General features: G+C 42.3%; 54 protein-coding genes and 3 tRNA genes. 35 read left to right on the top strand and 22 right to left on the bottom strand.

All coding sequences use genetic code 11. The features are described 5' to 3' along the window. Nucleotides 1-664: site-specific integrase (locus PR833_RS16775; protein WP_272526363.1), on the top strand; the 664-nt coding region annotated here is incomplete at its 5' end. 235 nt (nt 665-899) lie between these two features. On the opposite strand, the gene PR833_RS16780 is transcribed toward PR833_RS16775, so the two are convergent. From PR833_RS16780 to mutY, 4 genes are all read right to left on the bottom strand, one after another. Continuing rightward, nucleotides 900-975: transfer RNA gene (locus PR833_RS16780), tRNA-Phe, on the bottom strand. A 190-nt stretch (nt 976-1165) separates the two neighbouring features. Beyond that, complete coding sequence (gene mltC / locus PR833_RS16785; RefSeq protein ID WP_004923287.1) at nt 1166-2239, bottom strand: membrane-bound lytic murein transglycosylase MltC; 1074 nt, start codon at nt 2237-2239, stop codon at nt 1166-1168. Between the two features lie 53 nt (nt 2240-2292). Beyond that, the gene (locus PR833_RS16790; protein ID WP_004923284.1) at nt 2293-2562 is read right to left on the bottom strand and encodes an oxidative damage protection protein; all 270 of its coding nucleotides are present in this window, start codon (nt 2560-2562) and stop codon (nt 2293-2295) included. After that, nucleotides 2562-3626, bottom strand: coding sequence for an A/G-specific adenine glycosylase (gene mutY, locus PR833_RS16795; RefSeq protein WP_061064725.1), 1065 nt, complete (start codon nt 3624-3626; stop codon nt 2562-2564). The genes PR833_RS16790 and mutY overlap by 1 nt, the downstream gene beginning before the upstream one ends. A gap of 275 nt (nt 3627-3901) precedes the next feature. Here mutY and trmB point away from each other — a divergent pair, with 275 nt between their 5' ends. The 5 genes from trmB to PR833_RS16820 all read left to right on the top strand — a co-directional run bounded on the left by trmB (nt 3902) and on the right by PR833_RS16820 (nt 7898). After that, nucleotides 3902-4621 carry a tRNA (guanosine(46)-N7)-methyltransferase TrmB gene (gene trmB, locus PR833_RS16800; RefSeq protein WP_053110099.1) on the top strand — a complete coding sequence of 240 codons (720 nt, stop codon included), beginning with the start codon at nt 3902-3904 and terminating at the stop codon, nt 4619-4621. After that, nucleotides 4621-4950: a YggL family protein gene (locus PR833_RS16805; RefSeq protein ID WP_004923275.1), complete on the top strand. Its 330-nt coding sequence runs from the start codon at nt 4621-4623 to the stop codon at nt 4948-4950. Before trmB ends, PR833_RS16805 begins: the two co-directional genes overlap by 1 nt. A 114-nt stretch (nt 4951-5064) precedes the next feature. Beyond that, nucleotides 5065-5991, top strand: a complete 927-nt coding sequence (glsB, locus tag PR833_RS16810) for a glutaminase B (protein ID WP_004923272.1) — start codon at nt 5065-5067, stop codon at nt 5989-5991. Between the two features lie 38 nt (nt 5992-6029). Continuing rightward, nucleotides 6030-6755, top strand: a complete 726-nt coding sequence (locus PR833_RS16815) for a DUF2884 family protein (protein WP_014656683.1) — start codon at nt 6030-6032, stop codon at nt 6753-6755. A 192-nt stretch (nt 6756-6947) separates the two neighbouring features. After that, nucleotides 6948-7898 (top strand): siderophore ABC transporter substrate-binding protein, encoded by a 951-nt coding sequence (locus tag PR833_RS16820; RefSeq protein ID WP_014656682.1) that lies wholly within the window; start codon nt 6948-6950, stop codon nt 7896-7898. Between the two features lie 115 nt (nt 7899-8013). Here the strand turns inward: PR833_RS16820 and hemW are convergent, their stop codons facing one another. The 9 genes from hemW to rsmE all read right to left on the bottom strand — a co-directional run bounded on the left by hemW (nt 8014) and on the right by rsmE (nt 14801). Then, entirely contained in the window at nt 8014-9153 is a 1140-nt protein-coding gene (hemW, locus tag PR833_RS16825; RefSeq protein ID WP_014656681.1) for a radical SAM family heme chaperone HemW, read from the bottom strand. Further along, complete coding sequence (rdgB, locus tag PR833_RS16830) at nt 9146-9739, bottom strand: RdgB/HAM1 family non-canonical purine NTP pyrophosphatase (protein ID WP_004923259.1); 594 nt, start codon at nt 9737-9739, stop codon at nt 9146-9148. The genes hemW and rdgB overlap by 8 nt, the downstream gene beginning before the upstream one ends. 15 nt (nt 9740-9754) lie before the next feature. Then, nucleotides 9755-10339 carry a YggT family protein gene (locus PR833_RS16835; protein ID WP_004923256.1) on the bottom strand — a complete coding sequence of 195 codons (585 nt, stop codon included), beginning with the start codon at nt 10337-10339 and terminating at the stop codon, nt 9755-9757. Between the two features lie 18 nt (nt 10340-10357). Further along, nucleotides 10358-11179: a pyrroline-5-carboxylate reductase gene (proC, locus tag PR833_RS16840; protein ID WP_014656680.1), complete on the bottom strand. Its 822-nt coding sequence runs from the start codon at nt 11177-11179 to the stop codon at nt 10358-10360. 10 nt (nt 11180-11189) lie between these two features. Then, on the bottom strand, nt 11190-11885 hold the full coding sequence (locus tag PR833_RS16845) for a YggS family pyridoxal phosphate-dependent enzyme (RefSeq protein WP_053110101.1): 696 nt from the start codon (nt 11883-11885) through the stop codon (nt 11190-11192). Nucleotides 11886-12008: 123 nt separating this feature from the next. Next, nucleotides 12009-12428, bottom strand: a complete 420-nt coding sequence (gene ruvX / locus PR833_RS16850; protein ID WP_004923249.1) for a Holliday junction resolvase RuvX — start codon at nt 12426-12428, stop codon at nt 12009-12011. After that, nucleotides 12428-12988, bottom strand: a complete 561-nt coding sequence (locus PR833_RS16855) for a YqgE/AlgH family protein (protein WP_004923247.1) — start codon at nt 12986-12988, stop codon at nt 12428-12430. Before PR833_RS16855 ends, ruvX begins: the two co-directional genes overlap by 1 nt. 124 nt (nt 12989-13112) lie before the next feature. After that, entirely contained in the window at nt 13113-14060 is a 948-nt protein-coding gene (gene gshB, locus PR833_RS16860; protein WP_036941552.1) for a glutathione synthase, read from the bottom strand. A gap of 9 nt (nt 14061-14069) precedes the next feature. After that, nucleotides 14070-14801, bottom strand: coding sequence for a 16S rRNA (uracil(1498)-N(3))-methyltransferase (gene rsmE, locus PR833_RS16865; protein ID WP_004923239.1), 732 nt, complete (start codon nt 14799-14801; stop codon nt 14070-14072). A 480-nt stretch (nt 14802-15281) separates the two neighbouring features. On the opposite strand from rsmE, the gene PR833_RS16870 reads away from it, so the two are divergent. Then, on the top strand, nt 15282-15923 hold the full coding sequence (locus PR833_RS16870) for a prepilin peptidase (protein WP_272526364.1): 642 nt from the start codon (nt 15282-15284) through the stop codon (nt 15921-15923). 4 nt (nt 15924-15927) lie between these two features. On the opposite strand, the gene PR833_RS16875 is transcribed toward PR833_RS16870, so the two are convergent. Further along, nucleotides 15928-16572: a DsbA family protein gene (locus PR833_RS16875; protein WP_036941549.1), complete on the bottom strand. Its 645-nt coding sequence runs from the start codon at nt 16570-16572 to the stop codon at nt 15928-15930. Nucleotides 16573-16641: 69 nt separating this feature from the next. Continuing rightward, nucleotides 16642-17514 (bottom strand): MBL fold metallo-hydrolase, encoded by an 873-nt coding sequence (locus PR833_RS16880; RefSeq protein ID WP_141173428.1) that lies wholly within the window; start codon nt 17512-17514, stop codon nt 16642-16644. 124 nt (nt 17515-17638) lie between these two features. Here PR833_RS16880 and PR833_RS16885 point away from each other — a divergent pair, with 124 nt between their 5' ends. Then, nucleotides 17639-18559: a LysR family transcriptional regulator gene (locus tag PR833_RS16885; RefSeq protein WP_014656674.1), complete on the top strand. Its 921-nt coding sequence runs from the start codon at nt 17639-17641 to the stop codon at nt 18557-18559. On the opposite strand, the gene PR833_RS16890 is transcribed toward PR833_RS16885, so the two are convergent. Continuing rightward, nucleotides 18533-19468, bottom strand: a complete 936-nt coding sequence (locus PR833_RS16890; protein ID WP_004923231.1) for a LysR family transcriptional regulator — start codon at nt 19466-19468, stop codon at nt 18533-18535. The genes PR833_RS16885 and PR833_RS16890 overlap by 27 nt on opposite strands. A gap of 116 nt (nt 19469-19584) precedes the next feature. Between PR833_RS16890 and lysA the strand changes: the two genes are divergently transcribed. Together lysA and PR833_RS16900 are read left to right on the top strand one after the other, a co-directional pair. Then, nucleotides 19585-20844, top strand: a complete 1260-nt coding sequence (gene lysA, locus PR833_RS16895; RefSeq protein ID WP_272526365.1) for a diaminopimelate decarboxylase — start codon at nt 19585-19587, stop codon at nt 20842-20844. A gap of 1319 nt (nt 20845-22163) precedes the next feature. Next, complete coding sequence (locus tag PR833_RS16900; protein ID WP_004923225.1) at nt 22164-22628, top strand: RidA family protein; 465 nt, start codon at nt 22164-22166, stop codon at nt 22626-22628. Between the two features lie 419 nt (nt 22629-23047). On the opposite strand, the gene fadE is transcribed toward PR833_RS16900, so the two are convergent. After that, complete coding sequence (fadE, locus tag PR833_RS16905) at nt 23048-25507, bottom strand: acyl-CoA dehydrogenase FadE (protein WP_040132885.1); 2460 nt, start codon at nt 25505-25507, stop codon at nt 23048-23050. A gap of 349 nt (nt 25508-25856) precedes the next feature. Here fadE and lpcA point away from each other — a divergent pair, with 349 nt between their 5' ends. Together lpcA and PR833_RS16915 are read left to right on the top strand one after the other, a co-directional pair. After that, nucleotides 25857-26435, top strand: coding sequence for a D-sedoheptulose 7-phosphate isomerase (gene lpcA / locus PR833_RS16910; RefSeq protein ID WP_014656671.1), 579 nt, complete (start codon nt 25857-25859; stop codon nt 26433-26435). A gap of 26 nt (nt 26436-26461) precedes the next feature. Then, a complete protein-coding gene (locus tag PR833_RS16915) occupies nt 26462-27229 on the top strand; it encodes a class II glutamine amidotransferase (RefSeq protein ID WP_004923223.1) in 768 nt (255 codons plus the stop codon). Here PR833_RS16915 and PR833_RS16920 read toward each other — a convergent pair. Then, nucleotides 27200-27937: a L,D-transpeptidase family protein gene (locus PR833_RS16920; RefSeq protein WP_272526366.1), complete on the bottom strand. Its 738-nt coding sequence runs from the start codon at nt 27935-27937 to the stop codon at nt 27200-27202. The genes PR833_RS16915 and PR833_RS16920 overlap by 30 nt on opposite strands. A 415-nt stretch (nt 27938-28352) precedes the next feature. On the opposite strand from PR833_RS16920, the gene PR833_RS16925 reads away from it, so the two are divergent. The 8 genes from PR833_RS16925 (at nt 28353) to nqrM (ending at nt 35658) form a co-directional block, all read left to right on the top strand. Continuing rightward, the gene (locus PR833_RS16925; protein WP_171830935.1) at nt 28353-29696 is read left to right on the top strand and encodes a Na(+)-translocating NADH-quinone reductase subunit A; all 1344 of its coding nucleotides are present in this window, start codon (nt 28353-28355) and stop codon (nt 29694-29696) included. Nucleotides 29697-29700: 4 nt separating this feature from the next. Further along, the gene (locus PR833_RS16930; protein WP_004923214.1) at nt 29701-30939 is read left to right on the top strand and encodes an NADH:ubiquinone reductase (Na(+)-transporting) subunit B; all 1239 of its coding nucleotides are present in this window, start codon (nt 29701-29703) and stop codon (nt 30937-30939) included. Further along, a complete protein-coding gene (locus PR833_RS16935) occupies nt 30932-31726 on the top strand; it encodes a Na(+)-translocating NADH-quinone reductase subunit C (RefSeq protein WP_004923212.1) in 795 nt (264 codons plus the stop codon). Before PR833_RS16930 ends, PR833_RS16935 begins: the two co-directional genes overlap by 8 nt. Continuing rightward, nucleotides 31719-32348 (top strand): NADH:ubiquinone reductase (Na(+)-transporting) subunit D, encoded by a 630-nt coding sequence (locus PR833_RS16940; RefSeq protein WP_004923209.1) that lies wholly within the window; start codon nt 31719-31721, stop codon nt 32346-32348. The genes PR833_RS16935 and PR833_RS16940 overlap by 8 nt, the downstream gene beginning before the upstream one ends. 4 nt (nt 32349-32352) lie before the next feature. Next, nucleotides 32353-32949: an NADH:ubiquinone reductase (Na(+)-transporting) subunit E gene (gene nqrE, locus PR833_RS16945; RefSeq protein WP_004923207.1), complete on the top strand. Its 597-nt coding sequence runs from the start codon at nt 32353-32355 to the stop codon at nt 32947-32949. A 15-nt stretch (nt 32950-32964) separates the two neighbouring features. Continuing rightward, complete coding sequence (gene nqrF / locus PR833_RS16950) at nt 32965-34191, top strand: NADH:ubiquinone reductase (Na(+)-transporting) subunit F (RefSeq protein ID WP_004923204.1); 1227 nt, start codon at nt 32965-32967, stop codon at nt 34189-34191. 191 nt (nt 34192-34382) lie between these two features. Beyond that, nucleotides 34383-35414 (top strand): FAD:protein FMN transferase, encoded by a 1032-nt coding sequence (locus PR833_RS16955; protein WP_036943998.1) that lies wholly within the window; start codon nt 34383-34385, stop codon nt 35412-35414. A 16-nt stretch (nt 35415-35430) separates the two neighbouring features. Further along, nucleotides 35431-35658: a (Na+)-NQR maturation NqrM gene (gene nqrM, locus PR833_RS16960; protein WP_272526367.1), complete on the top strand. Its 228-nt coding sequence runs from the start codon at nt 35431-35433 to the stop codon at nt 35656-35658. Between the two features lie 128 nt (nt 35659-35786). On the opposite strand, the gene PR833_RS16965 is transcribed toward nqrM, so the two are convergent. From PR833_RS16965 to PR833_RS16975, 3 genes are all read right to left on the bottom strand, one after another. Further along, nucleotides 35787-36698 (bottom strand): glycerophosphodiester phosphodiesterase family protein, encoded by a 912-nt coding sequence (locus PR833_RS16965; protein ID WP_272526368.1) that lies wholly within the window; start codon nt 36696-36698, stop codon nt 35787-35789. A 26-nt stretch (nt 36699-36724) separates the two neighbouring features. Further along, entirely contained in the window at nt 36725-37255 is a 531-nt protein-coding gene (locus PR833_RS16970; RefSeq protein ID WP_004923195.1) for an RNA polymerase sigma factor, read from the bottom strand. A 77-nt stretch (nt 37256-37332) separates the two neighbouring features. Then, on the bottom strand, nt 37333-39633 hold the full coding sequence (locus tag PR833_RS16975; RefSeq protein WP_272526369.1) for a TonB-dependent hemoglobin/transferrin/lactoferrin family receptor: 2301 nt from the start codon (nt 39631-39633) through the stop codon (nt 37333-37335). Between the two features lie 174 nt (nt 39634-39807). Here PR833_RS16975 and dinB point away from each other — a divergent pair, with 174 nt between their 5' ends. Then, nucleotides 39808-40863, top strand: coding sequence for a DNA polymerase IV (dinB, locus tag PR833_RS16980; protein ID WP_014656663.1), 1056 nt, complete (start codon nt 39808-39810; stop codon nt 40861-40863). Nucleotides 40864-40936: 73 nt separating this feature from the next. Here the strand turns inward: dinB and pepD are convergent, their stop codons facing one another. Continuing rightward, a complete protein-coding gene (gene pepD / locus PR833_RS16985) occupies nt 40937-42397 on the bottom strand; it encodes a beta-Ala-His dipeptidase (RefSeq protein ID WP_004923192.1) in 1461 nt (486 codons plus the stop codon). A gap of 262 nt (nt 42398-42659) precedes the next feature. Between pepD and gpt the strand changes: the two genes are divergently transcribed. From gpt to PR833_RS17055, 14 genes are all read left to right on the top strand, one after another. Beyond that, entirely contained in the window at nt 42660-43124 is a 465-nt protein-coding gene (gpt, locus tag PR833_RS16990) for a xanthine phosphoribosyltransferase (protein ID WP_004923189.1), read from the top strand. Between the two features lie 178 nt (nt 43125-43302). Continuing rightward, entirely contained in the window at nt 43303-44553 is a 1251-nt protein-coding gene (gene frsA, locus PR833_RS16995) for an esterase FrsA (protein ID WP_196715993.1), read from the top strand. Nucleotides 44554-44623: 70 nt separating this feature from the next. Next, complete coding sequence (gene crl, locus PR833_RS17000) at nt 44624-45025, top strand: sigma factor-binding protein Crl (protein ID WP_004923183.1); 402 nt, start codon at nt 44624-44626, stop codon at nt 45023-45025. Between the two features lie 115 nt (nt 45026-45140). Then, nucleotides 45141-46244, top strand: coding sequence for a glutamate 5-kinase (gene proB / locus PR833_RS17005; protein ID WP_014656662.1), 1104 nt, complete (start codon nt 45141-45143; stop codon nt 46242-46244). 2 nt (nt 46245-46246) lie between these two features. After that, complete coding sequence (gene proA, locus PR833_RS17010) at nt 46247-47500, top strand: glutamate-5-semialdehyde dehydrogenase (RefSeq protein WP_004923180.1); 1254 nt, start codon at nt 46247-46249, stop codon at nt 47498-47500. A gap of 133 nt (nt 47501-47633) precedes the next feature. After that, nucleotides 47634-48131, top strand: a complete 498-nt coding sequence (gene aroL / locus PR833_RS17015; RefSeq protein WP_004923298.1) for a shikimate kinase AroL — start codon at nt 47634-47636, stop codon at nt 48129-48131. 111 nt (nt 48132-48242) lie between these two features. Beyond that, on the top strand, nt 48243-50387 hold the full coding sequence (aas, locus tag PR833_RS17020) for a bifunctional acyl-ACP--phospholipid O-acyltransferase/long-chain-fatty-acid--ACP ligase (protein ID WP_036941520.1): 2145 nt from the start codon (nt 48243-48245) through the stop codon (nt 50385-50387). 4 nt (nt 50388-50391) lie between these two features. Next, a complete protein-coding gene (gene lplT, locus PR833_RS17025) occupies nt 50392-51582 on the top strand; it encodes a lysophospholipid transporter LplT (RefSeq protein WP_004923175.1) in 1191 nt (396 codons plus the stop codon). A 22-nt stretch (nt 51583-51604) separates the two neighbouring features. Further along, nucleotides 51605-52108, top strand: coding sequence for a nicotinamide-nucleotide amidase (gene pncC / locus PR833_RS17030; RefSeq protein WP_036941514.1), 504 nt, complete (start codon nt 51605-51607; stop codon nt 52106-52108). Nucleotides 52109-52214: 106 nt separating this feature from the next. After that, nucleotides 52215-53282: a recombinase RecA gene (gene recA, locus PR833_RS17035; protein WP_014656658.1), complete on the top strand. Its 1068-nt coding sequence runs from the start codon at nt 52215-52217 to the stop codon at nt 53280-53282. Between the two features lie 451 nt (nt 53283-53733). Then, nucleotides 53734-56364 (top strand): alanine--tRNA ligase, encoded by a 2631-nt coding sequence (gene alaS, locus PR833_RS17040; protein ID WP_014656657.1) that lies wholly within the window; start codon nt 53734-53736, stop codon nt 56362-56364. Nucleotides 56365-56591: 227 nt separating this feature from the next. After that, the gene (csrA, locus tag PR833_RS17045; protein ID WP_004264815.1) at nt 56592-56777 is read left to right on the top strand and encodes a carbon storage regulator CsrA; all 186 of its coding nucleotides are present in this window, start codon (nt 56592-56594) and stop codon (nt 56775-56777) included. 413 nt (nt 56778-57190) lie between these two features. Beyond that, nucleotides 57191-57283, top strand: a tRNA-Ser gene (locus PR833_RS17050). Between the two features lie 11 nt (nt 57284-57294). Next, a tRNA-Arg gene (locus PR833_RS17055) sits at nt 57295-57371 on the top strand. Nucleotides 57372-57472 lie beyond the last annotated feature (101 nt).

Here is a 57472-nt window from a genome sequence, read left to right on the forward strand (position 1 = left end):
CCGTATTCTGGAACAATTTCAGCAACAGGAAAATATGTTGCCACCTGATCAGACTCACTTTCAGGTTTGTGCTGTTTATCCCACTCGATTCTGGTTTGCTGTGCTGGAAACGCTGAGACTGACGGCTATTCGTTTTAACCAGCTGATTAACCTGCGTATTGGCGATCTGGATTTTGAGGAGTGTACGATCACATTGCGCAGTGAAAGCAGTAAAAATCACCGGGAATATCAGATTGCTTTTGTTCAGCCACTGCGTGGTTTACTGGCTCCGTTGGCTGAGGAAATGCGTTGTCACGGGGCGGATAAAAACGATATTTTGTTTGATGTACATCGTCTTTATCATAAACAATCCTCCCGGCCTGAAACGCCTGTCGGTCAGACGATACGTTCTTTTTTTCGTCGTTTATCAAAGGAATGTGGATTTCATGTCAGTCCTCATCGTTTCAGACATACACTGGCGACCACATTAATGAAACATCCTGAACGTAATATGCAGTTGACGAAACAGATGTTAGGACACCGTAGCCTGTCTTCGACAATGGAGTATATTGCTCTGGACGCATACAGTACAGTCAGGATCCTGGAAGACGAATTAGGGGAGTTTTTAACAATGGGATTAGGTGGTGAGCATTCAAGACTAGTATCAAAAAGACAGGGATTGTGATGTAAAATAAAAAATATTTACACAAAGTTGACTATTTCATCAACTTTGTGTATAAGCTGGATTTGATTGAGAAGGGTGTTTTACCAGAACACCCTTACTTGATAAATCATTGTCAACCACGTGAGAAGTCATGAACGTGATTACAACTGAAATTCAAGTTTTTAACCGGGCGTTGGGGATCTCACTTCCAGCGACCGTGCTAGGGAAACGGTTACACCATTTCCGAAAGGAAAGATGGTGCCCGAACTCGGAATCGAACCAAGGACACGGGGATTTTCAATCCCCTGCTCTACCGACTGAGCTATCCGGGCAACGAGGCGTATTAAACCTGATTTCACAGTTGGAGTCAAGGAACATTCGAAAAACTTTATTTCGTATGCGCTTTTTTTCAACAGGTTAGCTGATTATTGAACAGTAAGGCTAATAAAAAGACGATAAAATAAAAAACACTCGCCAGTTATATACTGAAACGAGTGCTTTTTGTACTAATATTAATCGCCTTTAGAGACGGTAATTCTTCTGAGCCTTATCGACTTTTATCAGATAATTACGCGATTCGGCAGCAGGATGCTTTGTTGATAGCGTTTGATAAACTTCGCCAGGGGCGAGCTGATTGATCTTCTGTGCAGCTACTTTTTTATCGCTGTGGAAGACTCTAAGGACGCTACCAGCACCACCGTTATAAGCGGTTATTACGGCATAACGGCGTGACACTGGGTTTTGAATATCACCTAAATAGCTATTTTGTAAAATTGCCAAATAAGCAGTTCCCGTATCAATATTTTTTTCCGGATCGAAAAGGTAACTACGGCTCGGAACCCCTGACTTACCTTGCGAACGGAAAACATCTTTACCCGCGGTATTTGGCATGATTTGCATCAAGCCTAACGCATCGGAACGACTTACCGCGTAAGGGTTAAAGCTCGATTCGATTTGCATAATGGCTAAAATAAGTGACTCATCAACCCCATATTTAGCCGATGCCTTCCTGATAAAAGGAAGGTACTTATGAGCGCGTTTATCAAGGTGGTTAGGAACCAGTTGCATGGTCACAGACCAAATGACATTCATACCTGATTGCCGGCGCTGCAACTTATTATTAACAAGGTATTCAGCGTATTTATTTGCGCGCCATTCCCAACGAATGGGTTCACCTGTGTTATCTAATACCTGCCCAAATAGAAAAGGTTCTTGGCTGTGAGGTATATCATTAATATCAGAATACAAATCGATAGAATTTGGGTCATCACCCATTAATAGGGTAGTGATGATAGCCTTTTTCAAATGTTCTGAAGGCTCTACGGCGGAGATGGTTTCTACTGTAATCGTCCCAGCATCAAAGTTGATATGACTACGGGTACGATACTCATCGGTATACTTAACATAATCTTTAGGGCCTGCAATGAGAACTTCTTTGATCCCCCAGATATTTTCGATATTGTGGGCAAATTGCCCCATAAGGATATCGAACCCATTGGTGTCTTTCACATAGTTAGGATTAAAATCAGACTCTTTATTGCTGGAGCAGGAGATAAGAAGAGGCACCAGCAGCGTTAAGGCTAACAGTTTTTTCATACATTCCACAGTATTCAAGCTCATGGTCTACCTAAGATAGGTAGACCAATCAATTATTTTTCAGGTGTGTAGCCGTCGATATGAATATCGTGTCCCTCAAATAGGAACTTAACCATTTCTTGCTCTAGCATTTTACGGTCATCAGGGTTCATGGTATTGAGCTTTTTCTCATTAATCAGCATGGTTTGTTTTGCCATCCACTGACCCCAAGCCTCTTTCGAAATCTCATTAAAAATGCGCTTTCCTAGCTCACCCGGATAGAGCTGAAAATCTTGCCCCTCAGCGTCACGTTGTAAAAAAGTACAAAAAATTGTTCTACTCATTATTTTTTCCTCAGAATATCAGGCGGCACGGCAAGCTGTTGAAGTAAGCTTTCAACCGGCGCAGCGAGGCCGATTGTTGCACCGAGATTTAAGTTATACCAAAGTCCTTTACCTTCATCCATGGCTGAAGTAAATGCCTGAATATTAACTTTAACAGGAATAATATCCAGATGAAAATGGCTGAATGTGTGGCGAAACGCAATTAATTGTTCTGGCGTATCATGTTGAATACCGGATTGAGAAAGCCACGCATTCATTTGCTCTTGGGTTTCAAATTGAGGGAAGGCAAATAGCCCTCCCCAAATACCTGAAGGTGGTCGCTGTTCAAGCCAAACGTGATCGCCTTGCTGCATAATTAGAAACCAAGCTGTCTTTTCAGGGATCTTTTGTTTCGGCTTTTTACCGGGGTAATCCTGCCATGAGTGGTTAGCATAGGCTATGCAACCTAAATGCAGGGGGCAAAGTTCGCATTTCGGTTTACTACGGGTGCATACCATAGCACCTAAATCCATCATAGCCTGATTAAAGAACTGGACGCCTTCTTTAGGGGTAACCTCAGTACTGATATCCCATAAGCGATTTTCGACCTCTTTTTTCCCCGGCCATCCTTCGACGGCATAGCAGCGAGCGAGCACGCGTTTAACATTACCATCTAATATTGGATAGTGCTGTTGTTGTGATAACGACAAAATAGCGCCTGCTGTAGAGCGACCAACACCAGGAAGGGCCACAACATCATCGAATGTAGTTGGAAACTGCCCATTGAAACGTTCTGCTATGATTTTTGCGGCCTTATGCAAATTGCGAGCGCGTGCGTAATAGCCCAGCCCCGTCCATAGATGTAATACTTCATCTAAGGGGGCATTCGCGAGGTCTTTTACATCGGGAAAACGGCGAATAAATTTTTCGAAATAGGGAATAACCGTACTGACTTGGGTTTGTTGTAGCATGACTTCCGAGAGCCAGACATGGTATGACGTTTTTTCTTTTTGCCACGGCAAAGTTTTCCGGCCATATTGGTGATACCAATTAAGCACGGCGAGCGAAAATTGTTGAGCTTCCATTGAGTATATTATTTTTATCGGTAATTCTATTAAAATCAGAGATAGTCAGGATTGCAACATAGACCGGACAAGCTGTAAACCGCTTATTGTGTGCTGGAGTGTAAAGTTATCCAATTTTCACCTGCAACCTTGGATGAGTTTTGATAAACTCCCTGCACTTTCATGTGAAGTTTGTATTATTAATCGTTTTACTAACTTGTTGAAAATAGTCGGCAAGGGTAGTCATTTTCGCTTATTTACTTGATTAGGCAATCAATTCGTAGAATTTTTATATTATGATCAATAACGTCATCTCCCCAGAATATAATGAAGAAGGGCGGGTTATGCGCCGCGTTCGCAGCTTTGTCCGTCGTCAAGGACGTTTGACGCAACGCCAAGAAGATGCGCTACAAAGTGAATGGGCAACGATGGGAGTCGATTTTGTTGCACAGCCTTTAGATTTTGCCGCAATTTTTAATAACCAAAATCCTGTTGTACTTGAGATAGGGTTTGGTATGGGGGCCTCTTTAGTCACAATGGCCTCACAAAATCCTGAAAAAAACTTTCTAGGGATTGAAGTCCATGCGCCTGGTGTTGGAGCATGCCTTGCTTCCGCAAAAGAAGAAAATGTGACAAATTTACGTGTCATGTGTCATGACGCAATTGAAGTGTTGGACCGTATGATCCCCGATGAAAGTTTATCTATGGTTCAGCTATTTTTCCCAGATCCATGGCATAAGGCAAAACATAACAAGCGCCGTATTGTGCAAGGGCCTTTTGCCGATAAAATTCGCGCTAAACTGGTGAAGGGCGGTGTTTTTCATATGGCGACGGATTGGGAGCCATATGCGGAACATATGTTGGAAGTGATGAGCCATGCAGATGGGTATAAAAACTTATCTGCATCAGGGGATTATGTACCTCGGCCTGAAACACGACCTGAAACAAAATTTGAAAAACGCGGCCAGCGGTTGGGGCACGGTGTATGGGATTTAATGTTTGAGAGGACAAAATAATGGCTAAGCAACAACGCAGTCGTCGTTTACGTAAAAAACTACGTATTGATGAATTCCAAGAGTTAGGGTTCATTGTAAAATGGAGCTTTGAAGAAGGTACGCCTATCGAAGAAGTCGATCGTACCGTTGATGCATTGATTGCTGAAGCAATTGAACCTAATGGCTTAGCGTTTGAAGCAAGTGGTTATATGAGCTGGGAAGGTATTGTTTGCCTGCAAAAAATCGGTAAATGTACTGAAGAACACCGTACCATTGTCGAAAACTGGCTAAAATCAAAAGGCATGAAAGATATCGTTGTTTCAGAGCTATTTGATGTTTGGTGGGAATAATTTCTTAAGTCGGTAATCGATTTATTGGGTTTCTTATTTGTTTTACGAACTCTAATGGTCATTACGACCAAAGGCATCCTTTTAGGATGCCTTTGTTTTCTGGAGTGAAGTACAGTGAGCCGTCTATTTTCTAATCAACTACTGAACGATATCTTAGACCAAGTACGGCCTTTAATTGGTCAAGGCGCGGTCGCAGATTATATTCCTGCTCTCGCGAATGTCCCTCCTCATCAATTGGGGATTGCGGTGCATACTGCTGACGGTGAAATTTTTATGGCGGGAGATGCTCAGACACGTTTTTCTATCCAATCAATTTCAAAAGTACTGAGCCTGACTTTAGCGATGACGCGTTATGAAGAAGATGAAATTTGGCGACGCGTCGGGAAAGAGCCATCAGGATTACCATTTAACTCCTTGATCCAGCTTGAAATGGAAAAAGGTATTCCGCGTAACCCTTTTATTAATGCGGGAGCGATTGTGATTACAGATATGCTGCAATCACGTTTAAGTGCGCCCAAGCAACGCATGCTAGAGTTTGTCCGAAAACTTGCTTGCGAGCCAGATATTAGCTACGACATTGCGGTTGCGCGTTCGGAACTTGAACATGCCAGCCGTAATGCCGCCATTGCCTTTTTGATGAAATCATTTGGTAATTTTGAGAATAATGTCCTTACAGTTCTCGAAACTTACTTTCATTATTGTTCTCTAAGTATGAACTGTGTAGAGCTGGCACGCTGCTTCTCTTACTTAACATCACAAGGGATGTCATCTTGCTCTATCGACCCTATTATTACGCCACTACAGTCGCGGCAAATTAATGCCTTAATGATGACTTGTGGGATGTATGATGGTTCTGGTGAATTTGCCTTTCGTATTGGCATGCCTGGTAAATCAGGGGTTGGCGGTGGGATCGTTTGTGTCGTACCGAACCAGTTTTCTGTTGCGGTATGGGCACCTGAATTAGATTCGGCGGGGAACTCGCTGGTGGGTTGCGCAGCTCTTGAATTATTATCAAAACGCATTGGTCGTTCGGTGTTTTAGATATCATCAATCGGTAAAACGATCTAATAGGAGTTACTATGTTACGCCGTACTTTAATTGTTCTTTCTTTATTGGCTAGTGCAGGCACTCAGGCCGCAGATTATAAATGTTCAGTGACGCCTAAAGACGATATCTTTCTAACCCCAGCAAGTGTTCAAGTGGTTGGGCGCAGTGGCGACTTGAATATTACGCCTAATGGTGATGTGACTCTTAATGGCAAAAAAATTGAGGTAACCGAGCAGCAAAGGCAGCAAGCTGTTCGTTATCAAGCCGCTATCCGTAATGATATTCCATGGATCAAATTGGAAACCCAAAATAAATTATCGGCCTCGAAAAATACCCTTGATAAAGTGGTGATCCGAGTAATCGGTAATGATAGCAATGTACGTAAACGCTTAACGAAGTTAGAAAGTGACCTTAATGGTCAGATCAATCAAGTCATAGAGACACGCCCTGATGGTTATGCTTTCCATCACCAAGCAATGAGCAAAGTTGAAACGCAAGGGCGTCAATTGGTCAATGAGAGTCTAGGTGGCATATTACAGGACAGTATTAATGAAATGGGGCGTAAGCAACTGCTCTCTGGCGGTGATAGCAGTAAAGCGCTGCAAGGCCTTTTAGGGAATTTAGGTGGGCTTCAGCAAGACCTCGAAGCGGAGTGGAAAAAACAAGAAAATAGCTTCCAACAGTTTGGTCAACAAGTGTGTGGTAAAGTGACTTCCCTTGAACAGCAACGTATTTCATTAATGAATTCACTGAAGTAAGAGATATTCTCTTCTTTTTTAAGAGGCAGAGGCCTATTTTGGGCTCTGCCTCTTTGTTATTTAGCACAGCAAAAATGTGATGTTTTTATCAATAATAATAATCAAAATGAAATTGATTCTTATTTGATTGACTTATTAATGGCTCACTCTAGAATGCAAGTTTGGTTTAGTGACTAACTGGTATTGTTTAATATGAAAAAATTCATTCCTGCTGTACTTGTTTCCTTACTCTCTTTTTCCGCGCCATATGCACTGAGTGCTGAATCAGCGGCATTTACCCCTAACGCCGTCATTGCACAAGGCACTGAAAAAGTGAATATCAAACATTTGTCAGGTGAGACTGAAGTGAATAAGGCTCCACAGAAAGTGGTTTTATTCGACTTTGGTGTTTATGATTCAATGCAAAAATTAGGGCTTGGCGATAAGGTCGTTGCGCTGCCAATGGGCAATGCGCCTGCTTACATTAAAGGCAATATTGCTGCTAATGTGCAAAATGCAGGTGGAATGAAACAGCCTGATCTTGCAAAAATTGCAGAATTAAAGCCTGATCTGATCGTGATCACTGGCCGCCAAGGTAAGTCTTATGATGAACTATCTAAAATTGCTCCAACCATTAATTTAGGTACAAATAGCCAGCATTACATTGATTCAGTGAAAGCGAATATCAATTTAATCGGTGAGCTGTATGGCAATCAAAAATCGGTAGAAGAGCAACTGGCTCAGTTGGATAAATCTATTGCGGTAGCCCAAGAAAAAGCGAAAAAATCACAGTCTAAAGTGTTAGTTCTGCTGCATAACGATGGCAAATTGATCCCAAATAACCAAAGTGTTGTTTATGATGTTGTTAAAGCACAACGCGCAGAGTTACCAGAGCCAGCAGAAGCGGATAAGTCTAAGCGCCGTGTCGTTGATACGAAAACCATCGCACAGGCAGATCCTGATGTGATTTTAATCGTGGATCGCAGTGAAGCGATCGGGGCAGGTAAGCTGGATAAAACCGTTTTCGAAGATCAAAATATTCAAGAAACGAAAGCCTACAAAAATGGCAAAATCACATACTTGCAGTCTGATTTATGGTATTTGTCAGGTGGTGGTTTAGTGAGCCTAACAGAACAAGTTGATGCAGTCGCTAAAGCACTATAAGTGATCTAAAAAAGCCCGCACCAGTTAAAAGCGCCTAATTTTATGAGCGCACTTTAATCTGCGGGCTTTTGTGATTTATGGGGCGGGATAGGGATATTTTTATTGCAAAAATAAATTACTCTTCATCAAGAAAAAGCTCTAGTAATGAGTTTAAGAATAATTTGCCATGTTTGGTAATTTGCCACTCATGCTCATTTTCAGTGATATAGCCTTTATTTAGCGCTTCATTAAGTGAGTCTCTTACCACCGATTCAGGCAAGCCCGTATAGTCACTAAATTCTTTTCGGGGCATTGGCTCCAATAACCGAAAGCGGTTCATAAAATATTCGAACGGCCTATCTTGGGCATCGACATCGTAAGATTTTTGTAAATAGCGCCCCTCCATATAACCACGAGGATGCTTAGTCTTGATGGTACGCATAATACGTCCATCAGTGAATGAGATCTTACCATGAGCGCCACAGCCGATACCGAGATAATCACCAAAACGCCAATAGTTGAGGTTATGTTCACATTGAAAACCAGGCTTAGCATAAGCCGATGTTTCATATTGCTGATACCCTGCCGCAGTGAGCAGCTTATGCCCTTCGGAATAAATTTCCCATAATGTATCATCATCGGGCAGGGTCGGAGGGCGCGAGCCAAATTGTGTATTAGGCTCGATAGTCAATTGATACCAAGATAAATGGGGAGGGGAAAGCGCAATTGCTTGGCGCAAGTCAGATAACCCTTCATCACGAGTTTGTGAAGGCAAGCCATGCATCAAGTCTAAGTTAAAACTACGTAAATTAAGCTGTGTCGCAAGCTTCGCAGCCCGTTTCGCTTCTTCAGCGCCGTGGATGCGGCCAAGAGTAATCAATTTGTCATCGCCAAAGCTCTGTACACCAATAGAGATCCGGTTAATCCCTGCTTTTTGGTAGCCTGAAAAACGATCGGCTTCCACAGTACCCGGGTTAGCTTCCATCGTGATTTCAGCTTGTGGGTCAAGATGAATTCGTTGACGTACACCATCCATCAGCGCTTGCATGGATTCCGCACTTAATAAGCTTGGTGTACCTCCACCAATAAATAGTGTTTTGATGGCGCGATCACCGATGAATTTCGCATCAATCTCTAAGTCGTGCAACAGGTGCTCAACATACTCTCGCTGGGGGATATCACCTTTAAGAGTATGCGAATTGAAATCACAATATGGGCACTTTTGTACACACCAAGGAATATGGATATATAGGCTTAGAGGTGGCAACTTAAGCATTCTTGAGTGCATCCAATAGCATTGCTAAGGCTTTGCCTCGATGTGAAATCGCTTGTTTTTCTGATTTCGTCAGCTCAGCAGAGGTACAATTCAGTTCTGGCACATAAAAAATAGGATCATAACCAAAACCGCCTTGCCCACTCGGTTCATGAGTGATGATGCCATGCCAGCGTCCATGGAAAACCAAAGGTGTTGGGTCTTCTGCATGGCGTAAGTAAACCAACACACAGTTAAATTGTGCCTGACGTTCCCCATCAGGCACCGATTTCATCGCATCGAGTAATTTATGCAGGTTTTGTTCATCCGTTGCTTCTTCACCAGCATAGCGAGCGGAATAGATCCCCGGAGCACCACCGAGTGCGTCAACGGAGATCCCAGAGTCATCCGCAATAGCAGGGAGACCAGTTTGCTGAGAAGCATGGCGAGCTTTTAAAATCGCATTTTCGATAAATGTTAATCCTGTTTCCTCGGCAGACTCAACACCGAGAGAAGTTTGGGCTACGATATCCATCCCAAAATCACGTAACAGGTCAGCAAGTTCATTGACTTTTCCCGGATTACCGGTAGCTAAAACAACCTTTTGCATTTTTAATCGCTCTTATTACATTACGCCAACAGCGTAGAGAATGCCTGTTAATGTTGGATCAATCATCAGTGAAATATCAGAACGTAGATAATTCAGCGCAATTAAGATGAACATGACAATCATTGCTGAGAAATCAAGCCCACCCATAGCAGGGATAATGCGACGGATTGGCGCCATTAATGGTTCTGTTAATTGATATAACAAATAGTCGACAGGATTACGGCCTTGGCTAATCCAGCTCATGATCGCTCTAATCAATATCATCCAGAAAATTAATTTTCCGGCATAGGTTAGTAACAGAATAATACTGATTGGAATAACACTAAAACTGAGAAGGGCCAATGTATGGGTGATCCACAAGCTAAAGACAATAGCAACAAGTGATAAGATAAATGCGATAGTAACTGTTGCTGTATCAATAGGCCCGATAGAAGGGATAACACGGCGTAATGGTGTAATAACAGGTTTCGTGGCTTTTACCACGAACACGGAGAAGGGGTTATAGTAATCTGCACGTACCCACTGCATCCAGACTCGTAGCAGTAAGATAAAAATATAAAGTTGAATAATGGTTGTAACGACAAAAAGTAAAGTCTGCATGTCTCGTCCCGCTGTTAATTAAAAAAGTTTTTCCATCTCTTCTGCCCGAGTGATAGCACGTTGCATCGCTTTTGCTACCATTTGCGGAAGACCACTATCGTAAAATTGCGCTAATGCCATCGCTGTCGTTCCTCCCTTAGAAGTCACTTGTTCGCGCAATGTGGAAAATGGGGTGTCGCCTTGTGATTTCGACAACGCAACAGCACCTTCCGCGGCATTTAAGACCAATTGACGGGCTTGATCGGGCGTATAGCCTAGTTTCTCGGCTTCTTGCTGCATGGATTCCATAAATAAGAAGAAGTAAGCAGGAGAGCTTCCAGTAATCGCAATAATATTATTGATCTCTTGCTCGTTTTCGCACCAAATTGTCGAGCCAACACTTTGCATCAATTGCTCTGCAAATTGTTTGTCTTCGGCGTTAATACTCTCTTCTGCGAATAAACCACTCACGCCTTTACCGACGAGTGATGGCGTATTTGGCATGATACGAACCAACTGCAATGGTTGGGCTAAATAATCGGCATAGCGGTGAGCGGGGATACCCGCAGCAATGGTCAATACCAGTTTTTTACTGAAATCCACGGCATGCTGTAAAGGTTGACACACCTCTTCCATCATTTGTGGTTTTACAGCAAGTACAATCACATCGGCGTGTTGCACAGCGGATACATTATCACTACTGCTGATAACGCCATATTGTTCGGCGATTTTTTCTCGGCGAACAGGGGTTGGCGAACAGACGGTGATCATTGAGGCGGGGTAACCGTGGCTAACAAGCCCTGCAATAATAGCATGGGCCATATTTCCGGCACCTATAAATGCAATTTTGCGATGTTGCATGTTGTACTCCTTATGATTTGTGATAGTCACGGGCACCAAAAATAGCCGTTCCGATACGAACGAGGGTCGACCCACAATGAATGGCAGCAGCCATATCATCGGTCATCCCCATAGATAGGGTGTCGACGCTAGGGTAGTGTGTTTGTAACTGTTGATAGGCTTGCTCCATTTTGCGAAAAGCTTCGCATTGGCGCTGGTAGTCGCTTTCCGGTGCTGGAATGGTCATCAAACCACGAAAAACTAGGTTAGGCATTTGGCTAACTTGTTTTGCTAGCTCATCAAGCTCTTCAAGTTTTATGCCTGACTTACTGTTTTCATCACTGATATTTATTTGGATCAGCACATTTAGCGGTGCTTTGTTGCTTGGACGCTGATCATTTAGACGTTGGGCGATTTTTTGCCGATCCAGCGTATGGAACCAGTCAAAATACTCGGCGACAAGACGGCTTTTGTTTGATTGTAATGGGCCAATAAAATGCCAAACCAGATCTTGTCTATCCGCGAAAAACTGAATTTTCTCAACGCCTTCCTGAACATAATTTTCACCGAATTGACGCTGTCCAGCCTCGATAGCCTCCAAGATAGCGTCACAAGGTTTGGTTTTACTTACTGCAAGTAGTGTGATGTCCTGTGCAGAGCGATGACATTCTGCTGCCGCTCGTTCAATACGCGCTTTTACATCAGAGATATTACGTTGAATGGTCATTATTCTGTTCAATTACGTTAGGTGGATAATCATAATGCCCATAGTGTAAAGCATATTGCTTGATAACGGCACCTTTGCATGTGTAGATTAAAAAAAATTACATTTCGGAAAACATTGTGCGGCTTAAAGGTGTTGCTCAAACCAACTTTCTAAGATCACGACAGCAGATGCTGAGTCTACTTTGCCTTTACTCAGTGCTCGGTAACCACCACGCTCAAATAGTTCTGCTTTTGCGGCAACCGTGGATAGGCGTTCATCGTGTAGCTCGACTTTGACACCAAATCGCCCATGGATACGATTAGCAAAGTTACGCGCTTGGCTGGTGACAAGTTGTTCAGTGCCATCCATATTTAAAGGAAGGCCAACAATGACCAATTGAGGTTGCCACTCTTTTAGCAACTTTTCGATCTGTTGCCAATCAGGGCGGCCATCATTGGCTTTCAGTGAGGCGAGGGAGCGGGCTGTTCCTGTGATTTCTTGGCCAACAGCAACACCAATACTTTTCGTACCAAAATCAAATGCAAGAAGGGTTCTGCTAGACATCACGCGTGCCCTGCCTGCATGGAAATTGTATGGATATTCACGCCTAGAAGGTTAGCAGCAGCTTGCCAGCGATCTTTAATAGGGGTATCAAACACTAACTCTGGTGTGGCTTCTACCGTCAACCAACTATTTTCCATAATTTCATTTTCGAGTTGACCGGGCTCCCAGCTTGCATATCCCAGAGCGACTAATGATTGCATAGGCTGCTGGTCCTTGCCGAGTGTTTCTAAGATATCTTTAGAGGTCGTTACCATCATGTCATCATTGAGATGCAGACTTGAGGCAAAGCCTTTAATCGGCGTATGGAGGATAAAACCATGCTCTTCAGCAACAGGGCCACCAGCAATCACTGGTTTAGCAAGGTTGCTGGTATTGGTTGTTGAAACCGCTATCTCTAATTTCTCAAGCATGGTACTCACAGAAAAATCATCAATAGGTTTATTGATAACGATCCCCATAGCGCCTTTTTCATTGTGTTCACACACATAAACAACAGACTGCTCAAAATAGGGATCAGTAAGAGATGGCATTGCTATCAAAAAATGATTTTGTAAATTCATAATTTTTAGGCTCAGTGTAGTAAGTAACCTATTTTAATGATAAGAATTGCCTTTAAAGGTTGAGAAAAGGCACTTTAATGAGCCTTTTCTCATTACCAATACGCTATTTTTAGCGCTGAAGGCACTATTTTTTTATATCGCGCTCAATGGCATCCATCAACATACCCGTGATAGAAATATCGTAAGCGGCTTCAATTTCGCGGGCACAAGTTGGGCTAGTGACATTAATTTCAGTCAAACGATCGCCTATAATATCAAGCCCAACAAAGTATAAGCCTTTTGCTTTTAAAGTTGGGGCAACGGCGCGGGCAATTTCCCAATCGCTTTCACTTAATGGGCGAGCTTCTCCGCGACCACCTGCCGCCAAATTACCACGGGTTTCCCCCTGTGCTGGGATACGAGCTAGACAGTAAGGCACAGGCTCACCATCAACGACCAGTACACGTTTGTCACCATCTTTAATTGCTGGCAAATAGTTTTGTGCCATGCAGTAACGGCTAGCATGCTCGGTGAGCGTTTCGATAATAACCCCAACGTTAGGGTCGTCTTGCTTCAAACGGAAAATAGACGCTCCGCCCATTCCATCAAGTGGTTTAAAAATCACATCGCCATGCTTTTGGTGGAACTCACGTAGCTGTTTAGCGCTGCGCGTGACTAATGTGTGTGGCGTTAATTCAGGGAACCACGCTGTAAACAGTTTTTCATTGCAGTCGCGTAAACTTTGTGGCTTGTTGACGATCAGTGCGCCAGCCTGCTCAGCTCTTTCAAGAATATAAGTTGCATAGATAAACTCAGTGTCGAAAGGGGGGTCTTTACGCATTAAAATAGCGTCAAGATCACCGAGCGCGATATCTTGCTCAGATTTGAACTCATACCATTTGTTTGGGTTTTCTTCGACAGTGACGACTTTTGTCGTTGCGCGAGCTTCACCTTGATACAGATAGAGATCATTCATCTCCATATAATGGATTTCATAACCACGACGTTGAGCTTCCAGCATCATAGCAAAACTAGTATCTTTCTTGATTTTAATGGATGAAATAGGATCCATTACTATACCGAGCTTGATCATTTTTTCTCCTTAACCTAGGTCACCTAGGCGCACTTGCAGTGCGGTGATTGCAGTTAGCGCAGTCGTTTCTGTTCTTAACACTCTTGGCCCTAACAGAATATCGGTAAATTGATAATTAGCTGTCATGGCGATTTCTTCTTCACTTAGCCCACCTTCGGGGCCGATTAATAGCCGAACTTTATTTAATTCAGCAGGTAATGTATTGATACTTTGTGTTGCTCGTGGGTGTAAGTTGACCTTAAATGCCCCATCCTCCTCAGCACACCATGCTTCGAGTGACTGTACAGGACGAATTTGTGGGATCCGATTACGACCACACTGCTCACACGCAGCAATGGCAATCTTTTGCCATTGCTGTCGTTTTTTCTCTAACCTTTCAGGATCTAAACGAACACCACAGCGCTCAGAGAGTAAAGGGGTGATTGTATTAACACCTAGTTCCACCGATTTTTGGATAGTAAACTCCATTTTTTCACCACGCGACATGACTTGCCCAAGGTGTAAATCTAATGGCGATTCTCTATCATCAACATGGCTATCGATAATATTGACGGAGACTTTCTTTTTTGTCGCCTCTGATATTTCAGCGCAAAACACCTGATTACTGCCGTCAAATAATTCCAGTTTTTGGCCCGCAGTCATGCGAAGCACTCGCCCCACATGGTTGGCTGCATCATCGCCAAGAGCGATTGTAGTGTTAATTTGTAGTGGCTCAGGGTGATAAATGCGTGGAATGCGCATACAGTTTCCTTAAAAAGAACAAGGTTAAAAAAGAGCAATAGCAGATCAAAAATATGGGGATGCAATCGCCAAAATCAAGAGCTAGCTCAATTTTATAGTGGTTTATGGTTTTTTTGTAGTCTAGCCTGTGTGGTATTGGTGTGATGAATGATAATATATTATCAAATACGACAAAAAATCATCGCGGTTAAAACGATAAATTGTGTCGGAATTACTGTGTAGGGAAATAAATAGAGGTACGGTATATTTGTATATAACTCCATAATGGAATAAGGAGAATATATGATATTACCGATTGAAAGGATCTATCATAAAATTATCCATCATCTCTCTTTTTTATCTTTTAGTGATCTTAATAATTTTATTACTTCAACTTTTCCAATGCTAACAGTATGCCGAGGCAACTTAAGTTCAGGAAATGTAACCATCGATAATTCATACTGTTTTTTGGGGTATGTATGTGGCTATAGGCTATTATTTATGGCTTTTATCATTGTTATATCAGCGAAAATTTCACAGTTGATGTTACAACATATTCCTAAAAAATATTTAAATAAAGATGGGATAAGGATAGGTTATAAATGGCTGGTACTTATTTATTTTCCTTTATTAATATTTAATTTTTCATTAAATGATGAATTAATTATTGTTATTTTATTTAGTATTTTCTTCAATTTAATAGTTTGTCTATTTATTATTGATATGAAAATAGGCTATTTACCAGACATACTTGTTTACCCACTATTATGGGTAGGGTTAGTGTATCAAGTGTGCTCTGAGCAAGGTAATGTGGTTTCGGCTATCTATGCGGTGATCACCAGTTACCTTTCCATCATGCTGTTAACGGTAATTATGGAGAAGATCCGCAAATCCCCGCAAATGGGGCGAGGGGATTTTAAACTGATTGCCGCATGTGCAGCTTGGCTCGGGCTTATGAATTTACCTCAGTTTTTTGCGTTAGCGGCGGGCATTGGCGGGCTTCACTATTGGGCCATTTATTTACGTCATCGGCACAAAGCTATCGCCCGTATCCCCTTTGGCCCAGCTATCATTTTGAGTGCAACTTATTGGTTATTTGCGCCATTGGTGTGTTTAGTGATGTTCAATGGCGCGATGTCGTAGCGCATCATTGATTGGCTGCTACTAGTGAATCCAAAAATTGTTGCCATTTTTGAGGATCACCTAAATAGTTTTGTAACGGTACGCGCAGCCACTTATGCTGCTGTTTTATGAGTAAGGTCGGGAAGCCGGAAGATCCGGATTGAGTCAGTAGCTGGCGGCTATAGTGAATATGGTGTTCAAGGTTATTCCCTCCTTGTTCGGCATAATCAAACTGGTATTGCTCGCTATCTAACCCGATTTCTTGTGCGATCGCTAATAAGACATTTGGGTTGCTGATATGACGACCAGAGACGTAATGAGCATGCTGAACTGCTTTTAACATCGCTAATGCTTTTTGTTGCTTTTCAGAAGCAAGAATGGCTTGTAAAGGTGGTGCTGAATCAAGAACAAGATTTGGCTCATCCAGCATTTTTAAATAGTCATCACCAAAAATTTGCCCTGTCATGGCGGCAATGCGTTTATCGGATTGTTTGATGTGCTCACGGAATTGATTATCCATATGAAGGCGTGATGCGCCTGCCAGCATGCCTCCGCCATGTAATTCTAACACAATGTCAGGGTGAGAATTGGCAATTTCAATCAATGGTGAAGCACCGTAACACCAGCCACATAAAGGGTCATAAATGTAATGTAAGGTGATTTTATTCATGATAGCTCCTTAACTATTCAGTGATTCAATTAGCCTATCCATTATAGGGATAGGCTAATTGAGATTATTTTATTGTGGCCACTGCATTTCGCCTTTAATGACTTTGGCACTTAGCTCTAAGCTCGATTTATCATCAAGATGAGGGTAAGCCTTCTCCATTTTGCTCGTAAGCTCTTTGGCATCCTTACTTTGTTCAGCCATGGCCTCAAAGGTATTCAAGTAATTTTGAGTAAAGGTAACAGAGCTAAGATCCATTTTTGATTTGCCAGTAAAGTGCCCAGGTACAACGGTTTTAGGTTGTAAAGCTTGAATGCTTTCTAAAGTTTGTTGCCAGTGTTGTCGCGATGATTGAGTTTGAGTATCTGCAATCCAAACATGGATATTATCAGAGACAACGACTCCCCCAACGACAGCTTTCAATGATGGAACCCAAACATAAGTACGCTCTGGAGCTGGACCATCACTTCCTTTAATAAAGAGAGTTTCACCATCGACAGTAAAACTATTGCCTTGTATCACATCGGGTACGATAAGTGTTGTTGGCGCTTCGTTTTTAAGCACTTCACCCCAATATGCCAACTTGCCATCTTTCGATGCTTTGATAGCTTCAACGGTTTCTTTCGTCGCTATCACCTTAGCATTAGGAAATGCTTTCGTGATCGTATCTAATCCAAAATAATAATCGGGATCAGAATGGCTGATATAAATGGTTGTTAGGGTTTTATTGAGCGCTTTTATCTTTTTCACTAAGGCCTGTGCATCATTTTTTTGAAACTGTGCATCGATCAGCACAACTTCTTTATCACCGCTGATAATTTCAGAGGAAACGGGAAATACACTGTTATTTCCTGGGTTATAGATATCTAATTTAAGCTCTGCTGCATGGGCAAATGTAGCGCTCATTGCAAGTAAAGTGGCGGCGGCGATAGCATGTTGTTTCATCATTAACTCCTAATTGTTAGCCATATTTTAAAAACCTCGTTAAGTTGGGTGTATATTAAATTGCAATAATGATGAGAAAAACGCCATAATTAGCAAATGTTTGTTGCACAAATCGGTCAAATAGATGGATAGATTAACGGCGGTACAGGTTTTTATTAGTATTGTTGAGCATGGCAGTATGAGTGCTGCCGCAGATAAACTCGATATGTCACGAGCGATGGTGACCCGATATCTTGCTGAAATGGAACAGTGGGCTGGGGTACGTTTATTAAACCGTACGACAAGGCGGCTGAGTTTGACATCGGCAGGAGAAGGGGTTTATCAACAAGCGCTAAAGTTAAATGCACTCTCTTTAACTCTGCCTGTACAACAGCAACATGATGCGACTCAATTGACGGGGCTAGTGCGTATTAGTTGTGCTCAGTCGATTGCCAGCCAAGCGCTTTCTGTCGCAATAACCGAGTTTTTACAACACTACCCGAATATGGCGATTGATTTAAGTATTACAAATAAGGCGGTGAATCTGATTGAAGATAGGATTGATTTGGCTATCCGTATTACGAATCAATTAGAGCCGAGTTTGATAGCCAAGCCGCTTTCAACGTGCCACTCTGTGATTTGTGCAGCGCCATCTTTTTTCAAAGATAAAAAAATACCGACTAAGCCGGAGGATTTAGCGCCACTGGAATGTTTGACCTACAATTTTTTTGGGCGCAGTTTATGGCGTTTTGAAAAAGATGGGGAGCCTTTTTCCGTATTAGTAGGAGGGCGACTCAGTGCCGATGAATCTGTATTTTTGGCTCAAGCGGCATTAAATGGTGCAGGTATTGCTATGCAGCCTTATTTATCGGTCAAAAAATACTTAGAATCAGGGGAGCTGCTCCAGCTATTACCCGACTATGTGCCGCAGCCATTGGGAATTTATGCAGTGTATGCCAGTCGCCAAAATATGCCGACAACATTAAGAGCTGTACTGGATTTTTTAGGTAACTGGTTTACAACTTCAGAATATTGGCAGTCACTGATGCAGCAACGCGCTACTTAAATCCTGCTCAGTTTTGGCAAATGAAGCCCGTAAGTATTGGGTAAAAATATCTAATAGTTGTGATGATGGCCGGTGAATCGGCTTAATTAAACTCACCGTAAAAGGAATCGAAAAACTCAATGGGCGAATGATCAGCTTACCTGCTGATTGCTGGTGGAAATCCAAAGCGGTGATAGGGTTGACGATTGAAATACCGATGCCTTTTAACGCCATTGCGCAGATAGACGATGCTGAATGCGTCTCCATCACCATTTTTCGCTCAATTTGATGTTGAGCAAAAATGGTATCGATAATCTGCCGATAGCTGTCTGTTAGTGACAGGCTAATGAAGTTTTGTTGCTGAAAATCAATCGGTGTTAAAACGGGTTTATGCTCAAGGGGATGACCCGCCGGTAAGACACAAACCTCATTCAGCGAGCCTAATGTGAGTTGTTCTGTGCCTGGTGGCGTTTGTAAGTGTTCGGTTAGACCAAAATCATAACGTTGAGCCGATAGCCACTCTTCGAGGATTGGTGATTCTTGAGGGATCACTGTCAGATTGACGTCAGGATAATCAGCCATAAATGTTTGGCACACTTGTGGTAGTAATGATTGGGCGAAGGCGGGTAAGCATATGATGGAGATCTGTGCATTATCAAAACGGCGGATGGTTTGTACTGAGTTTTTTATCCGCTCTAAACCATAATAAGAGCGTTCAACCTCCTCAAAAAAGCGCAATCCCTGTGCTGTCGGGCGCAATCGGCCTTTAACGCGATCAAATAATTTGAACTGTAGCAGATGTTCAAGGCGAGCAAGCTCTCGACTAATGGTCGGCTGTGAGGTATTTAGCAGTAACGCTGCTTCTGTTAGATTCGGCGTCGTCATTACCGCCCGAAAGATTTCAATATGTCGCCAAGAGAGAGTTTGCATGATGTTTTTCTTTCTATATCAAAAATGAATAGACTTTAGCAAAATGGATATTTTTTTTCCCGAACTTTCTCTGAATAATAGGACAATATAAGAAAAAATTTACGTGCGAGAAAAACATGACCTCATTTGCCACCACTACTAGCCAATATTTAACGCCCGAATACTTATCGACGTTACCTGAACAGTTTGGCACCCCTGTTTGGGTGTACGACAGCTCAGTGATTATTGAACGAATAAATCAGCTCAAACCCTTTGATACCGTGCGTTTTGCTCAAAAAGCTTGCTCAAATATTCATATTTTGCGCTTAATGCGTGAGCAGGGAGTCAAGGTTGATTCTGTTTCGCTAGGTGAAATAGAGCGTGCGCTTGTGGCTGGTTTCCGGGCTGGTCGTGAAAACTCAGAAATTGTTTTTACTGCTGATGTACTGGATAGAGCCACTTTGGCACGGGTGACTGAGTTAGATATTCCGGTGAATGCTGGATCTATTGATATGTTAAGCCAGATTGGTGAGCAAAAATCGGGTCATCCTGTTTGGTTGCGTATTAACCCTGGTTTTGGTCATGGTCATTCACAAAAAACCAATACAGGTGGTGAAAACAGTAAACACGGTATTTGGTATCAAGACCTACCAAAAGCACTGGAACAAATTCGCCGTTATAATCTGTCATTGGTTGGGCTACATATGCATATTGGCTCTGGGGTCGATTATCAACACTTAGCAAATGTCTGTGATGCAATGGTTGAACAAGTGATCTCGTCAAATGCGGATATTCAGGCGATTTCAGCCGGTGGTGGGTTATCGACACCTTATCGAGAACAAGATGAAGTTATCGATATTCAGCACTATTACAGTCTTTGGAACACTGCTCGCCAACGAATTGAGCGTCATTTAGGTCATTCTATTGAACTGGAAATTGAACCGGGTCGCTATTTGGTTGCTGAATCGGGGGTATTGCTCGCGGAAGTGAGAGCGGTTAAAACGATGGGAAGCCGCCACTATGTGTTGGTCGATAGTGGATTTAATGATCTGATGCGTCCTGCAATGTATGGGAGTTATCACCATATCTCTGTATTACCTGCTGAGGGGCGCTCATTAGAAAATGTACCTTTAAAAGAGACTATTGTCGCGGGGCCTTTGTGTGAATCGGGGGATGTGTTTACCCAGCAAGAAGGAGGAATGGTCGAGACCCGTTTACTGCCTGATGTGCAAGTAGGGGATTATTTGGTCTTCCATGATACTGGTGCTTATGGGGCGTCGATGTCATCAAACTACAATAGCCGCCCTCTGTTACCTGAAGTGTTATTAATTGAGGGTACGCCAAAACTTATCCGCCGTCGCCAAACGATTGAGGAATTATTGGCATTAGAGCTTTAATCTTTTTTGACGATACTGCTTTTTAAAGCAGTATCGTTACCAACTAATATTAAAATTCATTTATTAAAATACTATTCCTGACCTATTTTCTTTCGGTTTTTAACTCATCCTATCTCAGAAATTAAGCGATAAAAAATAAGTTTATATGTTGAAAAAATAAACATATATTCATTGTAATAACTAAGGTTAATTTATTATTGCTTGAACCTATAACTAAAATTATTTGTTTATATTGAAATAAGGCCACCTATAAATAAAAAACGGCCAGTCTATTGAATAATGATAAATATTACTTTTGTATCGTGAGTTTAACTATTTTTATCGAGAGCAGTAGGTTTCCCTATTTTAGAGTAAACCAATAGATTGTTTTTTATCCAAAGTAGACGTATGTCCAATTAACCTGTAGGGATATTGGTATCTATCTTTTGAGTTTCTATTATTAGGGCGCTTTCAGGTAGGCGGATTAAAGTTATTACTTTTACATTCAGACTGCGGTTTATGGGTTGAAAAAATAAGTTGTTATTTTAAAATATTATAAATTCTGGATAGTGTAGATGAGTTCACTTAGTGAATTCTAGATTGCCATAAAATTAGCCGTCATTATTGTAAAGAATTGAATATTACCCTTGATCCATTCGTTCAGATGCACTTTAATGCTCACCATTCATTTACTGAATGGACGAATGGTAACCTTCAGTGTTTTAGAGAGTTTTTTGCTGATTTAATGATTAGATAAGTGAATGGCTGTCTAAAGTTGCTGATATTAATTATCATAGATAATGAATTCAACAATGAAGAAAAAAGCGTTTTGTTAAATACCCTTAAACTAGACGATATCTTTGAGGACGAGCATTAATCTGTGGCGCAGCAAATACGTTAGTGTAATTTTAGCGGGAGAGTCTCTGACAAACTGACTCATTTCGTATTTAGCTTATTCATCACCTTCATGACATTGTTAAGTCATGGAAAGGATGTGATACTAAAATAGGTTAATGGCGCTGAATTTACTCCGGTAGCGTCTGAATATAGGCTAAAAAAACCATAGTTTATGTCTGGTAAATATATCGCCAAATTAAAGGTAAATTTGACAACATAAATATTGCAGTAAGGGATAATATCTCTTAAGCACTTAGTGGATATCTTTTGAACTGAAATAGTAAGAGATAAACACATAAATGTTATGCTGCTTTGATGACCATTTTTATTATGGGCAAAGTGGCTTCTTATATGAATGACTGATGAGAAGGTGTAATGGCATCTTCACTAGAGGTCATTTCTAGCTTTTATAAAAAGCAATATCATAAAATAGGGAACTGAATATGAAAAAAGCATTACTAATTTCAGCACTATTAGCCAGCAGCGTAGCGATGGCTGATAATTCTTCAATCGTTCGTACCGCAGTACCTGACTTCCCAATCTCGAGCGTAGTTGAAGTACCTGCGAATATGAAAACCTATTATTTCAGCGGTGTTGTTCCATCAAAACAAGCTGATGGTTCATTCGGTAAAAACACAGAAGAACAAACCGTCAATGTGCTTAACTCAATTAAGTCTGCATTGGAAAAACAAGGCCTAGGATTAGGTGACGTTGTTAAAATGCAAGTTTTCCTTGTTGCAACACCAGAAACAGGAAAAATGGACTTTGACGGCTTTATGAAAGGTTATACTCAATTCTTCGGTACTAAAGCTCAGCCTCTGACACCAGCTAGATCAGCAATGGAAGTGAAGGCTCTGGTTCACCCTGAATGGTTGGTTGAAATTGAAGTTACTGCGGTTAAAAAATAAGCCGTTTTAGCAATCAATTTCCAGCCTTAATATAGGCTGACCGCCTTTTGATGATAAAACTCTCGGTAATATTTATCGGGAGTTTTGTATTTTAGCGCTAAATAAAAACGCCGCTGTAATTATCTGTTAACCAAACTTCTTAGTATTTCGACCTAAAGGCAATAGTCACATAGCATCTGCCGTTTGAAGGGGAGTGGTGTCGAACAGTGAAATGCCCATACAAACGGCCTTATAGCAGGAATGGGTAGCGAGCGTGATTGCTCCACTAACAAAATGATTATTGTATAAAAAGACACACCATCCTCTACCTTATGACTTTTTAATAAATATTCAGTTTCCTTTTATGAGCCAGTTTCCATGCAAAAAATAAAGCCCCAATATGCTTGGGGCTTTATGGCGCTGACAATGTAGGCAGCTAATTAAGCGGCTTGCTTTTTCTTAGCTTGCTTTTCATTTTCCTCGCGAGGGTTTTTTTCACTGTGTACGCCTAGAGCATCAAACTCAAATTCATCAACATTGATGGTGCGTAGACGGCTTGCCTCTGCTTTACGTAAAATATCAGCTTCTTCTTGTGTGATAATATTTTCAGGCAACATCTGCTCTGCCAATTTATCTAAGCGAGTGAAGCTAAACTTGCGCTCTTTCAGACGGCAGATGCGCTCAAAAATTGGCTCTGCAGCAATGATGTCATACAGCGCCTGATTCACTAAACCATGCGGGTTATGCTCTGTTGGTGTCAGATATTGCCCACGACCGATCCTGTCACGAGTTTCAGATGGCTCCATTAACAGTTGTGCTAGCTTGTGGTCTAGGCGATCAGAAGGGGCAGACATAGCACGACCAGTCGGGAACAAGGTAATGCGCATCAAACCTGCAACCATTCTATTTGGGAAGTTTTTCAATAAATCATCCATCGCCTTCTCAGATTGATACAGACAATCTTCTACAGCCCATTTTACCAGTGGTAAATCCGCTTTTTGACGACCTTCATCTTCATAACGCTTAAGTGTTGCGGTTGCTAAATATAAGTGGCTGAGTATATCGCCTAAGCGTGCAGAGATACGCTCACGACGTTTTAAGCTACCACCTAAAACAGCCATGGAGATATCGGCAAGTAAGGCAAGGTTAGCACTTTGGCGATTTAACATTTGATAGTAACGACGTGTTTCATCTTTTGTTGGCGCGCTACTTCCTCGACCATTGGTTAATCCCAACCAGAAACTACGGACTTGGTTGCTAATAACATGTCCAATATGACCAAATACCGCTTTATCAAATTTGTGCAGATTATTGTCTTGTGCTGCCGCCATCTCTTCCAGCACATAAGGATGGCAACGAATAGCCCCTTGGCCAAAGATGATCATGCTACGGGTTAAGATGTTGGCACCTTCAACGGTAATGGCGATTGGCGCACCTTGGTAAGCTCGACCAACAAAGTTAGATGGGCCAAGACAAATGCCTTTACCACCCGTAATATCCATGGCATCGATGACTGAATGTTGCCCACGGTGAGTACAGTGGTATTTAACGATAGCAGATAGCACGGCAGGTTTTTCACCTAACATGATACCAGAGGTAATCAATGTAGCAGCAGCATCCATCAAATAGGCATTACCTGCGATACGAGCGAGCGGCTCTTCAATCCCTTCCATCTTACCAATAGGCAATTTAAATTGGCGACGGATATAAGCGTAGGCTCCTGTCGCCATTGCAATGCTCTTTAAGCTACCTGTCGAGTTAGATGGCAGAGTAATTCCACGACCTACAGATAAACACTCCACAAGCATACGCCAGCCTTGGCCTGCCATTTTAGGGCCACCGATAATGTAGTCGATAGGAACAAAGATGTCTTTTCCGCGCGTTGGTCCATTCATAAATGGAATATTCAGTGGGAAGTGACGATGGCCTATTTCGACGCCTGGGGTATTAGTGGGGATTAACGCACAGGTGATCCCTAACTGTGTTTCACCACCCAATAAACGATCGGGATCCGATAATTTGAAAGCCAACCCAAGAACTGTCGCGATGGGGGCAAGAGTGATATAGCGTTTGTTCCAATTTAAACGCATACCTAACACTTGCTCTCCTTGCCATTCACCCATACAGACAACGCCAGTATCAGGGATAGCACCGGCGTCAGAGCCAGCTTCTGGGCTAGTAAGCGCAAAACAAGGGATCTCTTCACCTGTCGCTAAGCCAGGGAGGTAACGTTTTTTCTGTTCATCAGTACCATAATGTTGCAGCAACTCACCTGGCCCCAATGAGTTAGGAACACCAACGGTGATAGCTAAGATACCGGAGACACCCGCCAATTTTTGTAAAACTTGGGATTGCGCATAGGCAGAGAACTCAAGGCCGCCATACTCTTTTTTGATGATCATGGCGAAGAAGCGGTGCTCACGTAAATATTGCCAAACTTCTGGGGGGAGATCGGACAATTCATGGCTTACTGCAAAATCATTCACCATGCCACAAACCGTTTCTACAGGGCCATCAATGAAGGCTTGTTCTTCAGCCGTCAGCTGTGGTTTTGGGTAATTATGTAATTTATTCCAATCCGGTGCGCCACGGAAAAGATCACCTTCCCACCATGTTGTTCCTGCATCAATGGCTTCTTTCTCTGTACGAGACATGGGAGGCATAACTTTTTGGAACATTTTCAGTGCACGCACTGAAACCAGTGATTGACGCACGGGAGTGAAAACAAAAGGGAATAATACAAGAGCTACTGGCAGTAACATCCAGTAACTCCATACATCAAGTACCCCCATAACGGCGGTATAGGCAAGTAACAGAACGGTACTCAATGTTAACGAAGTCTTGTGGTAACAGAGAATACCGATTAATGCGAGAAATAGAATTATGCTGAGTAGGGTCATAGGGAAACTCCTGTCTACTTGTAAGAGGTCTGACCTGTTGTTTCTCTTAATCTATATCCAGTAATAAACAATTAGCAAGACATTTACATCTTAATTACAACTTGGCTCACAAAATCACCAAATAATGTTTGGTGATTGTTTCATAAAAAAATTTGTGAGATAGATGAAGTAGGCGCAAAGGGAGAAAAAGAGGCAAAACGCATTGATTAGCCCTAAATGCATAAATCAAGCGTAATCAGATGTAGAAAGAAAATGTACCCTGTGTAACAATCTGAGTAGTAAAGATTAATTACCTATCTTGATGCCGTTTATCATGGCACAAAACTCGTTAAATTTAAGGGGAAATCTCATGTATCAAGACCTGATCCGTGGTGAATTATCAGAAGCGGCCGATACGTTGGCAAAATTCCTTAGTGATGATGCAAATATTCAGGCTATTGAGCAAGCGGCGGTGTTACTGGCAGATTCCTTTAAAGCCGGAGGAAAAGTGCTTTCGTGTGGTAATGGTGGCTCCCACTGTGATGCCATGCACTTTGCTGAAGAACTGACAGGGCGTTACCGTGAAAACCGCCCAGGCTATCCTGCTATTGCCATTTCTGATGTTAGCCACTTATCTTGTGTCAGTAATGACTTTGGCTATGAATATGTGTTTTCTCGCTTTATTGAGGCTGTAGGTAAAGAAGGGGATGTTCTTCTGGGCATTTCGACTTCTGGCAACTCAGGCAACATTATCAAAGCTATTAGTGCTGCGCGTGAAAAGGGCATGAAAGTGATTACGCTGACTGGGAAAGACGGCGGCAAAATGGCGGGTAGCGCAGATATTGAAATTCGTGTACCTCATTTTGGTTATGCGGATCGTATTCAGGAAATCCATATTAAAGTGATTCATATCCTGATCCAGCTGATTGAAAAAGAAATGGTAAAGTAGTTTCTTAAACTATAGAGGGTCTTGTAATGTGCGAATTACTTGGCATGAGTGCAAATGTGCCAACAGATATTAACTTCAGCCTAAGTGGACTGATATCCCGTGGGGGGCAAACTGGCCCACATAAAGATGGTTGGGGGATCACGTTTTATGAAGGGCTGGGGTGTCGCACTTTTAAAGATCCTCAACCTAGCTTTTTATCCCCAGTAGCACGCTTTGTGCAGGAGTATCCAATCAAATCGGAAACGGTGATAGCACATATTCGCCAAGCGAATCGAGGTGATGTCACACTAGCAAACACGCATCCTTTTACGCGTGAATTGTGGGGACGTAATTGGACCTATGCACATAACGGGCAATTAAAAGGGTATCGCTCACTAAATACAGGGCATTATCGACCGATAGGTGAAACAGACAGCGAAAAAGCATTTTGCTGGATTTTGAGCCAACTTGCAGCGAAATATCCGAAAACCCCCTCGAATTGGCCCGCTGTTTTCCGTTTTATTGCGGTGCTGGCTGAGCAGTTACGTCGTAAAGGCGTATTTAATATGCTGCTATCAGATGGGCGTTACGTAATGGCATTTTGTTCAACCAATCTTTATTGGATCACTCGTAAAGCTCCATTCGGTAAGGCGAAATTACTCGATCAGGATATTGAGATCGATTTTCAAAGTTGCACAACACCAACCGATATTGTTTCAGTGATTGCCACGCAGCCGCTAACAGGTAATGAAAATTGGCACAAAATTGAACCGGGTAGTTTCGTGCTATTTCACCTCGGCCAACGTATATTGTGATCGAAGTCTCAATAAAGTATCCGACCTTTCTGGCAAGCTATTCACAGCATACTTTCCTGATGTTACAGAGATTTGTGCGGGCTTGCCTACATCCTGAAAGTAATCATAAGCCGGTTTTAGTTGCTGCCAGAAAGCGTAATGGCTGGAGTTTCTGTGGATCAACATATTTTCTTTTGTCATTCGAAACGGGTAAATACTGACATCAATCGTGCTTTGTCCACTTTTAAAAGCACTTTCAACAGTTTGGTAGATTTCACTCATGTATTTATCTGTCATCGCATAGCAACCAACAGAAACACAGTCGCCATGTATCATCAAGTAGTTACCTTCATAGCCCTGTGCTCGGTCATATTCATTAGGAAAACCTAAATTAATAGATCGGTAATACCGACTGTTTGGATTCAGTTGGGAGGCGGTTATTTGATAAAAGCCTTCAGGGCTTTTTAGATCACCTTCGCGCTTTTTAGGGCCTAGCCCGCCCGAAAACTTACAAATTGGATAAATTTTAGATAAGTTATATTTTCCGTTCGGCGCTTTTTGATATAGCTCCAAGACGCCTTCTTGCTTAAATATCTGAATAAAGATCGCGGAATTTTGCTGGTTAGTTGTTTTACTATTAAGCAAAAATGAATGGTTATTCGCTTCAGCAACCGTAATTTGCAGAAAAAACAGGTTGAAAATAAAGCTAATAAGGATATTTTTATTCATACTTAAACCAAATTTAAATGAGTATTTTTGCCTAAAAAAAAGACATTATGGCGCTATTTTAAATGAGCTAAAAGTAATTTGATATAGCCTATTAATAGTTTCGTACGGAATAGATATTGTGTGAAAATCGCACAGCGTTCGATAAATATGATGTAAATGCTCGTTTTTTACGAATAATTATAAAGAAAGTTGAAAATTTATTGTAATTTGCTTGAGCTAAGTCACTTGAATATCCGGACAGAAGTCGGGGGAACTGATAAAATTACGAGCGGCAGAAAGAGAATAGCTTCACGATATCGAGAGAATTATTTGCTTGAGTTATGTGAGTAACTTGAGCTGTTTTTATTTACTGAGTCGCTATGGTCTATGTCAGGATCATTAGCTTAGGGTTAACTTAGAAACTTGTGCAGATCTTATGATTAAAATTAAAAAAGGACTCAACCTTCCTATTGCAGGTGAGCCAGCCCAAGTAATAGAAGACGGCCCGAAAATTCAACACGTAGCATTGCTAGGTGAAGAATATGTCGGAATGCGTCCTTCTATGCTGGTTAAAGAAGGTGAGCACGTTAAAAAAGGGCAGGTTCTTTTTGAAGATAAAAAGAACCCTGGTGTCTTATTCACTAGCCCAGCCTGCGGTAAAATTATTGCTATTCATCGTGGTGAGCGTCGTGTACTCCAATCCGTTGTTATCGAAATTGATGGTGACGAGCAAGAGGCCTTTGCTGCTTATAAGCGTGAAGAGCTTGCAGGATTGACTCGTGAACAAGTCGAAGAAAACTTGGTTAAATCAGGTTTATGGACAGCATTGCGAACGCGTCCATTTAGCCGCTCACCGGCACTGGGTTCCTCACCCGCCGCGATTTTTGTAACGGCGATGGATACCAACCCACTTGCTGCTGACCCACTTGTGATTATTCGTTCACAACAACAAGCTTTTAATGATGGTTTAACCATTATTAGCCATTTAACCGAAGGTAAAGTGCATGTTTGCCATGGCGCGGGGGATTTAGCGAAATCTGATAATCACCCACAAGTGCGCTATAGCGAATTTGCAGGCCCTCATCCCGCAGGCTTAGTCGGTACTCATATTCATTTTCTTGAGCCTGTGAGCCTCAATAAAAAAGTATGGCACCTTAATTATCAAGATGTCATTGCGATTGGTAAGTTATTCACAACAGGCTATCTATATACTGATCGCGTGATTGCCCTTGCGGGGCCTCAAGTTGAGAAACCACGTTTAGTTAAAACTCGTCTTGGTGCGGATCTCTATGAGTTAACAAAAGGTCAGCTCAAAGAGGGAGATAACCGCATTATTTCTGGCTCTGTACTGTGGGGTGTACCTTGTGATGATACACATCACTATTTAGGGCGTTTCCATAATCAGGTTTCAGTATTACGTGAAGGGCGTGAAAGAGAGCTTTTCGGCTGGATTTGGCCGGGCTTTAATAAATTCACCATTACACGTACAACGGTTGGCCATTTCTTGAAAGGCAAACGCTTCAACTTCACCACAACCATGAATGGTGGTGAGCGCTCAATGGTGCCAATTGGTAATTATGAGCGTGTAATGCCTCTCGATATTATGATAACTCACCTGCTACGAGACCTCCTTTCTGGAGATACGGATTCATCTCAGGAGTTAGGGTGTCTAGAGTTGGATGAAGAAGATCTGGGACTGTGTACTTATGTATGCCCGGCTAAATATGAATATGGCCCTGTACTTCGTGATGTACTGACCAAGATTGAGCTAGAAGGGTAATTCCATGGGTTTGAAAAATTTATTTGAAAAGCATGAGCATCATTTTGAGCCTGGTGGAAAGTTAGAAAAACTCTATCCATTGTTTGAAGCTGTTACGACAGTCTTCTATACGCCAGGAACGGTGACTAAAGGTCGTTCTCACGTTCGTGACACAATAGACCTGAAACGCATGATGATCTTGGTTTGGTTATCTGTATTTCCTGCGATGTTCTGGGGGATGTATAACGTTGGTAACCAAGCCATTCCTGCACTTTACCACTTATACAGTGGGGCTGAGCTACAGCAAGTTTTAGCGAGTGATTGGCACTATCGCTTAGCTCAATTCTTGGGGGCATCATTAACACCTGATGCGGGCTGGGGTAGTAAAATGCTGCTTGGTGCAGTCTATTTTCTACCTATCTATGCGGTTGTTTTTGCAGTCGGTGGTTTTTGGGAAATTCTGTTTTCTCTGATCCGCGGTCATGAAATCAACGAAGGTTTCTTTATATCGTCCATCCTATTTGCCCTGATTGTGCCACCAACTATCCCATTATGGCAGGCGGCGCTCGGTATTACATTTGGTGTGGTCATCGCTAAAGAAATTTTTGGTGGAACAGGGCGCAACTTCTTAAACCCTGCACTTGCAGGCCGTGCTTTCTTGTTCTTCGCTTACCCTGCACAAATTTCGGGTGATCTTGTTTGGACAGCGGCGGATGGCTTCTCTGGTGCAACCCCACTTTCTCAATGGGCTGCGGGCGGTGAGCGCGCGTTAATGAATACGGTATCTGGTGAGCCAATCTCTTGGATGCAAGCATTCCTAGGGAATATGCCTGGCTCTATCGGTGAAGTTTCCACATTGATGATTTTCATTGGTGGTGCCTTCATTATCTTCTTCCGTATTGCATCATGGCGCATCGTTGCTGGCGTTATGCTTGGGATGATTGCCATGTCTTACCTGTTTAACTTTATCGGGTCAGAGACGAATCCATTGTTTGCAATGCCATGGTACTGGCACATGGTTTTAGGTGGTTTTGCATTCGGGATGATCTTTATGGCGACGGACCCAGTTTCGGCCTCGTTTACAGATAAAGGCAAATGGGCCTACGGTATTTTGATCGGTGTAATGTGTGTGCTTATTCGTGTTGCAAACCCGGCATATCCGGAAGGCATGATGCTAGCAATCCTGTTCGCCAACTTGTTTGCTCCTCTGTTTGACTATCTGGTCGTTCAAGCAAATATTAAACGGAGAAAAGCCCGTGGCTAATGAAAAAACAACCAATAAAGATAGCGTCGGAAGAACGTTCATAGTCGTTTTTATTCTATGTCTAGTCTGTTCTATCGTCGTAGCCGGTTCTGCTGTAGGATTAAAATCTAAGCAGCAAGAACAAATTTTATTAGATACGCAACGTAATATTTTGAGTGTTGCAGGTCTATTGCAACCTAAAATGACAGCGGAAGAAGTTCAAAAAGTTTACAGTGACCGTATTGAACCTAAGCTGTTGAACTTCCAAACTAATGAGCTTTCTGATAGCAAGAGTCGCTTTGACCTCAATAGTGAATTACGTAGCGATGAAACCAGCATTGCACTTTCACCTGAAGAAGATATCGCCAAAATTCGCCGTCGTGCAAATACAGCTGAAATCTATCTTGTGAAAGATGAACAAGGCAAAATTTCACAAATTATTCTGCCTGTTTATGGGTCAGGACTATGGTCGGTGATGTATGCCTTCGTTGCGGTAGATGTGGATGGCGTGACTTCTCGTGGTATCACATATTATTCGCATGGTGAAACGCCAGGTCTTGGTGGTGAAGTCGATAATCCACAATGGAAGGCGCAATGGCCGGGTAAAAAACTGTTCAATGAGCAGGGGGTACCGGCAATAAAAATTGTCCGTAGTGGCTCTACAGATAGTCCTTATGGTATCGATGGCCTTTCAGGTGCAACGCTAACATCAAACGGCATTCAGCATATGTTTGATTTTTGGTTAGGTGATAACGGTTTTGGTCCGTTCCTGAAAAAAGTTCGTGAAGGAGCGCTGAATAATGGCTGATTCTAAAGAAGTAAAACGCGTCCTACTTGGGCCTTTGTTTGATAACAACCCAATTGCGTTACAGATCCTCGGGGTGTGTTCTGCACTGGCAGTAACGACTAAGCTGGAAACGGCTGTCGTCATGACCATCGCAGTAACTTTGGTTACCGCGTTCTCTAACTTTTTTATCTCATTAATTCGCAACTACATTCCAAGCAGTGTGCGGATCATTGTTCAGATGGCAATTATTGCTTCTTTGGTTATCGTTGTTGACCAAATTTTGCGTGCCTATGCTTATGAGATATCTAAGCAGCTGTCGGTGTTCGTCGGCCTTATCATTACAAACTGTATTGTTATGGGTCGTGCAGAAGCCTATGCCATGAAAGCGCCACCGGTAGAAAGCTTTATGGACGGTATTGGTAATGGCCTTGGTTATGGTGTCATTCTGATCCTCGTTGGTTTCCTACGCGAGCTGTTCGGCTCTGGCAAATTGTTTGGTATTACCGTTATGGAATCATTGCAAAATGGTGGTTGGTATATGCCTAATGGTTTGTTCCTGTTAGCGCCTAGTGCATTCTTTATCATTGGTATGCTGATTTGGGGGTTACGTACCTTGAAACCAGCTCAGGTAGAGAAGGATTAAGTCAATGGAACATTATATTAGTCTGTTCGTAAAAGCTGTGTTCATTGAAAACATGGCATTGGCATTCTTCCTCGGTATGTGTACATTTTTGGCGGTATCGAAGAATGTTAAGACAGCTTTCGGTTTAGGTATTGCTGTTACCGTGGTGTTAGGTATTTCTGTACCTGCCAACAACCTTGTGTACAACCTAGTACTGCGTGATGGTGCATTAGTTGAGGGGGTCGATTTATCTTTCCTTAACTTTATTACCTTTATCGGGGTTATTGCAGCACTGGTGCAAATTCTGGAAATGATTTTAGATCGTTATTTCCCGTCACTTTATAACGCATTGGGTATCTTCCTGCCGTTGATTACCGTTAACTGTGCAATCTTTGGTGGCGTCTCTTTCATGGCTCAGCGCGATTACAACTTTAGCGAATCTATCGTTTATGGATTCGGCTCAGGTATCGGCTGGATGTTAGCAATTGTGCTGTTAGCATCGATTCGTGAAAAGATGAAATATTCAGATGTTCCGGCGGGTCTGAAAGGCTTAGGTATTACCTTTGTCACCACCGGTTTGATGGCACTGGGCTTTATGTCCTTCTCCGGTGTGCAGCTATAAAGGCGAGAAGAATTCATGGATATTATTATTCTAGGCGTAGTGATGTTTACCCTGATTGTCTTGGTGCTAACAGGTCTGATCCTGTTTGCTAAATCCAAGTTAGTCAATACAGGGAACATCAAAGTTGAAGTTAACGGCGACCCTGATAAGAGCTTTGAAGCTCCCGCAGGTGACAAGCTGTTAGGTATGTTATCTAACCAAGGGATTTTCGTTTCATCTGCTTGTGGTGGTGGTGGCTCCTGTGGTCAATGCCGCGTGAAAATCAAAGAAGGTGGTGGGGATATCCTGCCAACAGAGCTTTCTCACATTAATAAACGTGAAGCGAAAGATGGTTGCCGTTTAGCTTGTCAGGTGAACGTTAAACAAGACTTAAAAATTGAGTTACCAGAAGAAATTTTTGGGGTGAAAAAATGGGAATGCGAAGTTATTTCTAATGATAACAAAGCAACTTTCATTAAAGAACTGAAACTGAAAATTCCTGAAGGTGAAGTCGTACCATTCCGTGCAGGTGGTTACATTCAGATAGAATGTCCACCACACGTAGTGAAATATGAAGATTTTGATGTTCCAGAAGAGTACCGTGAGGATTGGGATAAATTTAATTTGTTCCGCTATGTTTCTGAGGTAAAAGAACCCACAGTTCGTGCTTATTCAATGGCTAACTACCCAGAAGAACACGGGATCATCATGTTGAACGTGCGTATTGCTACACCGCCACCACGTAATCCAGATGTTCCACCGGGCATCATGTCATCTTATATTTGGTCGCTAAAACCGGGTGATAAAGTGACAATTTCTGGGCCATTTGGTGAATTCTTCGCTAAAGAAACCGATGCAGAGATGATCTTTATTGGTGGTGGTGCGGGGATGGCACCAATGCGTTCACATATTTTTGATCAGTTAAGACGTCTAAATTCGAAACGTAAGATCAGCTTCTGGTATGGTGCTCGTTCTAAGCGCGAAATGTTCTATACAGAAGACTTTGATCAATTAGCGGCTGAAAACGAAAACTTTACTTGGAATGTTGCACTTTCTGACGCATTGCCGGAAGATAATTGGGATGGTTATACCGGGTTTATTCATAATGTATTGTATGAAAACTACCTGAAAGATCACCCAGCACCAGAAGATTGTGAATTCTACATGTGTGGGCCACCAGTGATGAACGCTGCGGTTATCAAGATGCTTAAAGATCTTGGTGTAGAAGATGAAAACATCTTGTTGGATGATTTCGGTGGTTAAGTAACCCTAGAGTTGTTTGTATATACTTTAAATAATTCGAGGTACAGCGAGACGGCAGGCCAATGAGTGACTAGGAATTTAAACAGCTTTGTGACTCGTGTGAATGAATGCCATCAATAATGTTGAAACTTGAAGTATGGCGAGTATAGCGCCCACTTGTGTGGGCGCTTATTATTGAAGCAGAGAAAATTATGCTGAACAGAAAAGTGATTACCCCAGTGCTGCTATTTGCAGCGACACTATTGTTGGCTGCCTGCGGTGGGCCTGAACAGGCAAACCTTCAGGGTCAGACAATGGGAACCTACTATTCCATTAAATATGTTGCTGAATCTTCATCGCCAAGCAGTGAATCTATCCAAGCTGAGATAGATAAGCGCTTAGAAGAAGTGAATGATCAGATGTCAACTTATCGTCCAGACTCGGAATTAAGTCGCTTCAACCAATTTAAAGAGGTTAATGTTCCTTTTCCTGTTTCAGCAGCAACAGCGAAAGTTGTTAAAGAAGCCATACGCATTAATGAATTAACTAATGGTGCATTAGATGTCACGGTAGGGCCGTTAGTCAATTTATGGGGCTTTGGGCCAGAAGGGCGAGTAACCAAAGCACCAACAGATAGTGAATTGGAGAAACGTCGTGCATGGGTTGGTATAGAAAAGCTGTCTGTGCAGGGCAATAACTTAATTAAAACTATCCCTGAATTGTACGTCGACCTTTCTTCGATAGCAAAAGGCTATGGCGTTGATGTTGTAGCTGAATACTTGGAGTCAATTAATATCAATAATTATATGGTTGATATTGGTGGTGAAGTACGTACAAAAGGGAAAAATGGTAAAGGTGCACCTTGGCGGATTGCGATTGAAAAACCACAAACCGATGGCGTAAACCAAACGGCTCAGGAAGTGATTGAACCTGGTGATATGTCTATTGCTACCTCTGGTGATTATCGCAACTATTTTGAACAAGACGGTGTGCGCTTCTCTCATACCATCGACCCGAAAACAGGGATGCCAATTAAACATAACCTCGTTTCGATTACGGTACTGGCACCAACTTGCATGAGTGCTGATGGGCTATCGACTGGGCTTAATGTATTAGGGCCTGTTGAAGGTTTTGCCTTAGCTGAAAAGCTCGATATTCCTGTGTTTATGATCATTAAGACAGAAAAAGGCTTTGAAGAGCGTTATACTAAGGCATTCGAGCCATTTTTACAGAAAAAGCAGTAATTAGGAGGATGTAAGAATGCTAAATGTTTTTATTGCAGCTTTCGTCCTATTCCTACTGGCATTTCTCGGTATGTCACTAGGGTATATTATTAAGCGCAAAAGTATTCAAGGTAGCTGTGGTGGGTTAAGCAGTATTGGTGTTGAAAAAGTCTGTGATTGCCCTGAACCTTGCGCTGCCCGTAAAAAACGTATGGCACGGGAAGAGGCTCGCCAAAAGGCACTTGAAAAACACCGCATTATTTAAATAGTCGATATTAGTATGATGACAGCCTTAACTGCGAACATTCACAGTTAAGGCTTATTTTTTATTTGGCGGTCTAATTAAGACAGATAGCTTTAACGTAAAACCGATTAGATAAAGCCAGCTAAAATTTACTTAATGATTTCGCTTTTAAAAGTTTTAGGGGAATCAACCATCACGGCATCCGCACCAATTTCTTTAGCTAATTGATAATCTGCCGCACTATTGACACCAAATAGAACAATGTAGGCCTGACCATTTTTTCTAAAGCAATCAATGGCTTCTTTATCCCATGACAACGTTGCAGGTGAGCGAGCCTCTCCTAACGTATATTTCTCTACAACCTCGACTTTACGGTGTAATTCAAAGCCATACCAACGCGATTTAGATTGTGCATCACTGCTGACTGAACAATGATGATTCATCGCGCTATTCGCTAAGATAGTGCGTGTTTCATCACGGCTTTCAAAGGTATTAATTTTATCGGAGCGCTTGGTTAGAGCTTTTACAAATGCATCATTGGTTGAATAAAACCGAGTATTTTTAAAAGCATTATTTTTTTCGAGCAGGGAGTACACCGCTTCTGCTTGAGTATCTGGATCGGCGTCAGGTGATTTTAAATCAATATAAAACGCAGTATCTGGATATTTTTTAAGAATGGATCCAAGTGTTGGGATCGTGGTTTGCTGTAAAGGTAATTGAAAATGAGCCTTTTTATTAAATTGATGGGCGGCATTGAACGTTGTGAGTTGTTGAGCGGAGTAATCGGAAATAACCCCTTTTTTATCGGTTAATGCCTCTAACTGGCTTGGCCGATATAGAACAAGTTGATTATCTTTAGAGAGTTGGACGGTTAGCCAAATAATATCGGCGCTATTTTTTTTAGCCAGTTCAATTGCATAAAGCGTATTTTCTGGCGCATCTGCCGTTCCTGCTCTATGGGCAACAATTTGTGGTGATTGAGCGGCTGCACTGTAGCTGGCAAGAAACAATAAACTGATAGCCACCCCTTTTTTAATAGATGGCATTGCTGTTTTTGTCATATTTATTACCTATAATAATAGTTATCTCAATGAGTTAAATACGTTTCAGTGAGCTCTTTTTGTAATACTTTTCTTGCTACTTGTAAGTAGTACTTGATTGAATTAGGACTAACTTTTAACTGAGTTGCAATTTGTTGGTAAGTCATCCCTTCAAATTGCGCGAGTAAATAAGCTTGTTCCATATTTTCAGGTAGTTTGGCAAGTTGCTCAGACAGTAATTGCAATTGCTCTTCGACTACTAACTGAGTTTCTAAATTCCACTCTGGCTCAGGCTCCACCAGCAAACGTTGATATTCCGCTTCGATGCGTTGCCGACGATAAAAATTGGCGATGTTGCGTTGTGCCAGTGTGTACATAAAGGCTCTCGGAAATTGCAAAGTTTGGCAGCGATATGTTTCAATCGTATGAACAAAGACATCCTGTAAAATTTCGTTTGCGATATCGCTATCAGGTGTGCGCGCAAGAATATAGCGAAATAGGCTAGGGGCGTGCTGTTGCAAAAGTTGGCTTTCTTCTGCCAAGTCGCTATTTTCTATAGAGGGAGTGTGTGTTGTCATAAATAAAAATAATTATTATTATCATTTTTATTTTATTGTCAATTATGGACTCTCAGAGATGAGAGTCCATCGATTGCTTAGAAGTACTTGGTGATACTTAAGCGAACATCACGACCAACGCCTGAGACAGACTCCCCTAAGTAGGGATAGTAGTCACGGTCAAAGAGGTTAGTCGCGGTCACTCTAATATTGGTATCTGGAATAAATTCAGGCTGCCATTGCGCAAATGCACCATAGAGTGCATAGCCTTTCGACTTTGGGTATCCCCATGAATCGGCTTTAGGATCTCTATCTGCGGGAGAGCGGACTTGATGACCAACAAAGTCACCGGTGAGACCAAAGTTGGCATTCCATTGAGGGAGTTTATACCCCAACATAACATGTAAAGTATCTGGTGGGATCTCACCAATCCATGTTTTTTGCCCAAACCAAGGGTCTCGAGGGGAAGCGTCACGTTCACCCTTGATGGCGGAGTAGGCCATTTTACCGAATACATTCGGGCTATCATAAAATAGCTCAATTTCTAAGCCCTCAATGGTGTAACCGGGTAAGTTACGGTAATTGGATAAGGGGCGACCACAATCGCCAGTACCATTTTTCTTGGCTTCACAGTATTCACCACGGCGGCGGAATATCTCATCCTTTCCTCTGTTACGAAAAAGCGTGGTTCGTATTTGCAGCTGATCATTGGCCTGTATGACTTGATCAAAGTCGAGTATTGCGCCTAAACGTACCCCATCCATGCGCTCCTTACCCAAGTTTCGACTACTTCCGGTTAAACTACTATTGGCAAATTGCACCTCATATTGTTCATCAATAACAGGTGCACGCCATGTGCGGCTAACATCCCCGAATAAAGTGAGATTCGGTGTCGTTTTCCAAAGAATGCCTAAGTGAGGTGAAATACCACTATAAGTGACAGAACGGTAGTCATGACCAATTAGCGGGTCTTGCTCCATATAGGTTGCGGCTAAGTTTCCTTTACCTTTGTTCTGCACATAGTCATAACGTAAGCCCGGTGTGACAGTGAGTGTGTGCCAACTAATCGCATCTTGGAGATATACACTAGTGGTTTCTTGAACACCTGCTGGCATAAATTGTGGCTGATAATAACCATAGTTATATTTAGGGTTTTTCGCTTTTCCCGCATCAAACATCAAAATACCGCGATCATTTTTATGCCAACGAGCACCTATAGTAAGTTGATGTTCTAAACGACCAGTATCAAATAGATTTTCATTAAGGATATCAAATAGCTGATCGGTATAGTCAACCCAACTTTTATTCCCTAAGCTGGAGGTTAAGTATTTTGAAGCATTTTCTGGTCGGGTATCATGCTGTTGACTCTTAGACCAAGCATAAGTTGTCGTTAGGTTTATCCAATCACTATTTTCAGGGATATAATTCCATTTCACACTATAGTTTTGATCTTGTTGATCCCGTTGGACCAATTTGCGTTTTATCGCACCGTCAAAACCATATTGCTCAATCTCTTTTTGCGTTGGTGTTGCTAACTCATCTCGTTTGGCTGCCCAAGGAACTAAGTTATCCGATTCGGAGCGCATTGCCGATAGACTGAGCGTGTGTTCATCATTGAGATAAAGGTTGGTTTTCAGTAAATAAGAGAGTTGGTCAGCTTGCGAAAAGCCAAATCGAGTGCCATCGGGGCGGCGTAAATCATCCCCTTTTCGTTTACTGATATACAGCAAACCATCTGCAACGCCATTTAATGTTTTACCATATAGTGCTGAACTGTAAATATTTTGGCGATCATTAGTGTGATAGCTATATTTGAACATAGCGCCAAAATGTTGATCGGCAAGTAGTAAGTCTGCGGGATCTTTGGTGGTAATTTTAACGGTTCCGCCGAAACCACCATTACCATCCATAATATTATGTGGTCCTTTATCAACGTCAATGCGTTTAATCAGCTCAGGCTCGATAAACACAGAGCCTTGGCGATATTTTTCAAACCCTTTAGGGGCATCATCAAGGGTCACTTTGACATCTTCCACATCGCCCATGCCCCAAATATTTAGGGTTTGTCCACCGGGGCGAGGTGAACCTGATGAGGAGACCCCCGGTAGCTGATCAACTAATTCTGCAAGGTTATTAGCTTGAGTACGCTCAATATCCTTCAGTTTTAATACAGAGCTACCGGCACCGACACTGGAATTTAAATTACCAACAACAGAGAGCGCGGGGAATTGAACGACATCATCTTGTTGTTTTGTCTGTTTAACCTCTTCCGATGCACTTTGCCCAAATGCAGAGGAGGTAACAACAAGTAATCCAGCCAGAGAAAGGTGATTAAATGTTGATAAAAAGAGATGTGTAGAGTTATTGATTTTAAACCATGAAATATAATTTTTATTCATTATTTTCCTACTAATTAACCATTCTATAAACATCTTTAATGAGTCGTTTTGAGGTGGTTTTTCGGGTAATAAAAATAATAATTATTTTCATCTATGTTGCTTGCTTGAGGAATAATTGCACATCCTATAAATATACTGTATATTTGAACAGTGTTGTTTGTCGATCAGATTGCTATGCGTAAAATAATTCATATCGATATGGACTGCTTCTACGCAGCGATAGAAATGCGTGATGACCCAAGTTTGCGCAATATTCCAATTGCCGTCGGTGGGAGTGCTGACCGCCGTGGTGTCATCAGTACCGCGAATTATGAAGCGAGGCGTTATGGCGTACATAGCGCCATGTCAACGGCGGTTGCATTAAGGTTGTGCCCTCATCTGAAAGTTGTACCGGGTAGGATGGCCCTTTATAAAGAAACCTCTTTACACATTCATAAAATCTTTTCCCAGTATACGGATTTAATAGAGCCTCTTTCTTGGGATGAAGCTTATTTGGATGTCAGTGAGTGTGAGCATTACCATGGCTCAGCGACATTGATTGCCCAAGCCATTCGCCAGCAAATTTTTGATGAACTGCAACTCACTGCTTCGGCAGGGATAGCCCCAATAAAGTTTTTAGCCAAGATAGCGTCTGATCTAAATAAACCGAATGGCCAATACGTGATCACGCCTCAAGCGTTGCCCGACTTTGTTTGGTCATTGCCATTAAAGAAAATTCCTGGGGTAGGGAAGGTAACCGCACAAAAATTACTCGATATGGGGCTAGAAACTTGTGGTGATGTACAAAGTTATGATGTGGTTAACTTAATCAAAGTGATGGGGAAATTTGGTCAAGTCCTGTGGGAGCGTTGCCATGGAATTGATGAACGCTCAGTCAATCCCGATAGGCTACGTAAATCTGTTGGTGTCGAACGCACACTGGCAGAAGATATTCAACATTGGGAAGATTGCTTACCATTACTTAATCAATTATATGAAGAGTTGGAAGTCAGGCTTATGAAAGTGAAACCGGACCGCCGTATTGCTCGGCAAGGGATAAAAATGAAATTTAATGACTTTCAGCAAACAACTCAAGAGCATGCTTATCCCATTTTAGACAAGCAAGACTTAATATCATTAGCTAAGCAAGTGTGGGAGCATCGCCGTAAAGATCGAGGTGTTAGGCTAGTGGGCCTGCATGTAACGTTATTAAGCCCACAGATAGAAAGGCAATTATTACTAGATTTCTAAAAAACACCCGCCATTAATGACGCTGATCCCATAAAGCTAGACCGTTCATTAAGACGGGTATTTGAAGAAACAATTAATTTTTAACAGGGATCGCTTTTAAGACCGCTGTTAATAATTTCCAGTATTCACCAACACTGGCGATATGTACTCGCTCATCAGGTGAGTGCGCACCACGAATGGTTGGCCCAATAGAGACCATATCCATATCAGGGTAAGGCTTCTTGAATAGACCACATTCCAGACCTGCATGGATCACCATTACATTAGGAATTTTACCAAACAGTTTTTGGTAAGTTTCGCTAACTAAATGCATAACGGGTGAGTCTGCATCGGGTTGCCAACCTGGGTAGCTGCCTTCTGCACGGTATTGTGCTTGTGCGAGCTTGCTCACCGATGTCAGCATATTCACGACATAGTTTTTACCGCTGTCGATTAATGAACGAACGAGGAAAATCACTTCGGCTTTCTCTTCCGTCATCGTGACAACGCCTTCGTTAAGTGAGGTTTCTACCACACCTTTTGCGACATCGCTCATGCGGATCACGCCATTTGGCGCCGCATTTAAGAAGAACACAAAGCGTTTTTGGCACTCTTCAGTCAGCGCTTTCAAGTTGCTTTGAGTTTCTTCTAATAAAAGAACTAAGTTTGGCTCAACAACGGCCAGTTCATTTTTTAAGATGTCTTCATAGCGTGCTCTTAGGGCTGTTAGTTCAGCGACTTTATCCGCTGGAACAGCGATAATCACATGCCCTTCACGAGGGATAGCATTACGAACGGTTCCCCCAGTGAATTCTAACAGTTTTAAACCAAGCTCTTCTTGGTGGCCCGCAAGGAAGCGTGCCAACAGCTTGTTAGCATTACCTAAACCTAAATGAACATCACCACCAGAGTGACCGCCTTTTAAGCCTTTTAATGTCATGGTGAAGGTTTTGTAGCCTTGCGGTACGGCTTCACGAGTGAGGTCAAATGTTGTTGTAAAATCAACACCACCCGCGCAACCCATATAGATTTCGCCTTCTTCTTCTGAGTCAGTATTGATCAGAATATCCGCTTGTAGCCAACCTGCTTGTAAGCCAAAAGCACCGTCCATGCCTGTTTCTTCGGTCATGGTTAACAGTACTTCAAGTGGCCCATGTTCAACGCTATCATCTGCTAGCACCGCAAGGGTAGATGCCATTCCGATACCGTTATCTGCACCTAAAGTTGTGCCTTCTGCCGTGACCCACTCTCCATCAACGTAAGGGCGGATAGGATCTTTGGTAAAATCATGTACCGTGTCATTATTTTTCTGCGGAACCATATCTAAGTGTGCTTGCAGCACAACAGGTTTACGATTTTCATAGCCAGGTGTTGCCGCTTTGCGGATCAAGATATTACCAACTTGGTCACGTTCTACATGAAACCCTTTTTGTTTTGACCATTCGATAATGTGTGTTGCTAGCGCTTCTTCATGATGAGAAGGATGGGGAATTGAACAAATTTTGGCAAAAATATCCCATAATGGCTGTGGTGACAATTTGGCTAGTTCAGACACGTTAGATCTCCTTAAGCGACTTTGGTCTTATTTATTTTTAGCTACTTATTCTGCTTAAAAGGTGTGGCACAGATATTCAGGCCACACGATTGATTTTCTCAGCATACACCTAATTGTTATAAATAGTCAGTGTAAATCATATTAATTCATCACAATTGTCCGTTTTTGCTGGTTTTTGCTGTGTCAAATCACTATAATCTCGCGCAACCTTTTTTCCGCAAGACACATTTCAGTATTACTCAGCAGTCGGGACCCGAATTTTATGAGCGAAAAATATGTCGTAACGTGGGATATGTTGCAAATACATGCCCGTAAACTCGCACAACGTTTATTACCAGTCGAACAATGGACCGGCATTATCGCGGTTAGCCGTGGTGGCCTTGTACCAGGTGCACTTCTTGCACGTGAATTGGGTATCCGCCATGTTGATACCGTATGCATCTCCAGCTATGACCATGACAACCAGCGTGAATTGAAAGTCATTAAACGTGCCGAAGGTGATGGGGAAGGTTTCATTGTCATTGACGACCTCGTTGACACTGGTGGTACTGCAAAAGCCATTCGTGATATGTACCCGAAAGCACATTTTGTGACAATTTTTGCAAAACCAGCAGGCCGCCCATTGGTGGATGATTATGTCGTTGATATTCCACAAAACACGTGGATTGAACAGCCATGGGATATGGGCGTGGTGTTTGTAAAGCCTTTGTGTGAGCAAGATAAATAAACCATAACGGTTTTGAGTTAGATCTAAATGACAGGTAAAAATAGCGCTAATATGGGGTGTGCCCTTTATTATGATGCTTAAAACATTATTACCTAATAAAATTAAACACGAAACGTTATGATAAGGGGGATGCAATGGCATTCCCTTTTTATTTTAGCTCAACCGACAGGTTATCAGGATGACTCAACAAAATCTCTCCGAAAAACTGTTCAAGCCAAAAGTTAAGCAAACTGAAACATCAACATTAGTTTCTTACTCCGCTTATAGCGCCCCTATTGTCAATAGCCATTCGGCATTAAGTGGTGCCCAGCACGCGGGCTGGTATCGTATGATCAATCGCTTGTTGTGGATTTGGCGTGGTATTGACGCTTTAGAAATTGAAGAGGTTTTGAGCCGTATTGCGGTAACAGAAGCCGAACGTAGCGATGAACATTTACTTGATACCATCATTGGTAATCGTCGCGGTAACTGGTGCTTTGAGTGGTCTCATCAAGCCATGCAATGGCAACAAAAAGCCTTGCAGTTTGAAGGAGGAGAAAAAGCCAGTCGGGCATGGTTGCGTGCTGCCAATTTGTACAGTATTGCCGCTTACCCTTTTATAAAAGGCGATGAATTAGCGGATCAAGCGATTCTCTTGGCATGCAAAGCCTATGATAGCGCCGCACAATTTTCGCTTTATAAACTGAAAAAAATCGCGTTTAAGGTCGATGGTAATAAAGAGGTATGTGGCTTTTTACATATCCCTTCAACGGGTCAGGGGCCTTATCCGACAGTCATGGTATGTGGAACGCTGGATAGTTTACAAATCGACTATTGCCGTTTTTTCCGTGACTACCTTGAGCCACTTGGTATTGCCATGTTGACATTAGATATGCCGTCAATTGGCTATTCAATTAAATATAAGCTATCCCAAGAAACCAGTGAACTCCATGAACAAGTGGTTCGCCAGCTAAACACAATCCCATGGATAGACCATACACGCTTTGGCCTTGTTGGATTGCGCTTTGGCGCCAATGTCGCTTTAAGGCTTGCCTATATGTGCCCTGATAAAATCAAAGCTGTCGCTGTCTTAGGGCCAGTTGTACACAGTTTATTGCATGAAGAAAAATATCAGCGCGATATTCCACGTATGGAGCTGGATGTTTTCGCCAGTCGTTTAGGAATTTATCATGTTGATGGTGCGGCATTACGGCATGAATTAAGTTGCTATTCATTAAAAAATCAAGGGCTTTTAGGGCGTCGTTGTCGTGTGCCTATGATGTCGGTTTATTGGAAAGGTGATATTTATAGTCCTAAAGCAGAATCCGATTTGATCAGGCGTTCATCAATGGATAGCCATATATTAACCCTGCCAGAGACACCTGTTTTTGAAAACTTCCAAAAGTCACTGAGTGAAACAACAGATTGGTTAAAAAGTAAAATTGTTTAATTTTATTTAATAACTTGATTATTTTTTAACTTTTGTTAAAAAGGGATCTTCTCAAAAAGGAGATCCTTACATGGCGTTACCTACTGATTACTCTAATGGGAAGTATTTAAAGAAGTTTTCTGCTTTAGGACCTTATCTACGAGAAAAGCAATGTTTAGATGGTTGCTATTTTTTCGATAGCCTGACTGTTTGCGTTAATGTCAATTCAGCACCAGAAAGACGCGAGTTTTGGGGCTGGTGGATGCTATTATCACCAAATGAAGATGGGTTTGAGTATTCATACCATTTGGGCTTGTACAATGTTCATGGTACTTGGCAAGATAAGCCACTGAAAGATAATGCAACCCTTGATATCATTGAGCAGAACCTCATATCCTTCCATCAATCCCTTTCCAAACAACTTTCTGAGCTTGAGCTATCTTTGTTTCCTTCCGCAAAAATGGCAGAATTTAAATTGGAATTAAGCGCATAAAATTGTTTTAAGCCAACTTTTGTTGAATTTAGCGTTATGCCTGTTGGCATAACGCGCTCCAACTGATAAAAATGATACCTAATTTGTATTGATTAATTTTAATGGCAGAAAAATGATGAAAAATAGCCAGACACTTGTTGTTAAATTAGGCACTAGTGTATTGACCGGAGGCTCACGGCAATTGAACCAAGCTCATATTGTTGAGTTAGTCAGGCAGTGTGCGCAACAATATCAAAAAGGGCATCGTATTATTATTGTCACGTCTGGCGCTATCGCTGCTGGTCGTGAACACCTTAATTACCCCGAACTTCCAGCGACAATCGCGTCGAAGCAGCTTCTTGCAGCGGTAGGGCAAAGCCGCCTTATTCAGTTATGGGAACGTCTATTCTCTATTTATGGTATTCATATTGGGCAGATGCTGTTGACACGGGCCGATCTGGAAGACAGAGAGCGCTTTTTGAATGCCCGAGATACATTGCAGGCTCTGCTTGATAATGGCATTGTGCCTGTGATTAATGAGAATGATGCTGTCGCAACCGCTGAAATTAAAGTGGGGGATAATGATAATTTATCAGCCCTTGCCGCTATCCTTGGTGATGCTGACAAATTGCTATTATTGACAGATATTGAAGGGTTATTTGATTCTGACCCTCGTAGTAACCCGAATGCAAAACTGATCCCAGAAGTGTATGGCATCAATGATGAATTGCGTGAAATGGCGGGGGGAAGTGTTACTGGTCTGGGGACGGGGGGGATGGCAACTAAGTTGCAAGCCGCCGATGTTGCAGGAAGAGCAGGAATAGATGTCATTATTGCGGCAGGTAATAAGCCAGATGTGATCAACGCGGTGATTGAAGATATTCCAGTAGGCACGCGGTTTTATGGGCAGAAAAACCCAATGGAAAACCGCAAGCGTTGGATCTTTGGTGCTCCAGCGGCTGGCGATATATATATCGATGATGGCGCTCAACTTGCTATTATGGAAAAAGGAAGCTCCTTACTGCCGAAAGGCATCAAAAAAATTGAAGGTGATTTTTCCCGTGGTGCCGTTGTACGGATACGGAATATGGCAGGTAAAGATCTTGCTCACGGGGTCACTCATTATAATAGTGACGCTTTAAGAATGATTGCGGGCCATCATTCACAGGAAATAGGCCGCATACTGGGCTATGAACATGGCTCTGTAGCTGTCCACCGCGACGATATGATAGTGGGTTAATTATGTTAGAACAAATGGGAAAATCGGCTCGTGAAGCCTCATGGCAACTCGCCCAATTAAGTACAAAACAAAAAAATGCGGCTTTAGAGCAAATTGCTGATCTACTGGAACAAGAAAGTGCAGCGATTCTTGCCGCTAACGAAAAAGACATAGAACAAGCTCGTGCAAATGGGATGTCGCCTGCACTGCAAGATCGTTTATTACTAACGCCAGAGCGCCTAAAAAATATCGCGGATGATGTTAGAAAAGTGTGCCAATTAGCCGATCCTGTCGGGCAAGTGATTGATGGCAATCTGTTGGATAGCGGTTTAAATTTACAACGTCGCCGTGTGCCACTAGGGGTTGTTGGGGTGATCTATGAAGCTCGCCCAAATGTGACCGTTGACGTGGCTGCTTTATGCTTAAAAACAGGTAACGCGGCTATTTTACGTGGTGGTAAAGAAACGCATAATACCAATTTGGCTATCACAGACGTGATCCAAAAAGCATTAAAAAATAGCGGCATATCGGCGAATGCTATTCAAGCGATTAATAACCCTGATCGTGAATTAGTGGCGCAGCTACTCAAATTAGATCGTTATGTTGATATGCTGATCCCAAGAGGTGGAGCAGGGCTACATAAATTGTGTCGTGAGCAATCGACGATCCCTGTGATCACCGGTGGGATTGGTGTTTGTCACACATTTGTTGATGAATCAGTTGATTTTGATAAAGCAATCAACGTGCTGATTAATGCAAAAGTCCAACGTCCAAGCGCTTGTAATTCACTTGAAACCGTATTGGTTCATGAAAAAATTGCGGCGGCGTTTTTACCTCTACTAAGCCAAAAAATGGCTGAACAGCAGGTCACTTTACATGCCAGCAAGCAAGCTATGCCGTACTTGCAAAAAGGGCCTGCAAAAGTGGTCGATGTCACGCCTGAAAACTTAGTGGATGAGTGGTTATCACTCGATCTGAATGTTGAAATTGTCTCGGGAATTGATGCGGCAATCGACCATATTCGAACCTATGGCACCGCACACTCCGATGCTATTTTAACGGAATCTATCCGCCAAGCTGACTACTTTGTCCTACGTGTAGATTCTGCGGCAGTGTATGTCAATGCAAGTACTCGGTTTACCGACGGAGGTCAATTTGGACTAGGCGCTGAAGTTGCTGTGAGTACACAAAAACTGCATTCTCGTGGTCCAATGGGATTAGATGCCTTGACGACATACAAATGGATTGGTTATGGAGACTTCCTTAACCGAGCTTAAAAGTTAAATAATAATAATTAGGCCACACTTAGCGTGTGGCTTTGTTTTTATGATTATTGGTTGTTTTGAGACTAAAAAATCTATAACGCGTAGCGTATGCCTCGTAATGATCATGACAATGGGATGAATCAAAATGTTTTACATAATAGGTCCGAGAGGTTCAGGGAAAACAACAATCGGTAGGCGATTGGCTGATTATAAAGCATGTCAATTCATTGATACCGATAAATTGATTGTTGAACGTGCAGGAACCAGTATTGCGCGGATAGTAGAACAACATGGCTGGGAATACTTTCGTCACTTAGAAAGTGAAGTATTAAAATCGATAGCCGATCCAGATGCCGTGGTATCGACGGGGGGCGGCATTATCCTATCTGAAGAAAACCAACGTGTGATGCGTGATAATGGCACGGTGATCTATTTGAGCGCGAAACCAGAGGTTTTGGCGGCGAGACTAGCAGCAGAGCCGCAAGCTGATCAACGTCCAAGCTTAACAGGCAAATCAATATTAGAAGAAATTGAAGAGGTCATGTCACAAAGGGAGCCTCTTTATCAAGCAACCGCACATTATGTGATTGATGCGGAGCTGCCCGTCGAGACAATTATCACTCAATTAACAAATTTGGCTTAAAAGCATCGTGCTTCAAGGCACTTTAGGAGTAAACTACTTAGCTTAATTCTGGTTTTCAAGACATAATTATCTGTTGGAATGATAAAAGAAGACAAAACATAGGGATTTATTATGCTGGCAAATATGCTCAGGGCAGTACTTAGATTTTTATTTCGTATCCGCGTACTGGGAGACGAAAAAGAGTTATATCAAGACAAATGTCTAATTACACCTAACCATGTTTCATTCATTGATGGGATATTAATTGCGCTGTTTTTACCTATCAAGCCTGTGTTTGCAGTTTATTCGACTGTTGCAACACCGAGAATGATCAAACTACTAAAACCTTATGCTGATATTGTTCCTCTTGATCCGGCAAACCCTCTGGGGATCCGCAAACTAGTCAAAGAAGTTGAAAAAGGCCGTCCAATCGTTATTTTCCCTGAAGGGCGTATCAGCGTTCACGGCTCGCTGATGAAAATTTATGACGGTGCGGCATTTGTTGCGGCAAAATCAGGGGCAAAAGTGGTACCTATTCGCATTGAAGGCGCTGAAAGGAGTTATTTTAGCCGCCTAAAAGGTATTATTCCTTTGAAATGGTTTCCTCAAATCACTCTGCATATTTTACCCGCTGAAACTATCCCTATGCCTGAAGCGGCAAAAGCGATTGAACGCCGTCGTTTAGCAGGTATTCATTTATATAGCATTATGAAGTCAGCACGTATGGCTTGCCGTCCTCAAGTCACACTGGTTGAAGAATTTATTCAGAGCGTAAAACGCTTTGGGCGCCGTTCGCCATGTATTGAAGATATTAATTTTAAAGAAGATAACTACCAAACGCTGTTGAAAAAATCGTTAGGCGTTGGGCGAATAATCGAACGTTATACCCATGAAAATGAGCGTATTGGCCTATTATTACCAAATACAACAGTGACGGCGGCCGCTATTTTCGGGGCTTTAATGCGTGGACGAGTTCCTGCCATGCTGAATTATACGGCGGGTAGCCATGGTATTCGTAATGCACTTAAAGCTTCTCAAGCAAAAGTTATCTTTACGTCACGACAATTTCTTGAAAAAGGCAATTTAACCCATATTCCAGAGCAAGTTACTGAAGCAAATTGGATTTACCTTGAAGATTTAAAAGATACCGTAACTTGGCAAGATAAATTATGGATAGTTAAACACCTATTAATGCCAGCTAAGGCTGTGATTCCTCGTAAGGCTGAAGATGAAGCATTAGTACTGTTTACTTCTGGTTCAGAAGGTACGCCAAAAGGGGTTGTGCACAGCCACGCTAGCCTTATGGCAAACGTTGAGCAAATTAAAACCATCGCAGACTTTACGCCTCGTGACCGTTTTATGTCATCGTTGCCACTCTTTCACGCTTTTGGGTTAACGGTTGGGCTGTTTATTCCTCTCTTTTCAGGAAGCCGGGTCTTTTTATACCCAAGCCCACTCCATTACCGAGTTATCCCTGAATTAGTGTATGACAAAAATTGCACTGTGTTATTTGGCACATCAACATTTTTGGCTAACTACGCACGTTTTGCTCATCAATATGATTTTGCACGATTACGCTATGTCGTTGCGGGTGCCGAAAAATTATCAGATAGCACCAAGAAGATTTGGTTTGATAAATTCGGCATTCGTATTCTTGAAGGTTATGGTGTGACTGAGTGTGCGCCTATTGTCTCTATCAATGTTCCGATGGCCTCTAAAGAAGGCACGGTAGGGCAAATATTGCCACAAATGGACTCCCGTATTATCCCAATTTCCGGGATTGAAAATGGAGGCAAGTTGCAGCTCAAAGGGCCAAATATCATGAAAGGGTATTTGCGTGTTGAAGCGCCCGGCGTTCTTGAAAAACCATCGGCAGAAAACCAGCATGGTGAGCAAGAAGAAGGATGGTATGACACAGGTGATATCGTCGTACTTGATGAACTCAATTACTGCACGATTAAAGGCCGTGTCAAAAGATTTGCGAAGCTTGCTGGTGAAATGGTTTCACTCGAAAGTATTGAACAGATGGTATTCAGTTTGTCGCCAAACGCCCATCATGCTGTGGTTACGAAACCGGATAGCAGTAAAGGCGAGGCATTGGTCCTGTTTACTACAGATAAAGAGCTGGATAGAAGTGCACTTTCATCTGCCGCAAAAAGTAAGGGCTTAACCGAATTAGCTGTGCCGCGGGATATTCGTGTTGTAAAAGAGTTACCAGTGCTCGGAACGGGTAAAACAGATTTCGTTACGCTTAAACAGATGGCGTTAGAGGATTGAAGGTATGCAAGATGTCAATGCGCCACTCATGAGCCGAGGGATGAAAGCGGTTCTGGCTTCGCAGTTTCTTTCCGCTTTTGCTGATAATGCGCTGTTATTTGCCATTTTAGCCCAGTTAAAAGCGGAGTTTTATCCTGAATGGAGCCATCCCGTATTACAGATGGTCTTTGTATTTACCTATATCATCTTAGCGCCATTTGTAGGGCAAGTTGCTGATCGCTTCTCGAAAGGGCGTGTCATGTTAGTTTCAAACTTGTTTAAGTTTATTGGCGCGCTGGGGATCTGCTTGGGTCTTAACCCATTCCTTTGTTATGGGCTTGTTGGGATTGGCGCAGCATCATATTCCCCTGCAAAATACGGTATCTTAGGTGAACTAACCAGTGGCGATAACTTAGTAAAAGCAAACGGCGTTATGGAAGCATCAACAATCGCCGCTATATTAGTTGGCTCAGTTGTTGGCGGTATTTTATCTGATGTTAGCCTAATATTAGCCCTTGCGACCTGTGCTGTGCTTTATGCGTTAGCGGTAATTGCCAATTTTTATATTCCTCGATTAGTTGCCGCTCGCCCTGGTAAAGGCTGGCATTTTAAAAAACTATTTATTGATTTTTGGACAGCCTGCCGCACGCTGTGGGCAAACCAAGAAAGCCGCTTTTCATTGGTCGGAACTAGTATGTTTTGGGGCGCGGGTGTCACTTTACGCTTCTTATTAGTGGCATGGGTTCCTATCGCATTAGGCTTACAAGATAATGCAACGCCAACCTACCTAAATGCCGCGGTTGCCGTCGGTATTGTCGTGGGAGCGGGGCTTGCCGCAAAATTTATTACATTAAAAACCGTATCACGCTGTATTCCCGCAGGGATTGTGATTGGCGTTATGGTGATATTACTTGCTCTGCAAACTAAACTCATGCCTTCTTACGCCATCTTGGCTGTATTAGGGATTTTTGGTGGGCTATTTGTAGTTCCTCTCAATGCGTTACTGCAAGAAAAAGGTAAGGAAACGGTTGGGGCTGGTAACGCGATAGCGGTGCAAAACCTAGGTGAAAATAGCGCCATGCTTATTATGTTAGGGCTATATTCACTGGCAATGAAAGCTGGGTTGTCTGTGATTAGTGTCGGTATTGGCTTTGGCTCGGTATTTGCTATCGCAATTGCTGGGTTGTGGATCTGGGATCGCGCACGCAAAAAATAGGCATGTAAAGGTAAACAATCAAATGAAAAATGAAAGTTATCTCGAAACATTAAGCGTTCAGCTTGGTCAGCTCCTCAAAAAACAAGGTAAAACGATAACCTGTGCGGAGTCATGTACCGGCGGGTGGATTGCAAAAGTATTGACGGATATTGCCGGTAGTTCGGATTACTTTCATAGAGGGTTTGTGACATACAGTAATGAGGCAAAACACCAGATGATCGGTGTGACAGAAGCCTCATTGCAGAAGTATGGCGCAGTGAGTGAGCAAGTCGTTTCGGAGATGGCGCTTGGTGCACTTAAAGAAGCCGCTGCTGATGTGGCGGTTTCCGTCAGCGGTATCGCAGGTCCCGGTGGCGGTAGTGAGGAAAAACCGGTTGGTACTGTTTGGTTTGGATTTGCTCAAAAACACTCTACAGGTACTGTTAATATTACGACTAAGCATTGTGTGTTCCAAGGTGATAGAAATGCAGTTCGTTTACAATCAACCGCTTATGCACTTGAAACACTTTTACAAATGTTAAGTTAAAAATCTTCTTGATACTGTATGATTATACAGTATACTTATCATCAACAAACCGAATTCAATCGTTCTATTTGCAGTGGGAGAGTCCATTGCACCAAAGGGAGTGAACATGGCTATCGATGAAAACAAACAAAAGGCATTAGCTGCAGCGTTAGGTCAAATTGAAAAGCAATTTGGTAAAGGCTCTATCATGCGTCTTGGTGAAGACCGCTCAATGGACGTAGAAACTATTTCAACAGGCTCTTTATCTCTTGATGTGGCTTTAGGTGCAGGTGGTTTGCCATTAGGGCGTATTGTCGAAATTTATGGTCCTGAATCTTCTGGTAAAACAACACTCACGTTGCAAGTTATTGCAGCAGCACAACGTAGCGGAAAAACCTGTGCATTTATCGACGCTGAACATGCACTAGATCCAATCTATGCGAAAAAACTGGGTGTTGATATCGATAACCTTCTATGTTCTCAACCTGATACTGGTGAGCAAGCATTAGAGATTTGTGATGCACTGACGCGTTCAGGCGCTGTTGATGTCATTATCGTTGACTCCGTGGCCGCATTAACACCAAAAGCTGAAATTGAAGGTGAAATCGGTGACTCACACATGGGCTTAGCGGCTCGTATGATGAGCCAGGCGATGCGTAAATTAGCGGGTAACTTAAAGAACTCGAATACACTTTTAATCTTCATTAACCAAATCCGTATGAAGATTGGCGTTATGTTTGGTAACCCTGAAACCACTACAGGTGGTAACGCTCTGAAATTCTACGCTTCTGTTCGTTTAGATATTCGCCGTATCGGTGCTGTCAAAAATGGTGAAGAAATTGTAGGTAGCGAAACACGCGTTAAAGTTGTTAAAAACAAAGTTGCAGCGCCATTTAAACAGGCTGAATTCCAAATCCTTTATGGTGAAGGCATTAACACCTATGGTGAATTGATCGACTTAGGTGTTAAACATAAGTTGATTGAAAAAGCCGGTGCTTGGTATAGCTATAACGGTGATAAAATCGGTCAAGGTAAAGCAAACGCGACAACGTATCTGAAAGAGCATCGGGAAATTGCAGAAGAACTCGATAAAAAATTGCGTGAAATGCTTTTAACGCATACTGGTGAGTTTAGCAGTGCGGCGGCTGACTATATCAGTGAAACTGATGAAGATGAGACACCAGAAGAATTTTAATACGAACTTATTAGTTTGATAAATAAGAAGATTATAAACGCCACTCTAAAATGAGTGGCGTTTTTTTGTTTTCCATTTGAGCTATAATGGGATGAACAATGGTTTTTCTGTGGAAAAATAGCCCATTGAAAGGTATAAACATACTTTCAGAAAATATTCAGACGCTTTACAATGAAAGCCACGAATGGATGTATCTATACTACAAAAAATTCAAGGCGCAGCGAGGCGACAAAAAAATAAGTCGCTAAGAACATGTATCATGTCTGTAACTAGGACGAGTGAACATAGTCAACCATGCTACAACTTGAAGTATGAAGAGTATAAATTTTACTTCTACACAAAGAGACTTTATCTTATCAGTCACTTTTTAATCGGAGAGTTGATTAGAGGTGATGTTACATTCCATCTCAACAATTCGTAATTCAGTTTCCAGCTTGAAATCGGGATAATTATGAGTAAAAGCACCGCTGAGATCCGTCAAGCGTTTCTCGACTTTTTTCATACAAAAGGTCATCAGGTGGTCAGTAGCAGTTCGCTAGTGCCAAACAATGACCCAACATTATTGTTCACTAACGCAGGGATGAACCAGTTCAAAGATGTTTTTCTTGGTCTGGATAAAAGAGCATATTCCCGAGCGACAACAGCACAAAGATGTGTGCGAGCAGGTGGTAAACATAACGATTTAGAAAACGTTGGCTACACAGCCCGCCACCATACTTTCTTTGAAATGCTTGGCAACTTTAGCTTCGGTGATTACTTCAAACATGATGCAATCAACTTTGCTTGGGAGCTATTAACTGGGAAAGAATGGTTCAACTTACCAAAAGAAAAATTGTGGGTGACCGTCTACGAGACCGATGATGAGGCCTATGATATTTGGCACAAAGAAGTCGGTATTCCTGTAGATCGTATTATCCGTATTGGTGATAACAAAGGGGCGCCATACGCATCTGATAACTTCTGGCAGATGGGGGATACAGGTCCTTGTGGTCCATGTACCGAAATTTTCTATGATCATGGTGAGCATATCTGGGGTGGCCCTCCAGGAAGCCCTGAAGAAGATGGTGACCGTTATATCGAAATCTGGAACATCGTTTTCATGCAGTTTAACCGTCAATCCGATGGCACGATGGAACCACTACCTAAGCCGTCAGTGGATACAGGGATGGGGCTTGAACGTATTGCGGCAGTATTGCAGCATGTCAACTCTAACTATGATATCGATATTTTCCAAGAGCTGATCGCAGCAGCCGCTAAAGCGACAGGTTCTAACGACCTTTCAAATAAATCACTTCGTGTCATTGCTGACCATATCCGTTCTTGTGCATTCCTCGTGAGTGATGGTGTTATTCCATCCAACGAAGGTCGTGGTTATGTATTGCGCCGTATTATTCGCCGTGCAGTACGTCATGGTTATATGCTGGGAGCAAAAGACACTTTCTTCTACAAACTAGTGGCGCCACTCATTAACGTTATGGGGTCCGCAGCGGATGAACTGGCTCGTCAGCAATCTACTGTTGAAAAAGTACTTAAAACTGAAGAAGAACAGTTCGCTCGTACCTTAGAGCGCGGCCTACAGCTACTTGATGAAGAACTAGCAGCCCTTAAAGGGGATACCTTAGATGGTGAAACGGTATTCCGTTTATATGATACATACGGTTTCCCGATGGATTTAACCGCTGATGTGTGTCGTGAACGTAATATTAAGGTTGACGAAGAAGGCTTTGAGCGCGCAATGGAAGACCAGCGTCGTCGTGCTAGAGAATCAAGTGGCTTTGGTACTGACTATAATTCACTGATTAAGGTCGAAAAGCACAGCGAATTTTCTGGTTATGCCTATAATGAACAATTAGCAACAATAACTGCCATCTATAAAAATGGCCAGCCAGTCGATTCCCTGAACGCAGGTGAAGAAGGTTTGGTGATCCTTGATAAAACGGCGTTTTACGCAGAATCAGGTGGTCAAGTCGGTGATACAGGTTTGTTGCGTAATGATAGCGGTAGCTTTATCGTGACGGATACCCAAAAATATGGTCAAGCGATTGGTCATATTGGTAAGGTAGAATCAGGCTCTTTGGTGATTAATCATCGTATTGATGCCAAAATCGATGTGGAAAGACGTGATGCAATCCGTCTGAATCACTCAGCGACTCACTTGTTACATGCCGCTTTACGTCAAGTGCTAGGTGAGCATGTGTCACAAAAAGGCTCTTTAGTTAATGATAAATACTTGCGCTTTGACTTCTCACATTTTGAGGCTATGACAGCCGCTCAGTTGCGCGAAGTTGAAGATATCGTTAACGCACAAATTCGTAAGAATACACCAATTGAAACGGAACTTATGGATTTAGAGAGTGCAAAAGCGAAAGGTGCGATGGCACTATTCGGTGAGAAATACGAAGAGCGCGTACGTGTTCTGAGTATGGGCGGTGATTTCTCTATCGAACTTTGTGGTGGTACGCATGCAAGCCGTACTGGTGATATTGGTTTGTTCCGTATCCTCAGTGAGTCTGGTACAGCGGCAGGTGTGCGTCGTATTGAAGCGACAACAGGTGAGAGCGCATTGGAAAGTGTTCATAGCCAGTCAGAGCAACTTAATGCGATAGCTCATCTTCTCAAAGGCGATATGAGTAGCTTAGTTGAAAAAGTTAAGTCTGCATTGGAAAAATCTCGTCAGCTAGAAAAAGAGATTTTGCAATTAAAAGATCAACAAGCATCGCAAGAAAGTGCTTCACTAAGTAGCAAAGCAAAAGATATCAAAGGCGTTAAATTACTTGTTAGTCAATTAAATAATACTGAACCTAAGCTTTTGAGAACCATGGTTGATGATCTCAAAAATCAGTTGAAATCAGCGATTATCGTGCTTTCAACAACAAGTGGTGATAAAGTCAGTATAATTGTTGGTGTAACTAATGATTTGACTGCTAAAATAAAGGCGGGTGATTTGATATCCTATGTTGCTCAACAAGTCGGTGGTAAAGGCGGTGGGCGCCCAGACATGGCTCAGGCTGGTGGTACGGATGTGAGTGCGTTACCAACAGCTATGGCAAGTGTAGAAGATTGGGTGTCTTCACGGCTCTAGCTACTGGGGAAGTTACCTCATACACCGTGAGGTAACTTTCGCTGTTGCAACATTGTTAAAGTGTTGTAAGTGGTGTTATATTTTGTATGTATATAATTAAAAATGATTGCCTTGATGGCATCAATGCTTTAGGTGTATATCATTGCTTTACGTTTTCACGGTGTGTGATGGACAATAGCGGGGGAAACCTAGAGACCCGACTCTTTTAATATTTCAAGGAGCAAAGAATGCTTATTCTGACTCGTCGAGTTGGTGAAACACTCATGATAGGCGATGAGGTAACAGTTACGGTACTGGGAGTAAAAGGCAATCAAGTTCGTATTGGTGTCAATGCCCCAAAGGAAGTTTCTGTTCACCGTGAAGAAATTTATCAACGGATCCAGGCTGAAAAGACTCAACCAGACAATCAATAATAATGAATAAGCGTCCATATCTTGACCCACACAGCAAAGATGGACGCTTGTCTTTTATCTATATCCCTTCCTATATTTAATTTTTTCTCGCTTCCCTGTGGCTAATTGGCCTTTTATTCTATGGCCCTTACCACTTCTCTTGCACTGCATATGATGATTAACATGTTTTGCTAGCATATTTTCACGATAGAATTTCACAATGAGTCGTTTTTTTACGACCTTAAAAATTGTGAAATTACCCCGTGATGAATATGATTTTCGATGCTAAACTAATCATCTTGCTTGTGAAATGTGCAAACGATCATTGAAAAGTAAAAAGTTTGGAAAAATTGTTTGACTTCTAAAGCGAGGAAAGTAATATGTGCGCCACACAGAGACGAGATGTCAAAAACAAATCGCCTGTGACTAAAAACGGTGAGGTGGCCGAGAGGCTGAAGGCGCTCCCCTGCTAAGGGAGTATGCGGTCAAAAGCTGCATCGAGGGTTCGAATCCCTCCCTCACCGCCATTTTAGAAGCTGCATCCGTAGCTCAGCTGGATAGAGTACTCGGCTACGAACCGAGCGGTCGGAGGTTCGAATCCTCCCGGATGCACCATATTTAACCCTATAAGTAAAGCTGGTGGGGTTGCGTTTTGGTTTTTAAGAACTGAAACAACAGTAGTCATTGAGAAGTGTAGAGTTTGATATTGTAATGCA

Origin of the sequence: Providencia sp. PROV189, assembly GCF_028480065.1 — a bacterium.
GTDB classification, from domain to species: Bacteria; Pseudomonadota; Gammaproteobacteria; order Enterobacterales; family Enterobacteriaceae; genus Providencia; species Providencia stuartii.

What these genes read in the sequence shown, in the direction of transcription:
- mltC (WP_004923287.1), bottom strand. Translation starts at nt 2,239, where the DNA reads ATGAAAAAACTGTTAGCCTTAACGCTGCTGGTGCCTCTTCTTATCTCC.
- PR833_RS16925 (WP_171830935.1), top strand. Translation starts at nt 28,353, where the DNA reads ATGATTAAAATTAAAAAAGGACTCAACCTTCCTATTGCAGGTGAGCCA.
- PR833_RS16915 (WP_004923223.1), top strand. Translation starts at nt 26,462, where the DNA reads ATGTGCGAATTACTTGGCATGAGTGCAAATGTGCCAACAGATATTAAC.
- PR833_RS16820 (WP_014656682.1), top strand. Translation starts at nt 6,948, where the DNA reads ATGAAAAAATTCATTCCTGCTGTACTTGTTTCCTTACTCTCTTTTTCC.
- mutY (WP_061064725.1), bottom strand. Translation starts at nt 3,626, where the DNA reads ATGGAAGCTCAACAATTTTCGCTCGCCGTGCTTAATTGGTATCACCAA.
- PR833_RS16885 (WP_014656674.1), top strand. Translation starts at nt 17,639, where the DNA reads ATGGATAGATTAACGGCGGTACAGGTTTTTATTAGTATTGTTGAGCAT.
- PR833_RS16870 (WP_272526364.1), top strand. Translation starts at nt 15,282, where the DNA reads ATGGCTTTTATCATTGTTATATCAGCGAAAATTTCACAGTTGATGTTA.
- PR833_RS16930 (WP_004923214.1), top strand. Translation starts at nt 29,701, where the DNA reads ATGGGTTTGAAAAATTTATTTGAAAAGCATGAGCATCATTTTGAGCCT.
- PR833_RS16835 (WP_004923256.1), bottom strand. Translation starts at nt 10,339, where the DNA reads ATGCAGACTTTACTTTTTGTCGTTACAACCATTATTCAACTTTATATT.
- nqrF (WP_004923204.1), top strand. Translation starts at nt 32,965, where the DNA reads ATGGATATTATTATTCTAGGCGTAGTGATGTTTACCCTGATTGTCTTG.
- lplT (WP_004923175.1), top strand. Translation starts at nt 50,392, where the DNA reads ATGCAAGATGTCAATGCGCCACTCATGAGCCGAGGGATGAAAGCGGTT.
- proC (WP_014656680.1), bottom strand. Translation starts at nt 11,179, where the DNA reads ATGCAACATCGCAAAATTGCATTTATAGGTGCCGGAAATATGGCCCAT.
- PR833_RS16790 (WP_004923284.1), bottom strand. Translation starts at nt 2,562, where the DNA reads ATGAGTAGAACAATTTTTTGTACTTTTTTACAACGTGACGCTGAGGGG.
- alaS (WP_014656657.1), top strand. Translation starts at nt 53,734, where the DNA reads ATGAGTAAAAGCACCGCTGAGATCCGTCAAGCGTTTCTCGACTTTTTT.
- rdgB (WP_004923259.1), bottom strand. Translation starts at nt 9,739, where the DNA reads ATGCAAAAGGTTGTTTTAGCTACCGGTAATCCGGGAAAAGTCAATGAA.
- PR833_RS16900 (WP_004923225.1), top strand. Translation starts at nt 22,164, where the DNA reads ATGAAAAAAGCATTACTAATTTCAGCACTATTAGCCAGCAGCGTAGCG.
- PR833_RS16845 (WP_053110101.1), bottom strand. Translation starts at nt 11,885, where the DNA reads ATGACCATTCAACGTAATATCTCTGATGTAAAAGCGCGTATTGAACGA.
- trmB (WP_053110099.1), top strand. Translation starts at nt 3,902, where the DNA reads ATGATCAATAACGTCATCTCCCCAGAATATAATGAAGAAGGGCGGGTT.
- recA (WP_014656658.1), top strand. Translation starts at nt 52,215, where the DNA reads ATGGCTATCGATGAAAACAAACAAAAGGCATTAGCTGCAGCGTTAGGT.
- crl (WP_004923183.1), top strand. Translation starts at nt 44,624, where the DNA reads ATGGCGTTACCTACTGATTACTCTAATGGGAAGTATTTAAAGAAGTTT.
- gshB (WP_036941552.1), bottom strand. Translation starts at nt 14,060, where the DNA reads ATGATCAAGCTCGGTATAGTAATGGATCCTATTTCATCCATTAAAATC.
- PR833_RS16805 (WP_004923275.1), top strand. Translation starts at nt 4,621, where the DNA reads ATGGCTAAGCAACAACGCAGTCGTCGTTTACGTAAAAAACTACGTATT.
- aas (WP_036941520.1), top strand. Translation starts at nt 48,243, where the DNA reads ATGCTGGCAAATATGCTCAGGGCAGTACTTAGATTTTTATTTCGTATC.
- PR833_RS16875 (WP_036941549.1), bottom strand. Translation starts at nt 16,572, where the DNA reads ATGAATAAAATCACCTTACATTACATTTATGACCCTTTATGTGGCTGG.
- lpcA (WP_014656671.1), top strand. Translation starts at nt 25,857, where the DNA reads ATGTATCAAGACCTGATCCGTGGTGAATTATCAGAAGCGGCCGATACG.
- dinB (WP_014656663.1), top strand. Translation starts at nt 39,808, where the DNA reads ATGCGTAAAATAATTCATATCGATATGGACTGCTTCTACGCAGCGATA.
- frsA (WP_196715993.1), top strand. Translation starts at nt 43,303, where the DNA reads ATGACTCAACAAAATCTCTCCGAAAAACTGTTCAAGCCAAAAGTTAAG.
- lysA (WP_272526365.1), top strand. Translation starts at nt 19,585, where the DNA reads ATGACCTCATTTGCCACCACTACTAGCCAATATTTAACGCCCGAATAC.
- PR833_RS16920 (WP_272526366.1), bottom strand. Translation starts at nt 27,937, where the DNA reads ATGAATAAAAATATCCTTATTAGCTTTATTTTCAACCTGTTTTTTCTG.
- proA (WP_004923180.1), top strand. Translation starts at nt 46,247, where the DNA reads ATGTTAGAACAAATGGGAAAATCGGCTCGTGAAGCCTCATGGCAACTC.
- csrA (WP_004264815.1), top strand. Translation starts at nt 56,592, where the DNA reads ATGCTTATTCTGACTCGTCGAGTTGGTGAAACACTCATGATAGGCGAT.
- PR833_RS16815 (WP_014656683.1), top strand. Translation starts at nt 6,030, where the DNA reads ATGTTACGCCGTACTTTAATTGTTCTTTCTTTATTGGCTAGTGCAGGC.
- proB (WP_014656662.1), top strand. Translation starts at nt 45,141, where the DNA reads ATGAAAAATAGCCAGACACTTGTTGTTAAATTAGGCACTAGTGTATTG.
- PR833_RS16955 (WP_036943998.1), top strand. Translation starts at nt 34,383, where the DNA reads ATGCTGAACAGAAAAGTGATTACCCCAGTGCTGCTATTTGCAGCGACA.
- PR833_RS16975 (WP_272526369.1), bottom strand. Translation starts at nt 39,633, where the DNA reads ATGAATAAAAATTATATTTCATGGTTTAAAATCAATAACTCTACACAT.
- PR833_RS16965 (WP_272526368.1), bottom strand. Translation starts at nt 36,698, where the DNA reads ATGACAAAAACAGCAATGCCATCTATTAAAAAAGGGGTGGCTATCAGT.
- PR833_RS16940 (WP_004923209.1), top strand. Translation starts at nt 31,719, where the DNA reads ATGGCTGATTCTAAAGAAGTAAAACGCGTCCTACTTGGGCCTTTGTTT.
- aroL (WP_004923298.1), top strand. Translation starts at nt 47,634, where the DNA reads ATGTTTTACATAATAGGTCCGAGAGGTTCAGGGAAAACAACAATCGGT.
- pncC (WP_036941514.1), top strand. Translation starts at nt 51,605, where the DNA reads ATGAAAAATGAAAGTTATCTCGAAACATTAAGCGTTCAGCTTGGTCAG.
- PR833_RS16970 (WP_004923195.1), bottom strand. Translation starts at nt 37,255, where the DNA reads ATGACAACACACACTCCCTCTATAGAAAATAGCGACTTGGCAGAAGAA.
- ruvX (WP_004923249.1), bottom strand. Translation starts at nt 12,428, where the DNA reads ATGTCTAGCAGAACCCTTCTTGCATTTGATTTTGGTACGAAAAGTATT.
- hemW (WP_014656681.1), bottom strand. Translation starts at nt 9,153, where the DNA reads ATGCTTAAGTTGCCACCTCTAAGCCTATATATCCATATTCCTTGGTGT.
- PR833_RS16890 (WP_004923231.1), bottom strand. Translation starts at nt 19,468, where the DNA reads ATGCAAACTCTCTCTTGGCGACATATTGAAATCTTTCGGGCGGTAATG.
- nqrM (WP_272526367.1), top strand. Translation starts at nt 35,431, where the DNA reads ATGCTAAATGTTTTTATTGCAGCTTTCGTCCTATTCCTACTGGCATTT.
- gpt (WP_004923189.1), top strand. Translation starts at nt 42,660, where the DNA reads ATGAGCGAAAAATATGTCGTAACGTGGGATATGTTGCAAATACATGCC.
- PR833_RS16880 (WP_141173428.1), bottom strand. Translation starts at nt 17,514, where the DNA reads ATGAAACAACATGCTATCGCCGCCGCCACTTTACTTGCAATGAGCGCT.
- fadE (WP_040132885.1), bottom strand. Translation starts at nt 25,507, where the DNA reads ATGACCCTACTCAGCATAATTCTATTTCTCGCATTAATCGGTATTCTC.
- PR833_RS16855 (WP_004923247.1), bottom strand. Translation starts at nt 12,988, where the DNA reads ATGAATTTACAAAATCATTTTTTGATAGCAATGCCATCTCTTACTGAT.
- rsmE (WP_004923239.1), bottom strand. Translation starts at nt 14,801, where the DNA reads ATGCGCATTCCACGCATTTATCACCCTGAGCCACTACAAATTAACACT.
- nqrE (WP_004923207.1), top strand. Translation starts at nt 32,353, where the DNA reads ATGGAACATTATATTAGTCTGTTCGTAAAAGCTGTGTTCATTGAAAAC.